Origin of the sequence: Citrobacter sp. Cf118 (genome assembly GCF_030334095.1) — a bacterium.
In the GTDB taxonomy this organism is placed as follows: domain Bacteria; phylum Pseudomonadota; class Gammaproteobacteria; order Enterobacterales; family Enterobacteriaceae; genus Citrobacter; species Citrobacter freundii.
The window spans coordinates 635,197-692,867 of the sequence record NZ_JAOWES010000088.1 but is presented as its reverse complement, the minus strand read 5'-3'; the positions used below and the strand labels follow the sequence as shown (position 1 = coordinate 692,867).

Annotated in this window: 53 protein-coding genes, 3 pseudogenes and 1 riboswitch (2 of these 57 only partly in view); of the genes and pseudogenes, 25 read left to right on the top strand and 31 right to left on the bottom strand. The window is 52.7% G+C overall.

Annotation, left to right across the window (positions count from 1 at the left end; genetic code table 11):
- The 6 genes from rhtA to ybiO form a co-directional block, all read left to right on the top strand.
- On the top strand, nt 1-377 hold the end of the coding sequence (rhtA, locus tag OGX67_RS23540) for a threonine/homoserine exporter RhtA (protein ID WP_003035255.1). The gene continues 511 nt to the left of window position 1, outside the view; 377 of the gene's 888 nt are visible here — the last part of the coding sequence; its start codon lies off the left edge, out of view; its stop codon occupies nt 375-377.
- A 301-nt stretch (nt 378-678) separates the two neighbouring features.
- On the top strand, nt 679-1,182 hold the full coding sequence (gene dps / locus OGX67_RS23535) for a DNA starvation/stationary phase protection protein Dps (RefSeq protein WP_032936399.1): 504 nt from the start codon (nt 679-681) through the stop codon (nt 1,180-1,182).
- A gap of 365 nt (nt 1,183-1,547) precedes the next feature.
- Nucleotides 1,548-2,294 carry a glutamine ABC transporter substrate-binding protein GlnH gene (gene glnH / locus OGX67_RS23530; protein ID WP_003035251.1) on the top strand — a complete coding sequence of 249 codons (747 nt, stop codon included), beginning with the start codon at nt 1,548-1,550 and terminating at the stop codon, nt 2,292-2,294.
- Between the two features lie 137 nt (nt 2,295-2,431).
- Entirely contained in the window at nt 2,432-3,091 is a 660-nt protein-coding gene (glnP, locus tag OGX67_RS23525; protein ID WP_286527561.1) for a glutamine ABC transporter permease GlnP, read from the top strand.
- Nucleotides 3,088-3,810, top strand: a complete 723-nt coding sequence (gene glnQ / locus OGX67_RS23520) for a glutamine ABC transporter ATP-binding protein GlnQ (RefSeq protein WP_257651714.1) — start codon at nt 3,088-3,090, stop codon at nt 3,808-3,810. The genes glnP and glnQ overlap by 4 nt, the downstream gene beginning before the upstream one ends.
- Nucleotides 3,811-3,928: 118 nt before the next feature.
- On the top strand, nt 3,929-6,166 hold the full coding sequence (gene ybiO / locus OGX67_RS23515) for a mechanosensitive channel protein (protein WP_086503863.1): 2,238 nt from the start codon (nt 3,929-3,931) through the stop codon (nt 6,164-6,166).
- On the opposite strand, the gene rlmF is transcribed toward ybiO, so the two are convergent.
- The gene (rlmF, locus tag OGX67_RS23510) at nt 6,163-7,089 is read right to left on the bottom strand and encodes a 23S rRNA (adenine(1618)-N(6))-methyltransferase RlmF (RefSeq protein ID WP_048233309.1); all 927 of its coding nucleotides are present in this window, start codon (nt 7,087-7,089) and stop codon (nt 6,163-6,165) included. The two genes, ybiO and rlmF, sit on opposite strands and share 4 nt — an antisense overlap.
- 210 nt (nt 7,090-7,299) lie before the next feature.
- On the opposite strand from rlmF, the gene mcbA reads away from it, so the two are divergent.
- The 5 genes from mcbA to ybiJ all read left to right on the top strand — a co-directional run bounded on the left by mcbA (nt 7,300) and on the right by ybiJ (nt 11,768).
- Nucleotides 7,300-7,560, top strand: a complete 261-nt coding sequence (mcbA, locus tag OGX67_RS23505; RefSeq protein ID WP_286527558.1) for a DUF1471 family periplasmic protein McbA — start codon at nt 7,300-7,302, stop codon at nt 7,558-7,560.
- A gap of 292 nt (nt 7,561-7,852) precedes the next feature.
- Nucleotides 7,853-10,138 carry a catecholate siderophore receptor Fiu gene (locus OGX67_RS23500; protein WP_257651715.1) on the top strand — a complete coding sequence of 762 codons (2,286 nt, stop codon included), beginning with the start codon at nt 7,853-7,855 and terminating at the stop codon, nt 10,136-10,138.
- A 43-nt stretch (nt 10,139-10,181) separates the two neighbouring features.
- The gene (gene ybiX, locus OGX67_RS23495; RefSeq protein WP_032948899.1) at nt 10,182-10,859 is read left to right on the top strand and encodes a PKHD-type hydroxylase YbiX; all 678 of its coding nucleotides are present in this window, start codon (nt 10,182-10,184) and stop codon (nt 10,857-10,859) included.
- Nucleotides 10,860-10,937: 78 nt separating this feature from the next.
- Nucleotides 10,938-11,204 carry a DksA/TraR family C4-type zinc finger protein gene (locus OGX67_RS23490; protein ID WP_257651716.1) on the top strand — a complete coding sequence of 89 codons (267 nt, stop codon included), beginning with the start codon at nt 10,938-10,940 and terminating at the stop codon, nt 11,202-11,204.
- A gap of 303 nt (nt 11,205-11,507) precedes the next feature.
- A complete protein-coding gene (gene ybiJ / locus OGX67_RS23485) occupies nt 11,508-11,768 on the top strand; it encodes a DUF1471 family protein YbiJ (RefSeq protein ID WP_003035231.1) in 261 nt (86 codons plus the stop codon).
- Nucleotides 11,769-11,864: 96 nt separating this feature from the next.
- Here the strand turns inward: ybiJ and OGX67_RS23480 are convergent, their stop codons facing one another.
- From OGX67_RS23480 to rhlE, 4 genes are all read right to left on the bottom strand, one after another.
- Nucleotides 11,865-12,950: a malate/lactate/ureidoglycolate dehydrogenase gene (locus tag OGX67_RS23480; RefSeq protein WP_003035229.1), complete on the bottom strand. Its 1,086-nt coding sequence runs from the start codon at nt 12,948-12,950 to the stop codon at nt 11,865-11,867.
- 162 nt (nt 12,951-13,112) lie between these two features.
- Nucleotides 13,113-14,081 (bottom strand): DNA-binding protein YbiB, encoded by a 969-nt coding sequence (gene ybiB / locus OGX67_RS23475; RefSeq protein WP_003035227.1) that lies wholly within the window; start codon nt 14,079-14,081, stop codon nt 13,113-13,115.
- A gap of 29 nt (nt 14,082-14,110) precedes the next feature.
- Nucleotides 14,111-16,261: an ATP-dependent DNA helicase DinG gene (gene dinG, locus OGX67_RS23470; RefSeq protein ID WP_286527549.1), complete on the bottom strand. Its 2,151-nt coding sequence runs from the start codon at nt 16,259-16,261 to the stop codon at nt 14,111-14,113.
- A gap of 96 nt (nt 16,262-16,357) precedes the next feature.
- Complete coding sequence (gene rhlE, locus OGX67_RS23465; RefSeq protein WP_003845409.1) at nt 16,358-17,704, bottom strand: ATP-dependent RNA helicase RhlE; 1,347 nt, start codon at nt 17,702-17,704, stop codon at nt 16,358-16,360.
- 221 nt (nt 17,705-17,925) lie between these two features.
- Here rhlE and cecR point away from each other — a divergent pair.
- The 5 genes and pseudogenes from cecR to OGX67_RS23440 all read left to right on the top strand — a co-directional run bounded on the left by cecR (nt 17,926) and on the right by OGX67_RS23440 (nt 23,557).
- Nucleotides 17,926-18,593: pseudogene (gene cecR / locus OGX67_RS23460) on the top strand (transcriptional regulator CecR).
- Complete coding sequence (hlyD, locus tag OGX67_RS23455) at nt 18,590-19,585, top strand: secretion protein HlyD (protein ID WP_257651717.1); 996 nt, start codon at nt 18,590-18,592, stop codon at nt 19,583-19,585. The pseudogene cecR and the gene hlyD overlap by 4 nt, the downstream one beginning before the upstream one ends.
- Entirely contained in the window at nt 19,578-21,314 is a 1,737-nt protein-coding gene (locus tag OGX67_RS23450) for an ATP-binding cassette domain-containing protein (RefSeq protein WP_149911561.1), read from the top strand. The genes hlyD and OGX67_RS23450 overlap by 8 nt, the downstream gene beginning before the upstream one ends.
- Nucleotides 21,307-22,440, top strand: coding sequence for an ABC transporter permease (locus tag OGX67_RS23445; protein ID WP_003035208.1), 1,134 nt, complete (start codon nt 21,307-21,309; stop codon nt 22,438-22,440). Before OGX67_RS23450 ends, OGX67_RS23445 begins: the two co-directional genes overlap by 8 nt.
- A gap of 10 nt (nt 22,441-22,450) precedes the next feature.
- Nucleotides 22,451-23,557, top strand: coding sequence for an ABC transporter permease (locus tag OGX67_RS23440; protein WP_003837035.1), 1,107 nt, complete (start codon nt 22,451-22,453; stop codon nt 23,555-23,557).
- Here the strand turns inward: OGX67_RS23440 and OGX67_RS23435 are convergent.
- Nucleotides 23,519-23,929 carry a YbhQ family protein gene (locus OGX67_RS23435; RefSeq protein WP_003035203.1) on the bottom strand — a complete coding sequence of 137 codons (411 nt, stop codon included), beginning with the start codon at nt 23,927-23,929 and terminating at the stop codon, nt 23,519-23,521. The genes OGX67_RS23440 and OGX67_RS23435 overlap by 39 nt on opposite strands.
- A gap of 131 nt (nt 23,930-24,060) precedes the next feature.
- Here OGX67_RS23435 and OGX67_RS23430 point away from each other — a divergent pair, with 131 nt between their 5' ends.
- Genes OGX67_RS23430 through OGX67_RS23420 form a run of 3 tightly spaced genes read left to right on the top strand, consistent with a single transcriptional unit; the run spans nt 24,061 to nt 27,022 of the window.
- A complete protein-coding gene (locus tag OGX67_RS23430; protein ID WP_003035201.1) occupies nt 24,061-24,822 on the top strand; it encodes an endonuclease/exonuclease/phosphatase family protein in 762 nt (253 codons plus the stop codon).
- Nucleotides 24,819-26,060 (top strand): cardiolipin synthase ClsB, encoded by a 1,242-nt coding sequence (clsB, locus tag OGX67_RS23425; RefSeq protein WP_003837040.1) that lies wholly within the window; start codon nt 24,819-24,821, stop codon nt 26,058-26,060. The genes OGX67_RS23430 and clsB overlap by 4 nt, the downstream gene beginning before the upstream one ends.
- Nucleotides 26,060-27,022, top strand: coding sequence for a lysylphosphatidylglycerol synthase domain-containing protein (locus tag OGX67_RS23420; RefSeq protein ID WP_086503859.1), 963 nt, complete (start codon nt 26,060-26,062; stop codon nt 27,020-27,022). The genes clsB and OGX67_RS23420 overlap by 1 nt, the downstream gene beginning before the upstream one ends.
- A 127-nt stretch (nt 27,023-27,149) precedes the next feature.
- On the opposite strand, the pseudogene OGX67_RS23415 reads toward OGX67_RS23420, so the two are convergent.
- The 6 genes and pseudogenes from OGX67_RS23415 to moaA all read right to left on the bottom strand — a co-directional run.
- Nucleotides 27,150-27,251, bottom strand: a pseudogene (locus OGX67_RS23415) (Bax inhibitor-1/YccA family protein); the annotation flags it as partial.
- 41 nt (nt 27,252-27,292) lie between these two features.
- Entirely contained in the window at nt 27,293-27,745 is a 453-nt protein-coding gene (gene moaE / locus OGX67_RS23410) for a molybdopterin synthase catalytic subunit MoaE (RefSeq protein ID WP_061548829.1), read from the bottom strand.
- Nucleotide 27,746: 1 nt separating this feature from the next.
- Nucleotides 27,747-27,992 carry a molybdopterin synthase sulfur carrier subunit gene (moaD, locus tag OGX67_RS23405; protein WP_003837047.1) on the bottom strand — a complete coding sequence of 82 codons (246 nt, stop codon included), beginning with the start codon at nt 27,990-27,992 and terminating at the stop codon, nt 27,747-27,749.
- Complete coding sequence (gene moaC, locus OGX67_RS23400; RefSeq protein WP_257651718.1) at nt 27,985-28,470, bottom strand: cyclic pyranopterin monophosphate synthase MoaC; 486 nt, start codon at nt 28,468-28,470, stop codon at nt 27,985-27,987. The genes moaD and moaC overlap by 8 nt, the downstream gene beginning before the upstream one ends.
- Nucleotides 28,471-28,472: 2 nt before the next feature.
- The gene (gene moaB, locus OGX67_RS23395) at nt 28,473-28,985 is read right to left on the bottom strand and encodes a molybdenum cofactor biosynthesis protein B (protein ID WP_003035187.1); all 513 of its coding nucleotides are present in this window, start codon (nt 28,983-28,985) and stop codon (nt 28,473-28,475) included.
- 19 nt (nt 28,986-29,004) lie between these two features.
- A complete protein-coding gene (moaA, locus tag OGX67_RS23390; protein ID WP_032934386.1) occupies nt 29,005-29,994 on the bottom strand; it encodes a GTP 3',8-cyclase MoaA in 990 nt (329 codons plus the stop codon).
- Nucleotides 29,982-30,127: riboswitch (molybdenum cofactor riboswitch) on the bottom strand. It overlaps the preceding gene by 13 nt.
- A 329-nt stretch (nt 30,128-30,456) precedes the next feature.
- Here moaA and yvcK point away from each other — a divergent pair.
- Complete coding sequence (gene yvcK / locus OGX67_RS23385; RefSeq protein WP_257651720.1) at nt 30,457-31,365, top strand: uridine diphosphate-N-acetylglucosamine-binding protein YvcK; 909 nt, start codon at nt 30,457-30,459, stop codon at nt 31,363-31,365.
- A gap of 122 nt (nt 31,366-31,487) precedes the next feature.
- On the opposite strand, the gene uvrB is transcribed toward yvcK, so the two are convergent.
- Complete coding sequence (gene uvrB, locus OGX67_RS23380) at nt 31,488-33,509, bottom strand: excinuclease ABC subunit UvrB (protein WP_103768867.1); 2,022 nt, start codon at nt 33,507-33,509, stop codon at nt 31,488-31,490.
- Nucleotides 33,510-33,919: 410 nt separating this feature from the next.
- On the opposite strand from uvrB, the gene OGX67_RS23375 reads away from it, so the two are divergent.
- Together OGX67_RS23375 and OGX67_RS23370 are read left to right on the top strand one after the other, a co-directional pair.
- Complete coding sequence (locus OGX67_RS23375) at nt 33,920-34,267, top strand: hypothetical protein (protein ID WP_134215992.1); 348 nt, start codon at nt 33,920-33,922, stop codon at nt 34,265-34,267.
- Between the two features lie 11 nt (nt 34,268-34,278).
- Entirely contained in the window at nt 34,279-35,001 is a 723-nt protein-coding gene (locus OGX67_RS23370) for an ABC transporter ATP-binding protein (protein WP_003035181.1), read from the top strand.
- Here OGX67_RS23370 and bioD read toward each other — a convergent pair.
- From bioD to bioB, 4 genes are read right to left on the bottom strand one after another with little or no spacing between them, the layout of a single operon-like run.
- Nucleotides 34,967-35,665 (bottom strand): dethiobiotin synthase, encoded by a 699-nt coding sequence (bioD, locus tag OGX67_RS23365; protein ID WP_257651721.1) that lies wholly within the window; start codon nt 35,663-35,665, stop codon nt 34,967-34,969. The two genes, OGX67_RS23370 and bioD, sit on opposite strands and share 35 nt — an antisense overlap.
- On the bottom strand, nt 35,658-36,413 hold the full coding sequence (gene bioC / locus OGX67_RS23360) for a malonyl-ACP O-methyltransferase BioC (RefSeq protein ID WP_003035177.1): 756 nt from the start codon (nt 36,411-36,413) through the stop codon (nt 35,658-35,660). The genes bioD and bioC overlap by 8 nt, the downstream gene beginning before the upstream one ends.
- The gene (bioF, locus tag OGX67_RS23355; RefSeq protein WP_032938569.1) at nt 36,397-37,554 is read right to left on the bottom strand and encodes an 8-amino-7-oxononanoate synthase; all 1,158 of its coding nucleotides are present in this window, start codon (nt 37,552-37,554) and stop codon (nt 36,397-36,399) included. Before bioF ends, bioC begins: the two co-directional genes overlap by 17 nt.
- Nucleotides 37,551-38,591 carry a biotin synthase BioB gene (gene bioB, locus OGX67_RS23350; protein WP_003837062.1) on the bottom strand — a complete coding sequence of 347 codons (1,041 nt, stop codon included), beginning with the start codon at nt 38,589-38,591 and terminating at the stop codon, nt 37,551-37,553. Before bioB ends, bioF begins: the two co-directional genes overlap by 4 nt.
- A gap of 76 nt (nt 38,592-38,667) precedes the next feature.
- Here bioB and bioA point away from each other — a divergent pair, with 76 nt between their 5' ends.
- Nucleotides 38,668-39,957, top strand: a complete 1,290-nt coding sequence (gene bioA, locus OGX67_RS23345) for an adenosylmethionine--8-amino-7-oxononanoate transaminase (RefSeq protein ID WP_057063414.1) — start codon at nt 38,668-38,670, stop codon at nt 39,955-39,957.
- A gap of 57 nt (nt 39,958-40,014) precedes the next feature.
- Entirely contained in the window at nt 40,015-40,491 is a 477-nt protein-coding gene (locus OGX67_RS23340) for a kinase inhibitor (RefSeq protein WP_003845384.1), read from the top strand.
- A gap of 95 nt (nt 40,492-40,586) precedes the next feature.
- On the opposite strand, the gene hutH is transcribed toward OGX67_RS23340, so the two are convergent.
- From hutH to hutI, 5 genes are all read right to left on the bottom strand, one after another.
- Entirely contained in the window at nt 40,587-42,107 is a 1,521-nt protein-coding gene (gene hutH / locus OGX67_RS23335) for a histidine ammonia-lyase (protein ID WP_057063415.1), read from the bottom strand.
- A 1-nt stretch (nt 42,108) separates the two neighbouring features.
- Complete coding sequence (hutU, locus tag OGX67_RS23330; protein WP_257651722.1) at nt 42,109-43,794, bottom strand: urocanate hydratase; 1,686 nt, start codon at nt 43,792-43,794, stop codon at nt 42,109-42,111.
- Between the two features lie 136 nt (nt 43,795-43,930).
- Nucleotides 43,931-44,650, bottom strand: a complete 720-nt coding sequence (locus OGX67_RS23325) for a histidine utilization repressor (protein ID WP_257651723.1) — start codon at nt 44,648-44,650, stop codon at nt 43,931-43,933.
- An 87-nt stretch (nt 44,651-44,737) separates the two neighbouring features.
- Nucleotides 44,738-45,679, bottom strand: a complete 942-nt coding sequence (hutG, locus tag OGX67_RS23320) for a formimidoylglutamase (protein WP_032938575.1) — start codon at nt 45,677-45,679, stop codon at nt 44,738-44,740.
- Nucleotides 45,676-46,899 carry an imidazolonepropionase gene (gene hutI, locus OGX67_RS23315; protein WP_257651724.1) on the bottom strand — a complete coding sequence of 408 codons (1,224 nt, stop codon included), beginning with the start codon at nt 46,897-46,899 and terminating at the stop codon, nt 45,676-45,678. Before hutI ends, hutG begins: the two co-directional genes overlap by 4 nt.
- A 487-nt stretch (nt 46,900-47,386) precedes the next feature.
- On the opposite strand from hutI, the pseudogene OGX67_RS23310 reads away from it, so the two are divergent.
- Nucleotides 47,387-47,476 (top strand): annotated as a pseudogene (locus tag OGX67_RS23310) (tyrosine-type recombinase/integrase); the annotation flags it as partial.
- A gap of 41 nt (nt 47,477-47,517) precedes the next feature.
- Here OGX67_RS23310 and OGX67_RS23305 read toward each other — a convergent pair.
- The 9 genes from OGX67_RS23305 to OGX67_RS23265 form a co-directional block, all read right to left on the bottom strand.
- On the bottom strand, nt 47,518-48,558 hold the full coding sequence (locus tag OGX67_RS23305; protein WP_286527536.1) for an acyltransferase family protein: 1,041 nt from the start codon (nt 48,556-48,558) through the stop codon (nt 47,518-47,520).
- An 81-nt stretch (nt 48,559-48,639) separates the two neighbouring features.
- Nucleotides 48,640-50,574, bottom strand: a complete 1,935-nt coding sequence (locus OGX67_RS23300) for a phage head-binding domain-containing protein (protein WP_286527533.1) — start codon at nt 50,572-50,574, stop codon at nt 48,640-48,642.
- Between the two features lie 111 nt (nt 50,575-50,685).
- Entirely contained in the window at nt 50,686-52,806 is a 2,121-nt protein-coding gene (locus OGX67_RS23295) for a P22-gp16 family phage DNA ejection protein (RefSeq protein ID WP_286527530.1), read from the bottom strand.
- Entirely contained in the window at nt 52,806-54,002 is a 1,197-nt protein-coding gene (locus tag OGX67_RS23290) for a phage DNA ejection protein (RefSeq protein ID WP_286527527.1), read from the bottom strand. Before OGX67_RS23290 ends, OGX67_RS23295 begins: the two co-directional genes overlap by 1 nt.
- Nucleotides 54,003-54,011: 9 nt before the next feature.
- Nucleotides 54,012-54,659: a P22-gp17 family phage DNA ejection protein gene (locus OGX67_RS23285; RefSeq protein ID WP_286527525.1), complete on the bottom strand. Its 648-nt coding sequence runs from the start codon at nt 54,657-54,659 to the stop codon at nt 54,012-54,014.
- On the bottom strand, nt 54,656-55,027 hold the full coding sequence (locus OGX67_RS23280) for a hypothetical protein (protein ID WP_286527522.1): 372 nt from the start codon (nt 55,025-55,027) through the stop codon (nt 54,656-54,658). Before OGX67_RS23280 ends, OGX67_RS23285 begins: the two co-directional genes overlap by 4 nt.
- 2 nt (nt 55,028-55,029) lie before the next feature.
- Nucleotides 55,030-55,899: a tail needle knob protein gene (locus OGX67_RS23275; protein ID WP_286527517.1), complete on the bottom strand. Its 870-nt coding sequence runs from the start codon at nt 55,897-55,899 to the stop codon at nt 55,030-55,032.
- Nucleotides 55,899-57,317, bottom strand: a complete 1,419-nt coding sequence (locus tag OGX67_RS23270; RefSeq protein WP_286527515.1) for a packaged DNA stabilization protein — start codon at nt 57,315-57,317, stop codon at nt 55,899-55,901. The genes OGX67_RS23275 and OGX67_RS23270 overlap by 1 nt, the downstream gene beginning before the upstream one ends.
- 9 nt (nt 57,318-57,326) lie before the next feature.
- On the bottom strand, nt 57,327-57,671 hold the 3' portion of the coding sequence (locus OGX67_RS23265) for a packaged DNA stabilization gp4 family protein (protein WP_343362046.1). The gene runs 117 nt beyond the window's last position; the window shows 345 of its 462 coding nt (coding positions 118-462); the start codon falls outside the window, past its right edge — the gene reads right to left on this strand; the stop codon is at nt 57,327-57,329.

Here is a 57,671-nt window from a genome sequence, read left to right as displayed (position 1 = left end):
GGGCGGAACACGGTCCGGCAACCGTCGCAGTAGGGTCATTAATTGCAGCACTGGTATTTGTGCCAATCGGCGCGATCCAGGCTGGTGATGCCCTGTGGCATTGGTCCATTCTGCCGTTAGGCCTGGCCATTGCAGTCCTCTCTACTGCACTTCCCTATTCACTGGAGATGATTGCATTGACGCGCCTGCCGACGCGTACTTTCGGTACATTGATGAGTATGGAACCTGCCCTGGCAGCGGTTTCCGGAATGATCTTCCTCGGTGAAACGCTGACGCTTATCCAGACACTCGCTCTGGGTGCCATTATCGTCGCATCAATGGGCTCTACGCTCACTATTCGTAAAGAGCCACAAATAAAACAAGTCGACGTGAATTAACCACGTAATATTCTGCATGGTTTGCATAATCATGCAGAATATCCAATTGTAAATCTGCGTGATAATAATTCTAAAAAATATAATTTTCTCATCCGCATATTTCATTTAATCTCAAAATTAACATAAAAATAACACCCCGCAAGAAACACAACATTTAATTCATTGATTTTATTAGATATTTTATATTTACCCCTTCTTCGCTATTAAAGTAATAGGCAACACCGGAAAAAAAATCCAAATTTAGCGCTATACTTAATTCCGTTGAAGAGTTGGGACATAAATATCAAGAGGATATGAAAATATGAGTACCGCGAAACTGGTAAAAACAAAAGCATCCGCCCTCCTTTATACCCGCAACGATGTGTCTGATAGCGAAAAGAAAGCGACCGTTGAACTGCTGAATCAGCAAGTAATCCAGTTCATTGACCTGTCATTGATCACCAAACAGGCTCACTGGAACATGCGCGGCGCAAACTTCATTGCGGTACATGAAATGCTGGATGGCTTCCGTACAGCCCTGACCGATCACCTCGACACTATGGCTGAACGCGCCGTACAGTTGGGCGGTGTGGCACTGGGCACAACTCAGGTTATTAATAGCAAAACGCCTCTGAAAAGTTACCCGCTGGATATCCATAACGTACAGGACCACTTAAAAGAGCTGGCCGAACGTTATGCCGTAGTTGCAAACAGCGTACGTAAGGCTATTAGCGAAGCAAAAGACGAAGATACCGCGGATATCTTTACCGCAGCCTCTCGCGATCTCGACAAATTCCTGTGGTTTATCGAAGCCAACATTGAGTAACCGCAGACATAAGAATTACCTATATAACCCTCGCTCCGGCGGGGGTTTTGCACATCTATGGTGCATAACATTGATCATTTGTCACTCCAAAGTAAATTATTTGTAATAATCACCTCACACAATCGTTAACGAAAGATTGTTTTATCAACAATTTTTACGCTAAATAGTCATACCGTTTGCACCGTGCCTGGTTCGCACCAAATGAGTGCCCCAAAACAGTGCAGATTACTCGCTTTGCCCTACTTATTGTGCAGAGAAACGAAACACCCTCTTGTTAAAACAATGAGTTGCAAAATTGGCACGATTCTTTCATTAAGCCATATGTTCTCGCAGGGGATCGCCCCGTGGATATAAAAGGAAATCCTATGAAGTCTGTATTAAAAGTTTCACTGGCTGCACTTACCCTGGCTTTTGCGGTGTCCTCCCATGCCGCAGATAAGAAACTGGTTGTCGCAACTGACACCGCGTTTGTACCGTTCGAATTCAAACAGGGTGACAAATACGTTGGATTTGATGTGGATCTTTGGGCTGCTGTCGCCAAAGAACTGAAGCTGGATTATGAACTGAAACCAATGGATTTCAGCGGCATCATCCCGGCTCTGCAAACCAAAAATATCGACCTGGCACTGGCGGGTATCACCATCACCGATGAGCGTAAAAAAGCGATCGACTTCTCTGACGGCTACTACAAAAGCGGTCTGTTAGTGATGGTGAAAGCGAATAACAACGACGTGAAAAGCGTGAAAGATCTGGATGGTAAAGTTGTCGCAGTGAAGAGCGGCACCGGTTCCGTTGATTACGCAAAAGCGAATATCAAAACTAAAGACCTGCGTCAGTTCCCGAACATCGATAACGCGTATATGGAACTGGGCACCAACCGCGCAGACGCCGTGCTGCACGACACACCAAACATTCTTTACTTCATCAAAACAGCTGGCAATGGTCAGTTCAAAGCTGTAGGCGAATCACTGGAAGCCCAGCAGTACGGCATCGCCTTCCCGAAAGGCAGCGACGACCTGCGTGAGAAAGTGAACGGCGCGCTGAAAACGCTGAAAGAGAACGGTACTTACAACGAAATCTACAAAAAATGGTTCGGTACTGAACCTAAATAATAACCGGTAGCGTTGCCCGGTGGCGTGATGCTTACCGGGCCTACGCCTGGATTTTTGAGACCTGTAAGCCGGATAAGCACAGCACATCCGGCAAAACGGGCATTTGAATATTTACACCACGGTAACAGGAACGACATATGCAGTTTGACTGGAGTACCATCTGGCCCGCCATCCCGCTTTTGATTGAAGGCGCCAAAATGACCCTGTGGATCTCGGTCCTCGGTCTGGCTGGCGGTCTGATAATCGGACTTGCAGCAGGGTTTGCGCGCACTTTCGGCGGTTGGATCGCCAACCACGTAGCGCTGGTGTTTATCGAAGTCATTCGCGGTACGCCAATCGTTGTGCAGGTAATGTTTATTTACTTCGCTCTACCAATGGCATTTAACGATTTACGCATTGACCCTTTTAGCGCCGCCGTTGTCACCATCATGATCAACTCCGGTGCCTATATTGCGGAAATCACCCGCGGTGCGGTGCTCTCAATCCATAAAGGATTCAGCGAAGCCGGACTGGCCCTTGGACTTTCACGCACAGAGACTATTCGCCACGTTATTTTGCCTCTCGCGCTACGTCGTATGCTGCCGCCGCTGGGCAACCAGTGGATCATCAGCATTAAAGATACCTCGCTGTTTATTGTCATTGGCGTCGCTGAACTGACCCGTCAGGGCCAGGAAATCATTGCCGGTAACTTCCGCGCACTGGAAATCTGGAGCGCCGTTGCGGTGTTCTATCTGATCATTACGCTGGTGCTGAGCTTCATTCTGCGTCGTCTGGAAAGAAGGATGAAAATCCTGTGATTGAATTTAAAAACGTTTCTAAGCACTTTGGTCCAACCCAGGTGCTGCACAATATTGACCTGAACATTCAACAGGGTGAAGTAGTGGTGATTATCGGGCCGTCAGGATCCGGTAAATCTACCCTGCTACGCTGCATTAACAAACTGGAAGAGATAACCTCTGGCGATCTGATCGTCGACGGTCTGAAAGTGAACGATCCGAAGGTAGACGAGCGGTTAATCCGCCAGGAAGCCGGGATGGTGTTTCAGCAGTTCTATCTGTTCCCGCATCTGACGGCGCAGGAAAACGTCATGTTCGGGCCGCAGCGCGTACGCGGGGCGAATAAAGAACAGGCCGAGAAACTGGCGAAAGAACTGCTGGCGAAAGTGGGTCTGGCCGAGCGCGCCCATCACTACCCTTCTGAGCTGTCCGGCGGTCAACAACAGCGTGTGGCTATCGCCCGTGCGCTGGCGGTGAAGCCGAAAATGATGCTATTTGATGAGCCAACCTCAGCGCTGGATCCAGAACTGCGCCACGAAGTTCTGAAAGTTATGCAGGATCTGGCGGAAGAAGGGATGACCATGGTGATTGTGACCCACGAAATCGGTTTTGCCGAAAAAGTGGCTTCACGCCTGATTTTCATTGATAAGGGTCGTATTGCCGAAGACGGTAATCCGCAGGCCCTGATTGAAAATCCGCCCAGCCAACGCTTACAGGAATTCTTGCAGCACGTTTCCTGATAGCTCTGCCTCCCTTCGCCCGAAGGGAGGTTTTTCACCAGAATCCTCTCATTTCAATTCTCTCCCGCCCTGACATCTATACTTATCCTTTTGAATTTATTTTCTCATGGGAGGAGTCATGCGCGGGATCCTGTTCATTTTTGTTTGTCTGTTGAGTTTCCCGACTCAGGCGGTGACGATACCTGGCGTCACCACGCCAACGTCAACCAACGCGCAAACCACACCGGCGAAAGAGCCGGATATTGAACAGAAAAAAGCGGCTTACGGCGCACTGGCCGATGTGTTGGAAAATGACGCCTCGCGTCAGGAGCTGATCGGTCAGTTACGCAAAGTGGCCACTGCCCCTCCTGCCGAGCCGGTGCCGACCATTGTCCCGCCCACGTTAACGGAAGAAAAAACGGTACTGGAAAACGTCACGGACGTCACCCGCCACTACGGTGAGGCGCTCTCCAGCCGCTTTGCCCAGCTTTATCGCAATATTACCGATGCCCCGCATAAGACCTTTAATCCGCAAACGTTCACCAATGCTCTGACGCATTTTTTAATGCTGGCGGTGTCAGTGTTCGGTTTTTTCTGGCTGATTCGCCTGTGCGCGCTACCGCTGTATCGCAAAATGGGACAATGGGCACGACGCAAAAACCGCGAACGCAGCAACTGGCTTCAGCTTCCGGCGATGATCGTTGGCGCATTCATTATTGATTTGCTTCTGCTGGCGCTGACATTATTTGTCGGGCAGATACTGAGCGACAAAATGAACGCTGGCAGTCGCACGATCGCCTTTCAGCAAAGCCTGTTTCTCAATGCCTTCGCCCTGATTGAATTCTTCAAGGCCATTTTGCGCCTGATATTTTGCCCAACGGTGGCCGAGCTGCGCCCGTTTAACATTCAGGATGCTGGCGCACGCTACTGGAATCGCCGTTTGAGTTCATTGAGCAGCCTGATTGGCTATGGGCTTATCGTTGCCGTGCCCATTATTTCGAATCAGGTCAATGTGCAGGTCGGCGCGATGGCCAACGTCATCATCATGTTGTGTATCACGCTATGGGCGCTGTACCTGATTTTCAGAAACAAGAAAGAGATAACGCAGCATTTGCTGAATCTGGCGGAAAGATCCCTCGCTTTTTTCAGTCTGTTTATTCGTGCTTTTGCGTTGGTATGGCACTGGCTGGCCAGCGCCTATTTCATTGTGCTGTTTTTCTTTTCGCTGTTTGATCCGGGCAACAGCCTGAAATTCATGATGGGCGCTACGCTGCGCAGCCTGGTAATCATTGGAATTGCCGCCTTTGTTTCCGGCATGTTTTCCCGCTGGATTGCCAAAACTATTACCCTTTCGCCACACACTCAGCGCAGCTATCCGGAACTACAAAAGCGGCTGAATGGCTGGCTGTCGACGGCGTTAAGCGTAGCCAGGATCCTGACAGTGTGCGTTGCGGTGATGCTGCTACTGAATGCCTGGGGACTGTTCGACTTCTGGAACTGGCTGCATTACGGCGCAGGAGAAAAAACAGTGGATATCCTGATCCGTATCGCGCTGATTTTATTCTTCTCCGCCATCGGCTGGACAATCCTCGCCAGTCTGATTGAAAATCGTCTGGCTTCCGATATCCACGGTCGTCCGCTACCCAGCGCGCGTACCCGCACCTTACTGACACTGTTTCGCAACGCACTGGCGGTGATTATCAGCACGATCACCATCATGATTGTGTTGTCGGAAATCGGCGTCAATATCGCCCCCTTACTGGCCGGGGCCGGGGCGCTGGGGCTGGCTATCTCTTTCGGCTCGCAAACGCTGGTAAAAGATATTATTACCGGGATTTTTATTCAGTTTGAAAATGGCATGAACACCGGCGACCTGGTGACCATTGGCCCACTCACCGGTACGGTTGAACGGATGTCCATCCGTTCTGTGGGCGTGCGTCAGGACACCGGGGCGTACCATATCATTCCCTGGTCATCGATAACGACCTTCGCCAACTTTGTGCGGGGAATTGGATCGGTCGTCGCCAATTACGACGTAGACCGCCATGAGGATGCGGATAAAGCGAATCAGGCGTTGAAAGATGCGGTTGCTGCGGTGATGGAAAAAGATGATATTCGCGGGCTGATTATCGGCGAGCCGTCGTTTGCCGGGATTGTAGGATTAACCAATACGGCATTCACACTACGGGTCTCGTTTACCACCTTGCCGCTGAAGCAGTGGACGGTACGTTTTGCGCTCGACAGCCAGGTGAAGAAATACTTCGATCTGGCCAACATACGCGCCCCGGTACAGACGTATCAAGTGTTGCCTGCACCAGGGAATGGCCCAACGTCTGCGGCAAGCGAACCGCTGCCGCCTACCGAGCCAACGCTTTAGCGTTTACGCGCCATAAAACGACGACGCTGATCGTTATCCATAAAGGTCCAGGCAATAAAGCGACTCTGCTTTTGCCCCTGGGCCATCTCTTTCTTGACCACTTTCACCGCGCCCGCATCCGTTAATGCGTGGTACAGCGGAGGCAAGTTCTCGCCGCGCGAAACCAGCGTGGTAAACCACATAACCTGACGGCCAAAAGCCTGGCTTTCGACGATCATTTTTTTGATGAACGCTACTTCGCCGCCTTCACACCACAGCTCCTGCTGTTGTCCGCCAAAGTTCAGCGCATCATCTTTATCTTGCCCCAGATTACGACGTTTACGCTCGCTTCCTGCGCGGGCTGAGGCCGCAGAATCATGGAATGGCGGGTTACACAATGTGGCTTCATACTGCTCATTTTTGTGAATGATACCGTTGAAGATTGCCGAAGCATCTTTCTGACGACGCAGACGAATAGCACGGGTTAACCCCGGATTGCCGTTTATGATCGCCTGAGCGCTGTTAAACGCTTCGCTACTGCTCTCACTGCCCGTGAATCGCCAGCCGTATTCATGCACGCCGATCAGCGGATAAATACAGTTTGCCCCTACGCCTATGTCCAGGATGCTCGCATTTGCCGGAATGGTTCCGCTGGTTTCCCCCAACAGGTCGGCCAGGTGGTGAATGTAGTCAGCGCGACCAGGAACCGGCGGGCACAGAAAACCGTCTGGAATATCCCAGTGTTTCACCGCATAAAAATGCGCCAACAGCGCCTTATTGAGCGCCTTGACGGCCTGCGGATTGGCGAAATCAACACTCTGCTCCCCGCCGGGCGTGAGGGTGAGAAATTGCGTCAGCTCTGGGGTAACCTGGCATAAAGTCGCAAGATCATAACGGCCATTGTGGCGGTTGCGTGGGTGTAATCCCGGTTTCTGGGCGGACATAGCATTCTCCTTTTAACAGCGGCGTAAGATACCCGCATAACGCCACGCGGTAAACACACACAACAAGGAAATTTGATTTTTTACGCCTGTTTGACGCTTTGCTGATTGTTCGAAAAACAGACAGTTCATCACCAGTTTTTTGCGGTAAATGTCATCCGCTGACGACCTAAACTTATCAGGCACACCTGTTGTTTTTCAGAGGATATCACCATGAAGAAATGCCTCACATTACTTGCCGCTACCGTACTTACCGGCATGACATTTGCCTCCTTTGCTGCACAGCCATACACCAGCCCAGCTACCGGTCAGCTACAAGCTTCCGGCACAGTATCCGCTACCGGCACCTCTAACCTGAGCGACCTTGAAGACAAGCTGGCAGAGAAAGCGAAAGAACAAGGGGCAAAAGGCTTTGTTGTTAATTCTGCAGGCGGTAAAAACCAGATGTACGGTACCGCAACTATCTATAAGTAGCCCCCCACCTTCTCCCAACTGCATTCGCCCGAATGCAGTTTTCTGCGCGCTGTTCACTTCATTTTCGGCTCAATTTGTAATCAATGTGTTGGCATTTTGAATCCAATGTAAATAAATGTATTTATTTTTGAATTAATGAATGCTAAAACGTCGCACTGATTAGAAATGATTATTAAAATCATTATCAATTACACATTCATTTTCGCGAGACCTGCAGGGTACAACATCCACAGAGATGTCCCTTCGCGTGAGTGAAACCGTCTACTCAAAAAATAATAAGTCATTAATTAAAATGGATAAAAATCGCAACTTGCCGTCCAGTAGTTTTCATTCACTGACTTTTTTTGCCGGTCTGTGCATTGGCCTGTCCCCGGTAGCCCAGGCTGTCGCAGCAGGCGATCAGGACAAAAAACCAGAAGATACGTTGGTCGTTGAAGCGGCCAAACCTTCGCTGTACGCCCCAACACAGTCTGCCGACCCTAAATTCTCCCGCCCGGTGGCGGATACCACCCGCACCATGACGGTGATTTCTGAGCAGGTGATTAAGGATCAAGGCGCAACAAATTTGACCGATGCGCTGAAAAACGTACCGGGCGTTGGCGCGTTTTTCGCTGGTGAAAACGGCAACTCCACTACCGGTGATGCGGTTTATATGCGTGGCGCGGATACTTCGAACAGTATTTATATCGACGGTGTTCGTGATATCGGCAGCGTCACGCGCGATACCTTCAATACCGAACAGGTCGAAGTGATTAAAGGTCCTTCCGGTACCGACTATGGACGTAGCGCGCCGACTGGCTCTATCAATATGATCAGCAAACAGCCGCGTACCGACTCAGGAATCGATGCGTCGGCCAGCGTCGGTAGCGCCTGGTTCCGCCGTGGTACGCTGGACATTAACCAGGTTATCGGCGACACCACCGCCGCACGCTTAAACCTGATGGGTGAAAAAACACATGATGCCGGTCGCGACAATGTTAAGAATGAACGTTACGGCGTGGCCCCCTCACTTGCTTTTGGCTTAGGCACCGAGAACCGACTGTATCTGAACTATCTGCACGTTACTCAACACAACACACCGGATGGAGGCATTCCCACCATCGGCCTGCCGGGTTACTCCGCGCCTTCCGCAGGGACGTCTGCACTGAATCATTCAGGAAAAGTTGATACGCATAACTTCTACGGCACCAACTCGGATTACGACGATTCGACGACCGATACCGCGACGATGCGTTTTGAACATGACCTGAGCGACAGCACCACGATTCGCAACACTACCCGCTGGTCGCGCATTAAACAGGATTATCTGATGACGGCGGTGATGGGCGGTGCGTCTAATATTACGCAACCCACCAGCAGCGTCGACACCTGGACCTGGTCACGCCTGGCAAATACCAAAGATGTCAGTAACAAAATCCTGACCAACCAGACCAACCTGACCTCAAAGTTTTACACGGGATCCATCGGTCACGACATCAGCACTGGCGTGGAGTTGACGCGCGAAACACAAACCAACTATGGCGTAGCCCCGATTACCCCGCCGCCGGTTAATATTTATCATCCCAACAGCGACGTGAATATCGGCGGATTATCGCGTAACGGCGCCAACGCTAACGGGCAAACCGATACCTTTGGCGTATACGCTTTTGATACGCTACAAATTACCCGTGAGTTTGAGCTGAACGGTGGTATTCGCCTCGACAATTACCGCACTGAATATGACAGCGCCACCGCTTGCGGCGCTTCTGGCCGTGGTGCAGTGGCATGTCCGGCAGGCGTCGCCAAAGGTTCCCCGGTCACCACTGTGGATACTGCCAAATCAGGCAATCTGGTGAACTGGAAAGCGGGCGCGCTGTATCACCTGACCGATAACGGCAATGTCTACATTAACTATGCCGTTTCTCAGCAACCGCCGGGCGGCAGCAACTTTGCCCTTGCTCAGGGCGGAAGCGGTAACAGCGCAAACCGTACCGACTTCAAACCGCAGAAAGCGAAAACTAGCGAGATTGGCACCAAATGGGAGGTGCTGGATAAGCGCCTGCTGCTAACCGCCGCAATTTTCCGCACGGATATTGAGAATGAAGTTGAGCAGAACGACGACGGTACCTATTCCCAGTACGGGGAGAAACGCGTTGAAGGCTACGAGCTCTCGGTAGCAGGCAACATCACCCCCGCATGGCAGGTTATTGGGGGTTACACCCAGCAACGCGCCACCATCCACAGCGGCAAAAACGTTGCTCAGGATGGTTCTTCTTCCCTGCCCTATACGCCGGAACATGCGTTCACGCTGTGGAGCCAGTATCAGGCAACCGACGATGTTTCCGTTGGCGCAGGCGCTCGCTACGTGGGCAGTATGCATCGCGGTTCGGACGGCGCCGTGGGTACGCCATCCTACACTGAAGGTTACTGGGTCGCCGACGCCAAACTGGGCTATCGCGTGAATCGCAATCTCGATTTCCAGCTAAACGTCTATAACCTGTTCGACACCGATTATGTATCCTCCATAAACAAGAGTGGATACCGTTATCATCCAGGCGAGCCAAGAACTTTCCTGCTCACAGCCAATATGCATTTCTGATCCATCGCGTGGGGCGAAAGCCCCACTTTCAGGAGAAACACTGATGATGTACCACATTCCCGGCGTTCTGTCGGCGCAGGATGTAGCCTGGTTTCGCGAGCAACTGGACGCAGCCGACTGGGTTGATGGCCGCGCAACCACCGGCGCTCAGGGGGCGCAGGTTAAAAACAACCAGCAGGTAAATACGCAAAGTGAACGCTACGGCGTTTTACAACAGGCGGTACAGACTGCGGTAAATAACAGCGCGCTTTTCTTCGCCGCAGCACTACCGAAAACGCTCTCCACACCGCTGTTTAATCGCTACCAGGACAACGAGACCTATGGTTTTCACGTTGACGGTGCGGTGCGTAGCCATCCGGAAAACGGCTGGATGCGCACAGACCTTTCCGCAACCTTATTCCTGAGTAACCCGGATGATTATGAAGGAGGAGAACTGCTGGTCAATGATACCTACGGCCAGCATGCGGTGAAGCTTCCGGCAGGCGATCTGGTGCTTTACCCTTCCAGCAGCCTACACTGCGTAACGCCAGTAACCCATGGCGTTCGTGTGGCATCCTTTATGTGGATCCAGTCGATGATCCGTGACGACAAAAATCGCGCCATGCTTTTTGAACTGGATAAAAACATTCAATCCCTGAAGACTCGTCATGGGGAGAGCAACGAAATCCTGTCATTACTCAATCTCTACCATAACCTGCTGCGCGAATGGTCTGAAATCTGATACTGCTGGCGCATGGTCGTTTTTCAGCCATCACCTTCGCTATACTTAGTCTGTAGACATCAGCAGCAGGAGGTACACATGGCATCCGGATGGGCAAATGACGACGCAGTTAACGAACAGATCAACAATACTATTGAAGATGCTGTTGCCCGCGCCCGCGGTGAGTTACCGACCGGGGAAAGTCTGTATGAATGCGAAGAATGTGGCAATCCTATCCCTCAGGCCAGACGTGAGGCCGTGCCAGGGGTACGCTTGTGCATCACTTGCCAACAGGATAAAGATTTACATAGCGCGGCATTTTCAGGATATAATCGCAGAGGTTCGAAAGACAGCCAGCTACGTTGACTCATCTTTACCAAAAGTTTCAGCGCATACGATTTCCTTTACGAGCACGCTTTTTCGCACTCTGTGTGGCAAAATGTGCCGTTGTTGGTTTCTCTGTAAAGCGCAATGACAAGAACTGTAAATCCCTCGCCTGAATTTATTAATATTCAATAAGTTATTTGTCATTCAATTTTTTTGATTGATGTCGTCAATTCTATTCGATTTTCTCTCACCAAAAAAAACGTGATACTTATCACATCGACGGAACAACGTCTTCTTAAAGAACACTGACTACTAACAGAACAACCCTGCGAGAGATTAATCATGAAAAATATCAAATTTGCTGTTGCTGCCATCGCCCTGTCTACCCTGTCATTTGGCGTTTTCGCTGCCGAGCCGGTTTCCTCCACTCAGGCACAAAGCATGAATAAAATTGGTGTAGTTTCTGCTGATGGCGCCACCACACTGGATGGCCTGGAAGCCAAACTGGCTGAGAAAGCGGCTGCTGCTGGCGCAACTGGTTACAGCATCACTTCCGCTGTCGGTAAAGACAAAATGAGCGGCACCGCGGTTATCTATAAATAACCGAAAGATTACCTGTACGACCCAATGCTCCAACCCTCATTGACCCTGTTTGTTACCCTTTGTTTGCCCGTCCGCCACTGGACGGGCTTTTTTTGCTTAGTGTTCCAGTCGTTGACGGAATTCCTGCAACACGGTGTCCGGCATGCCTATTTGCAGCGCCGCCTCGCAAATCGCCTGCCAGCTTCCGGCATCCAGCGGAATACCGTGTTCCAGCCGTTCCTCGCGAGTATTCACTTCCCACTCACCTGGCAACAGGATCGGGGCATCTTCAGCATGCGGGGACGCTTTCACCCACTCAGCAAATGCTGCGACCTGGTTGTCGCAGTCCGGCGCGCCGAACAGTTCCGGATTCATAATAATAGTGGTCATACAGTTGATGATGGCGTCCGGGCTGGTCTGCAGGCTCTCTTCATGTGTGGTTTTACCCCCTGAAAGCGCACCACCCATAATTTCGCACATCGCCGCCAGCGCATAACCTTTGTGCTGGGCAAAGGTGAGCAACGACCCCAGCGGAGAAACCTGCATTACCGCAGGATCCGTTGTAGGCACCCCCGCCACATCAATCAGACATCCAGGAGCTACCGGCTCGCCCTTATGCCATGCCACACGGGTTTTACCAAACGCGATGGCGCTGGTTGCATAGTCCAGCAATAGCGGGAAGGTATTTTTACGCGGAAAAACAACGCAGAAGGGGTTAGTGCCAAAACGACTATCGCGGCCATGAAACGGTGCAACCATCGGGATCCCGACCACGCTCACAAAATGCACTGAGACAAAACCTGCCGCCGCACATTGCTCCGCCCAGTAGCCAATACGTCCGATATGATGCGAATTATGTAATGCCACGGCGGCGATACCGTGCTGGCGAGCTTTTTCAATCCCCAGCGTGATGGCTTCGTGAGCCGCCACCTGACCAAAGGCACAATCGCCATCAAGCGTAATCACCGCCCCTGCATCTTTTACCACTTTGGCATGACGGTTGATTTGTAGATGCCCCAGCGAGAATGAACGAATATAGCTTGGGATCATACCGATGCCGTGGGAGTCGTGACCGGCGAGGTTAGAGGCTATCAGATGATCGGCCACCAGCCGCGCCTCCTGATCATTGCTTCCCATCTGATGAAAAACGGCCTGGATAAAAGCGTGCAGCGTTGGCACATGGAAGCGATGTCCACTGTTCATTGTTATCTCCTGTTGTGTCGCGTGTTTGTTGTGTTTCTTATTTTTCAACAAACTATGCTGCGCCACGGCGCTCAGGAGGTCAATAAACGTGCAGAAATTTCACGTTGCCGAAAAGAGAAAACCGACAGACCTGGTAAAAGGCCCGTCGGGATAACAAATGAATCAGAAGCTTTGCTCGACGCGAGCAAGTCCTTCGGCAAGCGAGGCGGATTCACCGGTTGCCACCAGGCAGCAGGCCATCTGAATTTTCAACGATGCCGGGACCGGCTCACTGCCAGCCAGACAACGCTCAATCCAGCGCGCGGTGGTTTCCGGATCTTTTGCCACCGGCAGCGGTACTGGCTCGTCAGGCATCTCGCTCTGTCGGTCCTGTAACACTCGCACGCCGGATGAATCTATCAGGCTTATCTGCGGGCAGCGCTGCGGGTTGGCATACACTTCGCCCTCGGTACCATGCATCAACAGGCCGCGCCCACCGATATCGCCGAAGAACTTCGCCACACGCGAGACGTATTCCGGGTGGGACACGCTGGAAAGACGCAGCGCCGCATCTTCAGCAAACGGCGTGGCTAATTTAGCCAGTGTGTGCGCACTGTTACGCACGCCCATGCGCCAGCGCATCGCCAGCTGTTTCTCCAGCGGAGGGCACAACGCGCTCACCGGAATAAACACCGGCTGATGACCATCCAGCTTTGCCTGCGCCTGCCCAGCATGCAGCGTTGGCGTAATCCCCATCAGTTCAAAAATGGTTTCTGTCAGCACGCGGGTTGGATCCTCACTGACACCGTGCACGACTACCGGGAAACCGAGCTTATGCAGTAAAATCGCCAGCAGCGGCGTCAAATTCGCCTGCTTGCGTGCACCATTGTAGCTGGGAATGACAATCGGCATGGGTTTGGCAACCGGCGGAGTCAGGCGAATGGTGTGGTTTTGCATCGCTTCGTAAAAGCCCAGCATCTCCGCTTCGCCTTCGCCTTTAATACGTAGCGCAATCAGCACCCCGCCCATCTCAAGGTCAGGTACGTCGCCGTTCATCATATGGGTATACAGTCCGCGAGCAGTATCCTTGTCCAGGTCACGCGCGTGATTTTTTCCTCGCCCAATCTCTTTAATGATTTTGCGGTAATCCATCGATAACTCCTTGCCTGTTGCTCGCATCGTTAACGCCGACGGCGGCGCGTGGGTTTCGCTTTTTCTTTTGGTTTTACTATAACGTCTGGCACAGCAGGTTGCTCTATCGGAAATATGGGTAACGCGTTCAGTAAACGCTTGCCATAGTTTTTGGTCAATAAACGTTTGTCATAAATAACCACTTCTCCCCAGCAGCCATGGCTACGGATGAGTCGCCCAACCTGCTGGATCAAATTGAACGACGCCGCGGGCAGGCTCTGCACCTCGAAGGGGTAGCGGTTCAGGCTTTTCAACCACTCGCCCTCGGTGATCACCACCGGGCTGTCGATCGGTGGAAAAGCAATTTTGTGAATATGCACCTGGGTCAGCAGGTCGCCTTTCAAGTCCAGACCTTCAGCGAAAGATTGCAGCCCAACCAGCACGCTGCGCTCGCCGTTGGTCACCCGTTTGCGGTGCAACTCTACCAGACGATAGCGCGGCTGATCGCCCTGCACCAACAACAGCAGGCGCAGATCGGTAACATGCTCAAGAAAACGCTGCATCGCCCGACCGCTGGCAAAGAGTACCAGCATCCCTTGATGCTTTTTACTTTCCAGCTGTTCGCGAAAATAGGCGGCCATTTCCGCGATATGCTGCTCTTCGTTATCAATTAACGGTTCGTAGCGCATCTGCGGAATGACGATTTTGCCCTGTTCAACGTGATTAAACGGTGAATCCAGCGCAACAAACCGATCCCCTGCTTTTTCCTTCAGACCACTCATCTCCTGCAAACGCGAGAAGCTGTTGAGCGAGCGCAGCGTTGCGGAAGTGACAATAATATGCGGGACGCTACGCCACAGCAGTCGTTCGAGCTGATCGCTCACACGGATCCCCACGCAGTGGAACCAGACGTGGATCTGCCCGTCACGCACCTCGCGCGTCGCCCATTTACTCACCGGCGCGCCTGACGACTGCGCGAGCGATGCCAGCCGCCACAGTTTGCTTTGCGCCTCAAACATGCCCAGCGCCCGGTTCATCTGCAAAATAACCCGATGCAGACGCACAATATCGTGAGTGCCGGTTTTTTCGCTGAGATCGTTGAAGAACAGTTCCGCCAGCCCGCGTAGCATTTCCGTAAGCTTTGCCAGACGCTGACAAATCTCCATCACTTCTGCAGGCAGTTCGCCCATCGCAAAGCGGTGTTCCGCCTCCTGAGTAGCAGGCATATACAGATTAAGAATGTTATTGAGCGATGAAATCAGTTCATACAGCTCTTCACAGTGACCGTTCAGACGCTCGGCATTCGCCAGCGGCGGCGTGGTTTTCGGGCGAAACTGTTCAAGACAGGTCGCCACTAATTTGCAAAACAGATCCAACTGGAGCCGATACCAGGGGGCGCTGATTTCCGCGCTCATCTCCAGCGCATCGCGCGCGACATCCGGCAAATGGTGGCCTTCATCAAGTACCAGCAACAGGTTTTTCGGCTCCGGCAAAACGGCTTCGCTTTCCATCGCCGCCATCACCAGCGCATGATTAGCCACCACCACTTCAGCTTCCTGAATCTCCCGGCGGGCGACAAAAAAAGGGCATTCACGATAATAGTGACAGTTGCGATTCAGACAGCTAGCTTTATCGGTGCTCAGACGCTGCCAGAGTCCGTCGTCAATGGCGATATCGGTGTGATCGCGCAGCCCGTCCCACTTGTAGCTGTCGAGATCGCCTTTTAACCTGGCGCAGCGCTTTTGTTCTTCCTGGTTGTTGGGCGTCAGGTCATCGTCGAGAAAAGCCAGCAGATCCTGCTGATTGGGTTCAGTACTGGCCAGCGCCGCTAAGTTACGCGGGCAGACATAGCGTCCGCGACCAAACGCGGCGGTAAAACGCAGGTCGGGGATAATTTTGCGCAGCAGCGGTAAATCTTTGCTGTAGATCTGATCCTGCAAAGCGACGTTGGCGGTGCTGACCACCAGCGTTTTTTGCTCTTCACGCGCAATGGCAATACCGGGAATCAGATACGACAGAGTTTTCCCCACCCCGGTCGGCGCTTCAATCGCCAGATGCCGCCCATCTTCCCCGGAAAGCGTTTTCGCGACGTCAGCAATCATTTGCCGCTGCGGTGCACGAGGGATAAAGTCGGGGATCTGTTCCTGAAGCGCCTTATACCAGGCGGCGATTTGCGCTTTTAACGCAGCCGTAAGTGCCATGAGAAAACCTGAAATACTGTATAAACAGCCACTATTGTGGCACTTTCTATCCCGTGTCGCAAAAAGAAAAGCCCGACCTTTCGGCCGGGCTCGCAATTACTGCGCTGTGGACGGTTTGCGCGGACGGCGCGGTGGACGAGGTTTATCACCTGCCGGTTTGCCTTCGCCATTACGCGGCTTCGCTTTTGGCGCACCGCCATCCTGACGACGCGGCTGCTGGCCACGCCCTGCTCCGCCCTGCCCGCGACCACCGCCGCCGCCACGCTGCTGACGACCGTTCTGGATCGGCTCAGCTTTAATGGACGGATCTGGCTCGTAGCCTGGCGTCGCTATACGCGGGATCTCTTTTTTCAGCAGCTTCTCGATGTCACGCAGCAGCTTGTGTTCATCGACGCACACCAGAGACAACGCTTCGCCAGTAGCGGCGGCACGCCCGGTACGACCAATACGGTGCACATAATCTTCTGGGACGTTTGGCAGCTCGTAGTTCACCACGTGCGGTAACTCTTCAATGTCCAGACCACGCGCAGCAATATCGGTCGCTACCAGCACGCGAATATCACCGGATTTAAAATCAGCCAGCGCACGTGTACGCGCCCCCTGAGATTTATTACCGTGGATTGCCGCACTGCGGATGCCGTCTTTATTCAGCTGTTCTGCCAGATGGTTCGCGCCATGTTTGGTACGGGTAAACACCAGCACCTGCTGCCAGTTGCCCTGACCAATCATCTGTGACAACAGTTCGCGTTTACGTTTTTTATCGACGAAATGAACGTGCTGAGTTACCTGCTCGGACGCGGTATTACGACGCGCCACTTCGATTTCCAGCGGGTTATGCAGCAGTTTTTCGGCCAGCGACTTAATGTCATCAGAGAACGTTGCCGAGAACAGCAGGTTCTGACGTTTTGCCGGCAGTTTTGCCAGAACGCGACGAATATCGTGAATAAAGCCCATATCCAGCATGCGGTCAGCTTCATCCAGTACCAGGATCTCCACCTGATCCAGTTTTACCGCATTCTGATGCTCCAGATCGAGCAAACGACCCGGGGTGGCAATCAGTACATCCACACCGCCACGCAGTTTCATCATCTGCGGGTTAATGCTGACGCCGCCGAAGACCACCAGCGAGCGAATATTCAGATACTTACTGTAATCACGGACGTTTTCGCCAATCTGGGCCGCCAGTTCACGGGTTGGCGTGAGGATCAGCGCACGAACCGGACGACGGCTTTTACCATGCGGCTGATTGGTAATCAGGTGCTGCAACAGCGGCAGGGTAAAACCTGCCGTTTTCCCCGTACCGGTCTGGGCGCTGGCCATCAGATCGCGGCCTTCCAGCACGGCAGGAATAGCCTGCTGCTGAATAGGGGTAGGTTCACGGTAACCCTGCTCGGCAACGGCACGTAAAATTTCAGGGTTTAAACCAAGGGAATCAAAAGACATAACAACTCCGAACCGCCCTGACCGTTACCGGTGTCGTTTTCAGGGAGATACATACAATAGAGATGACAAAAACCACAATGTCATGAAGGGGCGGAGTGTAGCAGTTTTTGTGATGTGCCGCATAAATTATCCCTTCACTGGAAAATAACCGTCCGGACTGGACAAGGCTGCACATCAGTCATAATCTTAATCAATCGATTGATTAAGATCAGAGTCGTGCCATGAATACACCCACCATGACAACCAAAGGTGAACAGGCGAAGAACCAGCTCATTGCCGCCGCATTGGCACAATTCGGCGAGTATGGTCTGCACGCCACGACGCGCGATATCGCTGCACAGGCCGGGCAAAACATTGCGGCTATCACGGCTCAAAAGAGGATTTATATCTCGCCTGCGCCCAGTGGATTGCAGATTTTATCGGCTCACAGTTTCGTCCGCACGCTGAAGAGGCCGAGCGTTTATTCGCTCAGCCAGAACCGGATCGTGGCGCGATGCGTGAACTGATCCTGCGCGCCTGCAAAAATATGATCATGCTGTTAACCCAGGACGACACCGTTAACCTGAGCAAATTTATCTCGCGTGAACAGCTTTCCCCCACTGCGGCTTATCAACTGGTGCACGACCAGGTTATCAATCCGCTGCATACACACCTGACGCGCCTGATTGCCGCCTATACCGGCGGCGATGCCAACGATACCCAAATGATTCTGCATACCCACGCCATACTCGGCGAGGTGCTGGCTTTTCGTCTGGGGAAAGAAACCATTCTGTTGCGTACGGGCTGGTCACAATTTGATGAGGATAAAACCGCGCTGATTGACCAAACGATCACCTGTCACATCGATCTTATTCTGCAAGGTTTAACGCAAAGGAGTCTGGAGTCATGAAAAAACCTGTCGTTCTCGGGCTGGTTATCGCGGCCCTCGTTGCCGTGATTGCCGGTGGAACGTGGTGGTATCAGAGTCGGCAAGATAACAGCCTGACGCTATACGGCAATGTCGATATCCGTAGCGTCAACCTGAGTTTTCGCGTCGGCGGCAGACTGGCCTCGCTGGCGGTTGATGAAGGCGATGCGATTACCGCCGGTCAGGTGCTGGGCGAACTGGACCGCGCACCGTATGAAAACGCATTGATGCAGGCAAAAGCCAACGTTGCCGCCGCGAAAGCGCAATACGATCTGATGCTGGCAGGGTATCGCGAAGAAGAGATCGCGCAAACCGCGGCGGCAGTCAAACAGGCGCAGGCCGCCTATGATTACGCGCAGAATTTTTATAATCGACAGGTCGGATTGTGGAAAAGCCGTACTATCTCCGCTAACGACCTGGAAAACGCGCGTTCATCACGTGACCAGGCGCAAGCCTCGTTAAAATCCGCACAGGACAAACTCAGCCAATATCGCAGCGGTAATCGTGTGCAGGACATCGAACAGGCGAAAGCCACGCTCGAACAGGCTCAGGCCGAACTGGCACAGGCAGAGCTTAATTTGCATGATACCACGCTGACCTCGCCATCTGACGGCACGCTTCTCACCCGCGCGGTTGAACCCGGCAGCATGCTGAACGAAGGGAGCACGGTACTGACGCTGTCGCTCACGCGTCCGGTATGGGTCCGCGCCTACGTTGACGAACGCAATCTGAGCCAGGCGCAGCCAGGACGTGAGATCCTGCTCTATACCGACGGTCGCCCGGACAAACCGTATCACGGCAAAATCGGCTTTGTGTCACCAACCGCCGAATTTACGCCGAAAACGGTCGAGACTCCTGATCTGCGCACCGATCTGGTGTATCGCCTGCGAATTGTCGTAACCGACGCGGACGATGCGCTACGTCAGGGAATGCCGGTAACGATAAAATTTGGCGATGAGGCACGGCATGAATGACGCCGTCATTACGCTTAAAGGGCTGACGAAAAACTTTGCTGGAATGGAAAAACCGGCCGTCGCCCCGCTCGACTGTATCGTGCATGCGGGCTACGTGACCGGGCTTGTCGGGCCGGACGGCGCGGGGAAAACCACGTTGATGCGCATGCTGGCGGGATTGTTAAAACCCGATGCCGGAAGTGCTGCGGTGATTGGCTTTGACCCTATCAAGGACGACAGCGCGCTGCATGCGGTACTGGGTTATATGCCGCAGAAATTTGGCCTGTATGAAGATTTAACCGTCATGGAGAACCTCAATCTCTATGCTGATTTGCGTAGCGTCACCGGTGAGGCGCGAGAAAAAACCTTTGCCCGACTACTGGAGTTTACCTCGCTGGGGCCATTTACCGGACGACTGGCCGGCAAACTTTCCGGCGGCATGAAGCAGAAGCTCGGGCTAGCCTGTACGCTGGTCGGCGAACCCAAAGTGTTGCTGCTGGATGAGCCAGGTGTGGGTGTCGACCCAATTTCCCGTCGCGAACTGTGGCAAATGGTCCACGAACTGGCCGGAGACGGCATGCTGATCCTCTGGAGTACGTCGTATCTGGATGAAGCAGAGCAATGCCGTGATGTGCTGCTGATGAACGAAGGCGAATTGTTATACCAGGGCGATCCTACTCAGCTTACGCAAACCATGGCTGGTCGCAGCTTCCTGATGAGCAGTCCGCAGGAAAATAACCGCCGACTGCTGCAACGCGCGTTAAAACTACCGCTGGTCAGCGACGGAATGATTCAGGGGAAATCCGTCCGTTTAATCCTGAAAAAAGAGGCGACAGCTCAGCAGATCCAAAACGCTGACGGCATGCCGCAGATAACCATCAATGAAACTGCACCCCGCTTCGAAGATGCCTTTATCGATTTACTCGGCGGAGCCGGAACATCGGAATCCCCGCTGGGCGCTATCCTGCATACCGTAGAAGGTACGCCTGGCGAAACGGTGATCGAAGCCAAAGCGCTGACCAAGAAGTTTGGCGATTTTGCCGCGACCGACCACGTAGACTTTTCCGTACAGCGCGGCGAGATTTTTGGTCTGTTAGGACCCAACGGTGCCGGCAAATCCACCACCTTTAAAATGATGTGCGGCCTGCTGGTCCCCACCTCCGGTAAAGCGCTGGTGCTGGATATGGACCTGAAAGTCAGCTCCGGCAAAGCGCGTCAGCATCTGGGCTATATGGCGCAGAAATTCTCCCTGTACGGTAACCTGACGGTTGAACAAAATCTGCGTTTTTTCTCCGGCGTCTACGGCCTGCGTGGTCGGGCGCAGAAGGAGAAAATCGATCGAATGAGCGAGGCATTTGGCCTGAAGAGTATCGCTTCCCACGCCACCGACGAACTGCCGCTAGGGTTTAAGCAGCGTCTGGCGCTGGCCTGCTCGCTGATGCATGAACCCGACATTCTGTTCCTTGATGAACCCACTTCCGGGGTCGATCCCCTCACCCGTCGTGAGTTCTGGTTGCATATCAACAGCATGGTGGAAAAAGGTGTCACGGTGATGGTGACCACCCACTTTATGGACGAGGCGGAATACTGCGATCGCATCGGGTTGGTGTATCGCGGCAAACTGATTGCCAGCGGAACACCGGACGACCTGAAAGCTCAGGCTGCCGACAACGACACTCCGGACCCGACCATGGAGCAGGCGTTCATTACGCTAATCAATGACTGGGATAAGGAGCATACGCATGAGTAACTCCGCTCTCTCCTGGCGTCGCGTACGTGCGCTGTGCGTGAAAGAGACGCGCCAGATCGTTCGCGATCCCAGCAGTTGGCTGATTGCGGTGGTGATCCCGCTGCTGCTGCTGTTTATCTTCGGCTACGGGATAAACCTCGACTCCAGCAAACTGCGGGTCGGGATTTTGCTCGAACAGCAAAGCGAAGAGGCGCTGGATTTTACCCATACTATGACCGGTTCGCCGTATATTGACGCCACCATCAGCGATAACCGGCAGGAATTGATTGAGAAAATGCAGGCCGGGCGCATTCGCGGGCTGGTGGTGATCCCTGTGGATTTTGCCCAGCAGATGGCGCGACCTAATGACGTGGCACCGATCCAGGTGATCACCGATGGCAGCGAACCCAATACCGCCAACTTTGTGCAGGGTTATGTCGAAGGCATCTGGCAGATTTGGCAGCAACAGCGGGCGGAAGATCGTGGGGAATCGTTCGAGCCTTTGATCGACGTGCAAACACGCTACTGGTTTAACCCGGCGGCCATCAGCCAGCACTTTATTATTCCCGGGGCGGTAACCATCATCATGACGGTGATTGGCGCGATCCTCACCTCATTAGTGGTGGCGCGCGAATGGGAACGCGGAACCATGGAGGCACTGCTTTCTACCGAAGTCACCCGCGTCGAGCTGCTGCTGTGCAAACTGATCCCCTATTATTTCCTCGGCATGCTGGCGATGCTGCTGTGTATGCTGGTGTCGGTATTTATTCTTGGCGTGCCCTATCGCGGCTCGTTGCTGATCCTGTTTTTCATTACCAGCCTGTTTCTGCTCAGTACGCTTGGCATGGGGTTGCTTATTTCCACCATCACCCGCAACCAGTTTAACGCCGCTCAGGTGGCGCTGAACGCCGCTTTCCTGCCCTCGATTATGCTGTCAGGTTTTATCTTCCAGATAGACAGCATGCCTGCGATTATCCGGGCGGTAACCTACATTATTCCGGCGCGTTATTTCGTCAGCACCCTGCAAAGCCTGTTTCTGGCGGGAAATATTCCTGTGGTGCTAATTATCAACGTGCTGTTTTTAATCGCTTCGGCGGTAATGTTTATTGGCCTGACGTGGCTTAAAACCAAACGTCGGCTGGATTAAGGGGACGGGCATGTTTCATCGCTTATGGACGTTAATTCGCAAAGAGCTGCAATCGCTGTTACGCGAACCGCAGACGCGAGCCATTCTGATTTTACCGGTACTGATTCAGGTGATCCTGTTCCCGTTTGCGGCGACGCTGGAAGTGACCAACGCCACGATCGCTATCTATAACGAAGACAACGGTAAACATTCGGTGGAGTTAACCCAACGCTTCGCCCGCGCCAGCGCCTTTACCCATGTTCTGCTGCTGAAAAGCCCGCAGGAAATTAAGCCGACTATCGACACGCAAAAAGCCCTGCTGCTGGTGCGCTTCCCGGCCAACTTTTCGCGCAATCTGGACACCTTCCAGCAGGCACCCATGCAAATTATCCTCGATGGGCGTAACTCCAACAGCGCGCAAATTGCCGCCAACTACCTGCAGCAGATCGTTAAGACGTATCAGCAGGAGCTGATGGACGGCAAGCCGAAACCAAACAATAGCGAGCTGGTCGTGCGTAACTGGTATAACCCGAATCTGGATTACAAATGGTTCGTAGTACCGTCGCTGATCGCCATGATCACCACTATCGGCGTAATGATCGTCACCTCGCTGTCGGTTGCCCGTGAGCGCGAACAAGGCACGCTGGATCAGCTGCTGGTCTCCCCGCTTACCACCTGGCAGATTTTCATCGGCAAAGCAGTTCCCGCGCTGATTGTGGCCACCTTTCAGGCCACCATTGTGCTGGCAATTGGTATCTGGGCTTATGACATTCCATTTGCCGGTTCACTGGGGTTGTTCTATTTCACAATGGTAATTTACGGGCTGTCGCTGGTCGGCTTTGGTCTGCTGATTTCATCGCTGTGCGCCACCCAGCAGCAAGCGTTTATCGGCGTGTTTGTGTTTATGATGCCGGCGATTTTACTCTCGGGCTACGTCTCACCGGTCGAAAACATGCCGGTCTGGTTGCAGAATCTGACGTGGATAAACCCGATCCGCCATTTTACGGACATCACGAAACAGATTTACCTGAAGGATGCGAGTCTGCAGATTGTCTGGGGAAGTTTGTGGCCGTTGTTGGTGATAGCGGCCACAACCGGCTCAGCGGCGTATGCGATGTTTCGACGTAAGGTGATGTAGCTTTTTGTCTTTCGCCAGCAGCGAGACCACGGCGGGTCCGGCCAGGATCACCAGACCCGCCAGTGCCAGCAAGACGTTGTTTTGCAGCACGCGCGACAGTAACCACAGCACGATCATTGCGGCACCGAAATACCACGTGGTAGTCAGCTCTTCCAGCACATCAGCGACGTCACGCCAGCGTTGTTCATGGTGACGTTGCAAGGCCAGCATTAATAAAACCGTTACGCCGTAAACGACGCATAATCCCAGGCCGACGCGCACCAGCGTGCCGCTCATCCAGCCCATTACCAGCAACGCCACTACCAGTAAATGCAACACAATCTGCCAGCAACTTAGACCCGTTGCGACACGAACACGTTGTTGCCACCTCATGGCTTTTCTCCTGAAGGATTTTCAACTAATTGTTCAGAGTACCGGACTTTACGGAAAATTCCGCAACACTGCATCTTTTTGTGACGATGACTACACTATTTTATTTAGGAAGTGACGCCAACGGGAGGCTCATGAGCGGATCGGGAGTTCAATTTTCATTCAATGTGCTCACCATTAATACTCACAAAGGGTTCACCGCCTTCAACCGGCGTTTTATTTTACCTGAGCTAAGGGAGGCCGTCAGAACGGTCGGTGCAGACATTGTATGCCTGCAGGAAGTGATGGGTGCGCACGAAGCTCATTCGCTGCACATTGAGAACTGGCCGGATACCAGCCACTACGAATTTCTGGCGGACACGATGTGGAGCGACTTCGCCTACGGGCGTAACGCCGTGTACCCGCAGGGACATCACGGTAATGCTGTGCTGTCGCGGTATCCCATTGAGCATTATGAAAATCGTGATGTGTCGGTCGGCGCGAGTGAAAAGCGCGGAGTCCTTTACTGCCGAATCGTACCGCCAATGCTCTCCCACCCCATCCATGTGATGTGTGTGCACCTCGGCCTGCGTGAAGCTCACCGCCAGGCCCAGCTCGCGATGCTGGCAGACTGGGTTAACGCCCTGCCCGACGCGGAGCCGGTGGTGATTGCCGGGGATTTTAACGACTGGCGGCAAACGGCCAATCGCCCGTTGAAAGCCAAAGCTGGCCTTGACGAGATTTTTACCCGCGCCCACGGCCGCCCGGCGCGAACATTTCCGGTGCAGTTTCCCCTGCTGCGTCTGGACAGGATCTATGTGAAAAACGCGAATGCCAGTACCCCAACGACGCTGGCGCTGCGTCACTGGCGACATTTGTCCGATCATGCCCCTCTGAGTGCGGAGATTCATTTATGAAATATGGCTGGCGTGAAGGCAATCAAATTCAACTACTGGAAAACGGCGATCAATTCTACCCCGCCGTCTTTGACGCCATTGAACAGGCGCAGCAAAAAATAATCCTCGAGACCTTTATCTGGTTTGAAGATGCGGTAGGAAAACAGCTGCATGCCGCGTTGCTTGAAGCCGCCCGGCGAGGAATCAAAGCAGAGGTGTTACTGGATGGCTACGGCTCGCCTGATCTTAGCGACAGTTTTGTCGAAGAGCTCACCGTAGCCGGCGTTGTTTTCCGCTACTACGATCCGCGTCCGCGTCTGTTCGGGATGCGCACTAATCTCTTTCGTCGTATGCATCGCAAAATTGTGGTCATTGATGATCGTGTTGCCTTTGTTGGCGGCATCAATTACTCCGCTGAACACATGTCTGATTACGGTCCGGAGGCTAAGCAGGATTACGCCGTGCGCGTTGAAGGTCCAGTCGTTGCTGACATTCTGAAATTCGTGCTGGAAAACTTGCCCGGACAGAGTGCGGTACGACGCTGGTGGCGACGTCATCACCGGGCAATCGACAATCATCGCCCCGGCGAAGCGCAGGCGCTGTTCGTCTGGCGCGATAACGAAGAACATCGTGATGATATTGAACGCCACTATCTGAAAATGCTGACCCAGGCACGGCGGGAAGTGATCATCGCCAATGCCTACTTCTTTCCCGGCTATCGCTTTCTGCATGCCCTGCGTAAAGCGGCCCGACGGGGCGTTCGGGTAAAACTCATCGTGCAGGGTGAACCGGATATGCCGATTGTGAAAGTGGGCGCCCGCCTGCTGTACAACTATCTGGTAAAAGGCGGCGTCCATGTCTATGAATACCGCCGTAAACCTCTGCATGGCAAAGTGGCGCTGATGGACGATCACTGGGCGACGGTGGGCTCCAGCAATCTTGATCCACTGAGCCTGTCACTGAATCTGGAGGCAAATCTGATTATTCATGACCGTACGTTTAATCAGACCCTGCGTGACAACCTGAACCCTATTATTGCGCAGGACTGCAAGCGGGTTGATGAATCCATGTTGCCAAAACGCACCTGGTGGAACCTGACCAAGAGCGTACTGGCCTTCCACTTTTTACGCCACTTCCCGGCACTGGTTGGCTGGCTGCCGGCGCATACCCCGCATCTGGCCGAGGTAGAGCCGCCCGCGCAGCCCGCTCTGGAAACTCAGGACCGTATACAAACTGAGGATGCAGGAGGGAAAACCTGATGGCAAAAAGCCACCGACGCTGGCGGTTAGCGAAAAAGATCCTCACATGGCTGTTTTTTATTGCGGTGATCGTGCTGCTGGTTGTTTATGCCAGCAAGGTCAACTGGCAGGAGGTGTGGACGGTCATCCGCGATTACAATCGGATCGCCCTGCTCAGCGCCGTGGGGTTGGTGATCGTCAGTTATTTACTTTACGGCTGTTATGATCTGCTCGGGCGCTACTACTGCGGCCACAAACTGGCAAAACGCCAGGTCATGCTGGTGTCGTTTATCTGTTACGCCTTCAACCTGACGTTGAGCACCTGGGTGGGTGGTATAGGGATGCGTTATCGCCTTTACTCGCGCCTCGGATTGCCGGGGGGCACAATAACGCGGATTTTTTCGCTGAGTATTACCACTAACTGGCTGGGCTATATTCTGCTGGGCGGTTTTATATTTACCTTCGGCGTCGTCGAACTGCCCGCACACTGGTATATCGATGAAGGCACATTGCGCATCTTAGGCATTTCGCTGCTGCTGATTATTGTTGTTTATCTGTGGTTTTGCGCCTTCTCTAAACATCGTCACATCACCATCAAGGGCCAAAAACTGGTGCTGCCCTCCTGGAAATTTGCCCTCGCGCAAATGACGATATCCAGTGCGAACTGGATGGTAATGGGGGCGATTATCTGGTTGTTGCTCGGCCAGAATATCGATTATTTCTTCGTGCTGGGCGTGCTGCTGGTGAGCAGTATTGCCGGCGTAATCGTGCATATTCCAGCGGGGATCGGCGTGCTGGAAGCGGTGTTTATGGCGCTGCTGGCAGGAGAGGACACGTCTCAGGGAACGATCATTGCTGCCCTGCTCGCGTATCGCGTGTTGTACTATTTTATTCCGCTGCTTCTGGCACTGGTGTGTTATTTGCTGCTGGAGAGTCGGGCAAAAAAGTTGCGGGTAAAAAACGAGAAGGCGATGGCGAAATGATGGTGTATATAGTGCCGGATGCGGCGTAACGCCTTATCCGGCCTACTTTTGATACCAAGCGGTAGGCCGGATAAGCGCAGCGCCATCCGGCAACAGAGAATTAACGACGATTGCCGAAAATACGCAGCAGCATCAGTCCGCAGGTCATCCAGCCGTATACCTGCGCCATATACGTTTGCAGGCCGGAACGGGCCTGTACAATAGAATCGGATCGTGGGAATCGGTCCATGACAATCTCCTGAATCAGTATGAGCCTACAACAATTGTACTCTACCAGCGTTTTGCTGCTAGCTTATCGCTGTCGCGGGCATCAACCCAGCGCTCACCTTCCGGCGTGGCCTCGCGTTTCCAGAACGGCGCGCGGGTTTTCAGGTAATCCATAATGAACTGCCCGGCATCAAACGCGCTGCTGCGATGCGCACTGGTCACGCCAACAAACACGATTTCGTCACCCGGCCACAGTTCGCCAATGCGATGAATCACCGTCACACGACCCAGCGGCCAGCGCAAACGCGCTTCGTCGACAATCTCCGCCAGCGCTTTTTCGGTCATTCCCGGATAGTGTTCCAGCGTTAACGCCTTAACGCTGTCACCGAGATTGTGATTGCGCACTTTACCGGTGAAAGTGACTACCGCGCCGTCTTCATCGCGCTCTGCCAGCCAGGGATACTCATCCCCGACGCGAAACGGCGCATGACCAACAACAATTCGCGTTTCAGTCATTTTAGCCTCCGGTTACCGGCGGGAAGAAAGCCACTTCGTCACCTGAGTTAAGGGGATGGTCAAAATCGACCAGCGTCTGGTTTACTGCCGCCAGCAGCTTGCCGTCTTCCAGCGCCAACGCCCAGCGATCGCTTTTTGCCGCAAGATGCTTGCGCAGCGCTTCCACCGTTGCAAACTCGGCGGCAACCTCTAACGCATCGGTGTTTACCAGTTCGCGTACCTGAGCAAAGAAGAGAACCTTAATCATGCGTATCCACCTTAAAATCTCCGGACTTGCCGCCGCTTTTTGCCAGCAGACGCACCGGACCAATCACCATATCCTTTTGCACCGCTTTGCACATATCGTAGATGGTCAACGCCGCCACGGAGGCCGCCGTTAACGCTTCCATTTCAACGCCGGTTTTACCGGTGAGACGACACAGCGTTTCAATCCGTACGCGGTTGTGCTCCGGTTCAGCGTGAAGATTGACTTCCACCTTACTCAGCATCAGCGGATGGCACAGCGGGATGAGATCCCAGGTACGTTTGGCGGCCTGAATACCCGCAATACGCGCCGTGGCGAATACATCACCCTTATGGTGGCTGCCATCGATAATCATCGCCAGCGTTTCGCTATGCATAGTCACGAATGCTTCAGCACGCGCCTCGCGTACAGTTTCCGCTTTGGCGGAGACATCCACCATATGCGCTTCGCCAGCGGCGTTAATATGAGTCAGTTGCGACATACTTATTTCTTCAAATGTGGGTGGAAATTACACGGACGCGTACGGGCATCAAGCTGCGGCGCAATGATATTTTCCCAGGCGGTACGACACGCTTTGGTCGAACCCGGCATGGCGAAAATCAGCGTTTTATTGGCCACTCCGGCAATCGCGCGGGATTGCAGCGTCGCGGTGCCAATCTCTTCAAACGACAGCATACGGAAGACTTCGCCAAACCCTTCAACTTCTCTGTCAAACAGCGGTTGCAGCGCTTCCGGTGCCTGGTCCCCTTCGGTTAACCCGGTACCGCCGGTAATGAGCACTACCTGTACATCATCACTGGCAATCCAGGCAGAAACCTGGGCGCGGATGGCGTAACGGTTTTCTTTGACAATCGCCTTATCAACAATCTGATGACCCGCTTCTTGCGCCGAGTCACGCAGATAATGGCCGGAGGTGTCATCTTCTTCGCCGCGACGGTTGGAAACAGTAAGAATAGCAATGCGTGTCGGGATAAATTCAGCGCTTACCTGACTCATGAAAAACTCCTTTTAGCGATCAGCCGCCAATGTAAGATAAGTTTTGCGTAATACCGGTATTGTTCTGATGCAGGAAATGGGTCTGCTTTTTCTCCAGCAGCGCGGCTGAAATACGTTCTTCCAGCGCCGGCTGCTGAGCGTCATCTTCCAGCAAATCACGCAGGCTTACGCCGCCTTCACCAAATAAACACAGATGAAGCTTGCCAACAGAGGAAACGCGCAGACGATTACAGGTGGCGCAGAAGTCTTTCTCATAAGGCATGATCAGACCAATTTCACCAACATAATCAGGATGACAGAAAACCTGAGCCGGGCCGTCGCTGCGCTGTCGGATCTGGTGGATCCAGCCGCGACGCAATAGCTCATCGCGAAGTACTTGTCCTGAGATATGGTGTTTACGGAAGAGAGAGCTGCCCTCGCCCGTTTCCATCAGTTCAATAAAACGCAGTTGGATTGGCCGAGGTTGGATCCACGCAAGGAAGGTGTCCAGCTGATGATGGTTTACATCGCGCATCAGCACGGTGTTGACTTTCACTTTTTCAAAACCCGCATCAAAGGCGGCGTCAATGCCTGCCATCACCTGTTGAAACTTGTCCTGTCCGGTAATGGCATGAAACTGACGGGCATCCAGGCTGTCGACGCTGACGTTGAGCGCGGTCAGTCCGGCATCGCGCCAGGCAGCAGCATCGCGCGCCAGACGATAACCATTGGTGGTTACCGCAATCTGACGGATGGCGTCGTTTTCGCGCACGGCGGCGATAATGTCAGTAAAGTCGCGACGCAGTGAAGGTTCGCCCCCTGTCAGACGCACTTTTTCCGTTCCCAGACTGGCGAACGCGCGCGTGACGCGGCGAATTTCATCAACGGTCAGAAAGCCGTTATTGGTGACCCCACCGGGCTTATAGCCATCCGGCAGGCAGTAGGTGCAACGAAAGTTACACACATCGGTAATCGACAAACGTAAGTAGTAAAACTTACGTGCGAAAGCATCGGTAAGTTGAGAGCCCATGTACACCTTTCCAAATACGGGAGACGTAGTCATTTCTTCCTGCGCCCTGGTGACAAACTTTTTCAAGTCTTGTCACGGCCAAAGCACCGTATCATTTGACCCAGGTGCAGAGGCTAGAGTGTTTATACTCGTCATACTTCGTGTTGCAGATGCGTTGGCTTCCGGCAACTCAAATTATTAAGAGTACTTAGTGGTTATGCCGATACTAGCGTGTAAATGACGCTTTTGCCATGTACACTTTCGCTGTATAAATACATACATAACGACATGATCGTGCAATTTCGCTACAGAATAAGCAAAAACCACAGTTTTGCATTGATATACATCATCTTGCCATCAGGTGGATCTCGTCAGAAAGGAGTAGATCGCAGAAAATAATTACGGCAGATGCCGACTGGATAATTGCTGAAAACACGCTATTTACGTTACTGTAGCGCCGATCAATTGATATCAGGAAAATATATGCGCACTCGCACGCTGGCAGATCTGGACCGCGTTGTCGCTCTCGGCGGAGGGCATGGATTAGGACGCGTTCTCTCCTCTCTTTCCCCATTAGGTTCCCGCCTGACGGGTATCGTCACCACCACGGATAACGGCGGGTCGACAGGCCGTATTCGTCGCTCTGAAGGCGGGATAGCCTGGGGAGACATGCGTAACTGTCTGAACCAGTTAATAACCCAACCCAGCGTTGCATCAGCCATGTTTGAGTATCGTTTTGGCGGTAATGGCGAACTTTCCGGGCATAACCTCGGAAATCTGATGTTAAAAGCGCTCGATCACCTCAGCGTGCGGCCTCTGGAAGCCATCAATTTAATTCGTAACCTGCTGAAGGTCGATGCGCATTTAATTCCGATGTCGGAGCTGCCGGTGGATTTGATGGCTATCGACGATCAGGGGCATGAAGTCTATGGCGAAGTGAATATCGATCAGCTTACTATCCCACCTCAGGAGCTAATGCTGTCGCCAAAAGTCCCCACCACGCGGGAAGCAGTAGAGGCTATCGCCGACGCGGATTTGATTCTGATAGGACCTGGCAGTTTTTACACCAGCCTGATGCCGATCCTGCTGCTCGAAGAAATGGCGCAGGCCTTGCGTCGCACACCGGCTCCGATGGTCTATATAGGCAATCTTGGGCGCGAATTAAGCCTGCCAGCAGCCAGCCTGACGCTTAGCGATAAGCTGGCCATTATTGAACAGTACGTCGGGAAAAAAGTGATTGATGCGGTGGTTGTGGGGCCGAAAGTGGATGCTTCCGCCGTTACCGACCGCGTTGTCATTCAGGAAGTGCTGGAAGCCAGCGATATTCCGTATCGCCATGACCGCCAGCTATTGCATAGTGCGCTGGAGAAAGCGGTGCAGGCGCTAGGCTAAACGGATTAGCCTGATGCGCTGCGCTTATCAGGCCTACAAAACGCTCTGCTCCGGCATGCGACCTACGAACGCGATCTTTGCCGTAGGCCGGATAAGGGGTTTACCCCGCATCCGGCACACTCTTACGATGCTGCGATAAACAACTCGCGCAGTTGATGCAACTGGTCACGGATCGTCGCTGCCTCTTCAAATTCGAGATTCTGCGCATGCTGCATCATCTGCCCTTCCAGCTCGTGAATCTTCTGCTGCAGCGCTTTTGGCGTCATATCCAGTTCCACAACTTCAGACTTCGCGCCTGCGCGTGACTTCCCTTTGCCTTTCGCCTTGGTCTTCGCAATATTCTGACCCAGCGCCAGAATATCGACCACTTTCTTATTCAGGCCCTGCGGCGTAATACCGTGCTCTTCGTTGTAGAGTTGCTGTTTCTCACGACGACGTTCGGTTTCACCAATCGCTTTAGCCATTGAGGCGGTAATTTTATCGCCGTAGAGAATAGCCTTACCGTTGATGTTACGCGCCGCACGACCGATGGTCTGGATAAGCGAACGTTCAGAACGCAGGAACCCTTCTTTGTCTGCGTCCAGAATCGCCACCAGGGAGACCTCAGGCATGTCCAGACCTTCACGTAACAGGTTGATACCCACCAGCACGTCAAACTCGCCCAGACGCAGGTCACGAATGATTTCCATGCGTTCCACAGTATCGATGTCAGAGTGCAGATAACGCACCCGCTCGCCATGTTCTTCGAGGTATTCTGTGAGGTCTTCTGCCATCCGTTTGGTCAACGTGGTGACCAACACACGTTCGTTAATCGCCGCACGGGTGCGGATCTCCGACAGCAGATCGTCAACCTGCGTCGCCACCGGACGCACCTCAATGACCGGATCCAGCAGGCCGGTCGGTCGTACCACCTGATCGACCACTTCATCACCGGATTTTTCCAGCTCATAGTTGCCCGGCGTCGCCGAAACGTAGATAGTTTGCGGAGCCAGCGCCTCGAACTCTTCAAATTTGAGCGGACGGTTATCCAGCGCCGACGGCAGACGGAATCCGTATTCGACCAGGGTTTCTTTACGCGCCCGATCGCCGCGATACATGCCGCCAATTTGCGGGATAGTCACGTGGGATTCATCCACCACCAGCAGGCCATCGGCAGGCAGGTAATCAAACAGCGTCGGCGGCGGCTCGCCAGGGCCGCGCCCGGACAGATAGCGGGAGTAGTTTTCAATCCCCGAGCAGTAACCCAGCTCATTCATCATTTCCAAATCGAACTGGGTACGCTGACTTAAGCGTTGTTCTTCCAGCAGTTTGTTATTTGCCAACAGAATTTTACGCCGCTCTGCCAGCTCAACTTTGATTTCTTCCATCGCCTGCACGATACGTTCGCGCGGCGTCACGTAGTGCGTTTTAGGATAGATGGTGTAGCGCGAAATTGTGGATTCGACCTGCCCAGTCAGCGGGTCAAACAGCGATAAACGTTCGACCTCTTCATCAAACAGTTCCACGCGCAGCGCGATGTCGTCGGATTCTGCCGGGAAAATGTCGATCACTTCACCGCGCACGCGAAAGGTCCCGCGCTGGAATGCCTGATCGTTGCGGGTATATTGCAGCTCCGCCAGACGACGCAGGATCGCACGCTGGTCGATAATCATCCCCACCGTCAGGTGCAGCATCATTTTCAGGTACAAATCCGGGTCACCCAGACCATAAATCGCGGAAACCGACGCCACGACAACGACATCGCGACGTTCCAGCAGCGCTTTGGTTGCCGACAGGCGCATCTGCTCAATATGTTCGTTGACCGAAGCATCTTTCTCGATGAAGGTGTCAGAACTGGGTACGTAGGCTTCCGGCTGATAATAGTCGTAGTAAGAGACAAAATACTCCACCGCGTTATCCGGGAAGAACTCTTTCATCTCACCGTACAGCTGAGCAGCAAGTGTCTTATTGGGGGCCAGCACCATGGTAGGACGCTGCAAGTCCGCAATCACGTTAGCGATGGTGAATGTTTTCCCCGACCCCGTCACCCCCAGTAACGTCTGATGCGCCAGACCATCCTCCAGACCTTCTTCCAGGCGACGAATCGCCTCAGGCTGATCGCCAGAGGGTTTAAAAGCGGAATTTAGTTTGAACGGTTTACTCATGAGCAGCTACCTGAAGCAATGGGCGGGCAGGTGTGTAATTTTACTCGCAGCCGTATATTTTGCCAGTAAAATATACTGGATGAAAAAACAGTAACGCGCCAGAATATTTCTGTTACCCCAGCAAAATGGCCGTGACTACAGGCTAAAATTTGTCCGCAGGCAAGATAAAACACCAGCAAAAATGTGTTATCCCCAAACCAATGACTTTTTTAACATTTGTCAAGCTACTCGATGAAAGTTTTGTGGCAACGCATGACACTTCTGCGACAGCCATTGCATTTATCTAACATCCTGTAATTTAATGATTATTATCTCGAGCCGTCTTTCGCATCAATTTAGTCGCAGGCCGCGTCTTCTCTCGCTTACATTGTGTTTTCTAACCCTAATACACAAGGTTATCCACAGGAATAGTGGATAACTGCCTCCAGCCCGTATGGACTGTAGCCTGGCAAAAACGTCCTGATGGTCTTTTCTGGTGGGATAAAAAAAAATTATCGCTATTTTTTGATATTTATCAGCTAACGAAGCGACCTCGGATGGCCGAGATCTTGCTCGCATTTTCATCATTTTCCTGCCTGCACCATCACGACACCACCAGGCACTGCCAATGTGCACAAAAGAACGTCAGGAATGCGGTCAGTAAGAATTTAGCGCCAGCGCTGCACGCCATCCTGCTGTATTTTTCCCCAATTCCGCTTCTGGCAAGAGATTTGCAGTTTTCTCCCGACCACCATTCCGCGAGGCGGATATCATCATGAGGGAGAAATCTATGTTGAGTCTTCGTGCAGTGAATCACTATTACGGTAATCAACACTCGCTTTGGGATGTCGATCTCGACCTGTTGCCCGGTAAATGTACCGCCGTGCTGGGTCTTCCAGGGATGGGAAAGACTACGCTTGCCAATTGCATCATCGGCAATTTACCGATTGAGAGCGGAACTATGTTCTGGCATCAGGCTGGCGCACCACCTTGCGATCTGCTTCAGATTCCGGCGGCAAAGCGCATTGCACTAGGTATTAACTGTGTATCACAGGAGCGGCGAATTTTTTCGCAACTGACGGTAGAGGAAAATCTGCACATTGCGCGCCAGGCGGTTGAGGAAAGCGAAGCAATGAACAGCAGCGATATTTACCGCCTGTTTCCACAGCTGTTTGTACTGCGTCAGGCCAAAGGAGTGGCATTGTCGGAGGAAAATCAGCACCAGCTTGCACTCGCCAGTGCGTTGGTCACTCGCCCGCGTCTGCTGATCCTCGATGAGCCCACACGAGGAACAGGCCAGGCGTATATCCACAAACTGGGGAATTTGATTGTGAGGCTAAGCCAGGAGCTTGGCATCACCATTATGCTCGCGGAGCAAAGCCTGCCGTTCATTCGTCGGGTCGCCGACTGCTATTGCTTGTTACATCGTGGCCGCAACGTGGCTCAAGGGCAAATAACACAATTCAGCGACCCGCTAATCAACGACTGGTGGATGCCAGAGACAAAACGCTAAGATCGATATAACGACCTGTCGATGCTTGCTCCGGCTCTTCTGCCAGCCAGGGAATTTCCCCCAGCAGCGGAGCCGCAAGCGCACGCTTTAGCGTCGCCATATATTCAGCATGACGCTTGCCGGGTGGCGTCACATCATTGGCAACCCATCCGGCGAGCGTCAGCCCGGCCTGCTGCACCGCCTGGGCGGTCAAAATGGCATGATTGATACAACCGAGCTTAACGCCAACCACCAGAATCACCGGCAGTTGTTCCTCTTTTACCCAGTCAGAAAAACTCAGCGTTGGCGAAAGCGGCGTAAACCATCCGCCTGCACCTTCCACCAATACCCAGTCAGCCTGTTCTTCAAGCAGGCGTAAACCCGCAGACATCACGGAGGCCTGAATGGGGCACCCTTCGTCAGCACTGATGATATGCGGTGAGGTAGGTTCCGCGAAGGTATACGGATTGATGGCTGCATAATCCACGGCTACAACGCTGTTGCGCTGTAGCGCCAGCGCATCACTGTTTCGCAGACCTTCATCCGTCATTTCACTGCCTGACGCCACCGGCTTATAGCCGACGGTTCGCAACCCCAGCTGTCCCGCCGCCTGAAGCAACGCACAGCTGGCGATAGTTTTACCTACTTCAGTGTCCGTCCCGGTGACAAAATACGTGTTAGTCACGTTGAATCACTCCCAAAAAAAGATGATAGGTCAGCGGATATTTCCCCTGCTGACAGGGCCAGGCGAGCTGTAGCTGACGCAGTTGCGAGCGGGTCAGCACACGCTGCTCGCGTCCATCATGCAAATGCGTCGCGCCAATACCCTTCAACGAGCGCATGGCGCTCAGCGCATCGTCAAACCACAGCGTGACGGCATGAGACTGGTATTCAACGTCCCAGCCGCACAGCGCGTTTTCCAGTTGCTCCACGGGCAAAAAACGGTTGGCATGCTCCCGGTCATCAACTGTTCGCCACGCCTGACGAAGTTCCGGCATCGAACCTTGCGCCAGGGTACTAAACGCCACCGTTCCGCCAGGACGCACCACCCGGTATAGCTCGCTTAACGCACCGCGTAGGTCGCTGCACCACTGCACGGCCAGATTGCTCCAGGCCAGGTCGAAAGTGGCAGCGGCCTGCGGAATGGCTTCGATATCCGCCAGCAGATAGTGATGGGCAACATCGTGACGCTGCGCTTCAGCCAGCATTTGCGCCGACAGATCCAGCGCGCAGACCTCGCTCCCCTGCTCCCGCCAGTAGCGACTCATACGCCCAGGCCCACAGCCCGCGTCCAAAACCCTTGAGAACGCCCGGCCATCGAGTTGTGCCAGTAACGCATCGGCACTCTGACGTTGTAGCTCTGCGTGTTGCTCATAGTGGGTGGCAGCGCGGCCAAACGCGGCGGCAATCGCCTGTTTATTGACCTGCGCCATGCAACACCTCCAGTAGACGATCGATATCCTGCACCTCATGCGCCTGGGTCAGCGTCAGCCGTAATCTGGCCGTACCAATGGGCACCGTTGGTGGGCGAATCGCCGTCACCCAGCATCCCTGTTGCCGTAATGTCTGTGCCAGTTGCAGGGCTTTATGATTGTCGCCAACGATCAGCGGTTGAATAGCGCTGTCTGAATGCGCCAGCGTCAAATCCGTAGTATTCACCCCAGCGCGAAAACGCTGGATCAGCATCGCTAACTTTTCCCGGCGTTCATCGCCTTCACGGCTGCGGATCACCGCCAGCGCGGCGCGTAAAGCCTGCGCCTGCGCCGGTGGCATACTGGTGCTGTAGATCAGATGGCGGGCAAACTGCAGCAGATAGTCGGCCACGCTATCAGAACACAGGATCGCCGCACCGCTGACGCCAAACCCTTTGCCAAACGTCACTACGAGCAGCTCAGGTTTCACCTGTTGTCGAGAGCACGAACCGCGCCCTTCCTCACCGCTTACGCCAATCCCATGCGCATCATCCACCAGCAGCCACGCGCCCTGCCGTTTCGCCACCGCGTGGATTTCTGCCAGCGGCGCACTATCGCCATCCATGCTGAATACGCCTTCAGTGACCACCAGTTGCTGCCCCGGACAGGGGGAAGTCAGCAGACGCTCCAGATGTTGCGGATCGTTATGGGTAAAGCGACGTAAAACAGCAGGGCTAAGGCTGGCGGCCTCCAACAGCGAGGCATGGCTAAGCCTGTCGGCGACAATGCGATCGTCTTTTTCCATCAATGCGGCTATCACTGCCTGATTGGCGGCAAAACCGGAGATGAACAACAGCGCCCGGGAATAGCCGAGCCACTGCGCCAGCTCTTCTTCCAGCGCCTGATGCGCAACGGAATAACCGCTGACATGGCCCGAGCCGCCACTGCCGACGCCAAAACGCTCAGCACCCTGCTGCCACGCGCAGATAATTTGCGGATGGTGGCTTAAGCCGAGATAGTCGTTGCTGGAGAAATTCAGATACTGACGACCGCCAGCCTGTAACCAGCGACCAGCACCCTGTGTCACTGCATAGCGCCGACGCCACGCATCAGCACGACGACGCGCCGTTAGCGCATCGTCGATTTTTTGCTGCCAGGTCATACGGTTGCCGCGTTGTAGTAATCGTCGGTATCCGGGGTACGCAGCGCCTGCTCCAGACGTTGTTGCTGTTCGTTATCACCCGCCAGTACCGCCGTTTGCTGCGGGTTAAGACCCAGCTTACGGAACAACAATAAATCTTTATCTTCGTTCGGGTTCGGCGTGGTCAGCAGTTTGCAGCCGTAGAAAATCGAGTTGGCCCCGGCCATAAAGCACATTGCCTGGGTTTGTTCGTTCATCTGCTCGCGCCCGGCAGAAAGACGTACGTATGAGGTCGGCATCATGATGCGCGCGACGGCGATAGTACGAATAAAATCAAAAGCATCTACGTCGTCGTTATCGGCAAGCGGCGTGCCCTTCACTTTCACCAACATGTTGATCGGCACACTTTCCGGCGGCGTCGGCAGATTCGCTAATTGCAGCAGCAGACCCGCGCGGTCGGTCACTGTTTCACCCAGCCCCACAATCCCGCCGGAGCAAACTTTAATGCCCGCCTCACGCACTTTATCCAGCGTATCCAGGCGCTCCTGATACGAACGGGTGGTAATGATATTGCCGTAAAATTCCGGCGAGGTGTCGAGGTTGTGGTTGTAGTAGTCCAGACCCGCATTGGCCAGGCGCTGGGCCTGAGATTCGTCCAGCGTGCCCAGCGTCATACAGGCTTCCAGCCCCAGTTCTTTCACGCCCTGAACCATTTGTTCCAGGTACGGCATATCGCGTTCGTGAGGGTTCTTCCACGCCGCGCCCATGCAAAACCGCGTTGAACCGGCTTGTTTCGCCTTACGTGCAGAGTCCAGAACCTGTTCAACTTCCATCAAACGTTCCGTTTCCAGTCCGGTTTTATAGCGGGAACTTTGCGGGCAGTATTTGCAGTCTTCCGGGCAAGCACCGGTCTTAATCGACAGCAGTGTACTAACTTGTACCTGCCGCGGATCGAAATGCTGACGATGAACCTGCTGCGCTTCAAACAACAGATCCAGCAGCGGTTTTTCAAATAATTCGGTGACTTGCGACATTGTCCAGCGAGAAGAATGAGCCATATTGGTATACGTTTCGTTGTTAGTTTGGTGTAGACTCGTAAACCTAAATCTTTTTAATTTGGTTTACAAGTCGATTATGACAACGGACGATCTTGCGTTTGACCAACGCCATATCTGGCACCCTTACACCTCCATGACCTCCCCGCTACCGGTTTATCCGGTGGCCAGTGCCGAAGGTTGTGAACTGATATTAGCCAGCGGTGAGAAGCTGGTTGACGGCATGTCATCCTGGTGGGCGGCGATCCACGGTTACAATCACCCGCAGCTGAATGCCGCGATGAAAACACAGATTGATGCCATGTCGCACGTGATGTTTGGCGGCATTACCCATGCCCCGGCTATTGCGCTGTGTCGCCAGTTGGTGGCGATGACGCCCGAGGCGCTGGAGTGCGTTTTTCTCGCGGATTCTGGTTCGGTCGCCGTGGAAGTCGCGATGAAAATGGCGCTGCAATACTGGCAGGCCAAAGGTGAATCCCGTCAGCGTTTCCTGACATTTCGTAACGGTTATCACGGCGATACTTTCGGCGCGATGTCGGTCTGCGATCCTGACAACTCGATGCACAGTCTGTGGAAGGGTTATCTGCCTGATAACCTGTTTGCGCCCGCTCCGCAAAGCCGGATGGGCGGCGAATGGGCCGAACTGGATATGGTGCCTTTTGCCCGTCTGATGGCCGCACATCGCCACGAAATTGCGGCAGTGATCCTTGAGCCGATTGTGCAGGGCGCTGGCGGCATGCGCATGTACCATCCTGAGTGGTTAAAGCGCATCCGTAAGATGTGTGACCGGGAAGGTATTTTGTTGATTGCCGATGAAATCGCCACCGGATTTGGTCGCACGGGCAAGCTGTTTGCCTGTGAGCATGCCGATATCACTCCGGACATTTTGTGCCTTGGCAAAGCGTTAACCGGCGGAACGATGACCCTTTCCGCCACCCTGACCACGCGCCTAGTTGCGGAAACCATCAGTAACGGTGAAGCCGGATGTTTTATGCACGGCCCGACTTTCATGGGTAATCCACTGGCCTGTGCCGTCGCCTCTGCCAGCCTGTCGCTGCTCGAAACCGGCGAATGGCGCTCGCAGGTCGCGGCCATTGAAGCGCAGTTGCGTGAAGAACTCGCCCCGGCGGCAGATTCCCGTTGGGTCGCCGACGTGCGCGTGCTTGGTGCCATCGGCGTGATAGAAACCACGCATCCGGTGAATATGGCCGCGTTACAGAAGTTCTTTGTCGAACAGGGCGTGTGGGTAAGACCGTTTGGTAAGCTCATTTATCTGATGCCGCCGTACATCATCAAGCCCGAACAACTGCGTCGTCTGACCCAGGCCGTCAACGAGGCTGTGCGCAATGCAACATTTTTTAGCGATTAATCAGCGGTAAGCTCTACGGTTTCTGGCTACACTTTTTGGCTAACGAGAGGAGTCAGCATGAAACTAATCAGTAACGATCTGCGCGATGGCGAAAAGCTTCCTCATCGCCACGTCTTTAACGGCATGGGATATGACGGGGATAATATTTCCCCGCACCTGGCATGGGATGATGTGCCCGCCGGGACTAAAAGCTTTGTCGTGACCTGTTACGATCCTGATGCGCCAACCGGCTCCGGCTGGTGGCACTGGGTGGTGGTTAACCTGCCTGCAGATACCCGGGTTTTACCACAAGGTTACGGCTCGGGGCTGGTTGCGTTGCCGGAAGGCGTGCTGCAAACACGCACGGATTTTGGTAAAGCCGGTTATGGTGGCGCTGCGCCGCCGAAGGGGGAAAACCACCGCTATATCTTTACGGTTCACGCACTGGATGTGGAGCGTATTGATGTCGATGAGGACGCCAGCGGCGCGATGGTTGGATTTAACGTCCATTTCCACTCGCTCGCCAGCGCTTCTGTTACCGCAATATTTAGCTAAGTTCTGTTATGCCGGATGTCGACTTAGCCTCATCCGGCCTACAAAGCCGACCGTAAGTCTGATAAGACGCGTCAGCGTCGCCATCAGGCAATTCTCTAGAGAAATTCAGGCAGCAATTTCAGCAACGTTCCTTGCGCTAACAGTTCGGTCGCGCACTCGATATCCGGGGCGAAAAAGCGATCCTGCGTGTAATGAGCAACCTGCTCGCGTAAAGCCTGGCGCGCCTGCTCCAGCAGCGGGCTTGAGGTTAACCCTTCGCGCAGGTCAATCCCCTGACACGCCGCCAGCCACTCTACGGCAATCACGCCGCGCGTATTTGCTGCCATCTCCCACAGTCTGCGCCCCGCCGCCGGAGCCATAGATACGTGATCTTCCTGGTTGGCGGACGTCGGTAAACTGTCTACGCTATGCGGATGCGCCAGCGCTTTGTTCTCACTCGCCAGCGCGGCAGCCGTGACTTGAGCAATCATAAAGCCGGAGTTCACCCCACCGTTTTTCACCAAAAACGGCGGCAGTTGCGACATGTGTTTATCCATCATTAACGCAATGCGTCGCTCCGATAACGAGCCGATTTCCGAGATCGCCAGCGCCAGATTATCTGCCGCCATCGCCACCGGTTCAGCATGGAAGTTGCCGCCAGATATGACATCCCCCTCTTCGGCAAATACCAGCGGGTTGTCGGAAACCGCATTGGCTTCCACCAGCAGAACATCCATCACCTGGCGCATTTGCGTCAGACATGCCCCCATCACCTGTGGCTGACAGCGCAGAGAATACGGATCCTGCACTTTCTCACAGTTATGATGCGACTGCGAAAGCGCGCTGGTGTCGGTCAATACGTGACGATACAGCGTTGCGGCATCAATCTGCCCACGCTGCCCTCGCGCGGCGTGAATACGGGCGTCAAACGGACGACGGGAACCCAGCACGGCTTCGGTGGTCAGCGCCCCGCACACCGTTGCAGACGCAAACAGTTCCTGAGCTTCAATTAGCCCACGCAGCGCAAAGGCCGTCGAAGCCTGGGTGCCGTTGAGCAACGCCAGCCCTTCTTTTGCCTCCAGCGTTATCGGCTCCAGCCCGGCCTTTTTCAGCGCTTCGGTCGCCGGGAGCCATTCACCCTGCCAGCGCGCCTTCCCTTCTCCCAACAGCGTCAAAGACATATGCGCCAGTGGCGCCAGGTCACCCGATGCCCCCACGGAGCCTTTCGCCGGGATCAGCGGATACACCTCGGCATTCACCAGCGCAATCAGCGCTTCAATCACGCTCAGGCGAATACCGGAAAAACCGCGCGCCAGGCTATTGATTTTCAGCACCATAATCAGACGCACCATCGCGTCGTCCAGCGCCTCGCCGACACCTGCCGCATGGGAAAGCACCAGCGAACGCTGCAAATTCTGCAAATCTTCCGTGGCGATACGGGTCTGGGCCAGCAGGCCAAAGCCGGTATTAATGCCATACGCCGTACGGCCTTCAGCGACAATATTATTGACGCAGGCGACGCTGGCGTTAATAGCATCGATCGCCCCGGCATCCAGACTCAGTTTGACCGGCTGCTGCCAGATTTCACGTAGCTGGATAAAACTCAGATGGCCCGGCGTGAGTGTCATGGTGTTCATATCAGCGTTTCTCCTGCGTCGCGGCAACCATCGGCAAATTTAGCCCTTCTTCGACGGCGCATTCCACCGCAATGTCATATCCGGCGTCGGCGTGACGCATCACCCCGGTCGCTGGATCGTTATGTAAGACCCGGGCGATACGCGCCGCGGCTTCATCGGTGCCATCGCAAACAATCACCATCCCGGCATGCTGAGAGAAGCCCATACCGACCCCGCCACCGTGATGCAGCGACACCCAAGTCGCGCCGCTGGCGGTGTTAAGCAGCGCGTTCAACAGCGGCCAGTCGGATACGGCGTCTGAACCGTCGCGCATAGCTTCAGTTTCGCGGTTCGGGCTGGCAACAGAACCGGAGTCCAGATGGTCACGGCCAATAACAATCGGCGCGGATACTTCACCGCTGCGCACCATTTCATTAAACGCCAGCCCCAGTTTCTGACGCCACTCCAGGCCGACCCAGCAGATACGCGCCGGTAAACCCTGGAAATTAATCCGCTCACGCGCCATATCCAGCCAGTGATGAAGGTGCTTATCATCAGCCACGATCTCTTTCACTTTGGCATCTGTTTTATAAATATCCTGCGGATCGCCGGACAGCGCCACCCAACGGAACGGGCCAATGCCGCGACAGAACAACGGTCGAATATAAGCAGGTACGAAGCCGGGGAAATCAAAGGCATTTTCCACGCCCATCTCTTTGGCCATCTGGCGAATGTTGTTGCCGTAATCAAACGTTGGCACGCCCATTTTGCTAAACGCCAGCATCGCCTCAACGTGCGTTGCCATTGAACGTTTCGCCGCCTGCACCGTGCCCTGCGGATTGGACACCGCTTTTGCCTGATACTCTTCCCAGCTCCAGCCAGACGGCAGATAACCATGCAACGGATCGTGGGCGCTGGTCTGGTCGGTGACCATATCCGGGCGCACACCGCGCTTCACCAGTTCCGGCACAACGTCGGCGGCGTTCGCACACAGCGCAATGGAGACCGCTTTACCCTCGCGAGTGTATTTGTCGATACGCGCCAGCGCATCGTCAAGCGATGTCGCCTGCTCGTCCACGTAACGGGTACGCAGACGGAAATCGATTCGGCTCTGCTGGCATTCAATGTTCAGCGAACACGCCCCCGCAAGCGTAGCGGCTAACGGCTGCGCCCCGCCCATACCGCCCAGTCCGGCGGTCAGTACCCAGCGCCCGCTCAGGTTACCCTGATAATGCTGACGCCCGGCCTCAACGAAGGTTTCATAAGTCCCCTGCACGATGCCCTGGCTGCCGATGTAGATCCAGCTCCCGGCGGTCATCTGGCCGTACATCGCCAGCCCTTTGGCGTCCAGTTCGTTGAAGTGTTCCCAGGTAGCCCAATGTGGCACCAGGTTGGAGTTGGCAATCAGCACGCGCGGTGCGTTGTCGTGAGTTTTGAATACGCCTACCGGTTTTCCGGACTGGACCAGCAGCGTCTCATCGGTCTCCAGTTTGGTCAGCGCGTTGACGATGGCGTCATAGCATTCCCAGTCCCGTGCGGCGCGGCCAATCCCGCCGTAAACCACCAGCTCATGCGGATTTTCCGCCACATCGGGATCCAGATTATTCATTAACATGCGCAGCGGCGCTTCGGTCAGCCAGCTTTTGGCCGTTAAGGTGGTGCCGCGTGGGGCACGAATATCCTGCTGACGATATTTGCTATGGGACATGACAGAAAACTCCTCGCGAACGTCGGATAGATAAGTAACATATACTTGTCTGTACAAGTCACCGCAAGGATGATTTTAACAATTAAGATACATTTTTATTATATTGCGTCAGCAATCACGGTTTTCATCTCCTGTATCAGGACATAAACCGCCCTTGCAGACGATAGCGGGAACCTGGGAACAGCAAATGGGCATGAGAGACAATGGATGACGCGGACCAGGTCTTGCGGCGGATCAGCAGGCAGGGATCGTGTTCTTTGATGTTCAGCAGCGCGCACTCTTCGGCGCTGGCGCGTACCGCTTCAACAATATGCTCACCTTCGGTCAAGGGGGCTATCAGCGACAGGTAAGCGTGCGGCGTAGTCTGGCTGTAATCCTGCGCCAGATACTCCGGCACAATTTCGGCATTCACGCAGCGATCTTCAATCTGTACCGGCAGATCGTTCTCGTAGTGCACCATGACAGAGTGAAAAATAGAGGTGCCTTCTTTGACGTTTAATACCAAAGCCTGCTGCGCGTTTGCCCGGGTTCTTTCCAGCGTCAGCACTTCGCACCGGTGCTGATGCTGACGGGCGTTGATTTCATCCGCGATGCTGCGAATTTCAAACAGCGCGGACTGACCTTTTGGCTCGGCGACAAACGTCCCCACGCCCTGCAAACGCACCAGTAAACCTTCATCCGTTAACTCACGCAGCGCCCGGTTGATGGTCATGCGGCTGAAACCATACTGCGCCACCAACTCTGCCTCAGACGGAATGCGATCGTGAGGCTGCCAGATACCGCTGGCAATTTTTTCGCTGATCTCCTGTTTGACCTTTTCGTAAAAAGGAGCCGGAGCAGAACGGGATGGGAGCATGCGTGAGCCTTCCTTAAGCTGAAAATGTGAGTGGGTACAGTTTACAGGCATTACCCGAACCTGATAAGCGCAACGCCATCAGGTATGTCAGTGCCACCAGTGGGCGATTTGCCAGCCTAATCGCGCCGCAACCCGCGCCGCCCTGCCATCATCGTCAAAGCGTGGATTAAATTCAACCATATCCACCGCCTGTAGTTTACCGCTACGACACAGAGGCTCAATCAGTCTCAGCAGCGTCGCCAACGGTACGCCAAGCGCGGCGGGGGCCGACACACCGGGCATTTCCCACACCGGCAGCACGTCGAGGTCGATTGTCAGATAGATGACATCCAGATTGGCAATGAACTGCGCTAACTGCGCCTGCGCCGTATCACAATGCAGATCCTCCACTACGGTCACACCGAGCCGCTGGGCCTCATCCCAAAGCGCCTGGGTGTTTGCCGCCCGGCTGACGCCGATACAGGCATAGTGAAATTCACGCTGTTGTTCATCGCAAAGCTGCGCCAACTGGCGAAACGGCGTACCGGATGTAGCCTGCCCGGCATGGCGCAAATCGAGATGCGCATCGAAGTTGACTATCCCCACTTTCGCCTGCGGGAATGCGTCCAGCACACCTGCACCATGGGCATATGCGGTTTCGTGTCCGCCACCCAAAACAAAGGTGCGCATATTTTCCTGCTGGCAACGCTGTACTGCATTGCGTAGCGCCTGCTGCGCGCCCTCAAGATCGGGGGCCTGCGCCACAATATTGCCCAGATCCACCAGTCGATGATGCCCATCGTGGCTGGCTAAATTCGCCAGCGCCTTGCGCAGCACATCGGGCGCTCCGGCAGCTCCCGTGCGCCCCTGATTACGTTTAACACCTTCGTCGCAGGCAAACCCGAGCAACGCTATCTGCTCGCGATACATTTCTGGGCTAAACGTCGGGCTCTGGGTGATAGTCTGAAACAGGCGCAGCGCATTCGGCGATTCGGCCCGGTCATCACGTCCCTGCCATAGCGCAGGTGAAGCAGGTTGCCAGTGAGTCATGCTATTTGTCCTTTGAATACGCGTTGGTAGAGCGGGTTGCGTCCGGGTTCATACAGGATCTCAACAGGAAGTGTTGCATCCCACACCACAAAATCGGCCACAAACCCGGCCTTCAATTGACCGTGGGTGGCGTGACGCCCCAGCGCCCGGGCCGCATGACGGGTTACGCCCGCCCATGCTTCTTCCGGCGTTAAGCCAAACTGAACGCAGGCCATATTCATCGCCCAGTGCAGGCTGATAAACGGGCTGGTACCGGGGTTAAAATCTGTCGCTACCGCCATCGGTACCTGATATTGACGCAGCAACGCTACCGGTGGGCGCTGCTGCTCTTTGAGGAAATAGAATGCGCCGGGCAGCAGCACGCCGACCGTACCGCTTTGGCTCATTGCCGCCACGCCCGCTTCATCGAGGTATTCAATATGATCGGCGGATAGTCCGTGGTAGCGGCTTACCAACTGCGCGCCGCCAAGCAATGACAGTTGTTCGACATGGCCTTTAATCGGAATGCCCAGCGCCTGGGCGGCTTGAAATACCCGTTCGCTCTGCGCGAGGTTAAATCCGACGCTTTCACAGAACAGATCAACGGTCTCAAACAGCCCTTGTTCCCACAGCTGCGGCAAAATGGTCTCGCACACCAGCGTAATATAGCCGTCAGGATCATCCCTGAATTCCGTTGGCGTCGCATGCGCAGCCAACAGCGTCGGGCTGATTTCAACGATATTCTCTGCCGCCAGCGCTGCCACCACGCGCAATATTTTCTCTTCTGTCGGCAAATCCAGGCCGTAGCCGGATTTTATTTCCAACAGCGTAACACCTTCTTTGATCAGCTGTTCCATCCGCTGATGAGCTACGTGTAAGAGTTGTTCATCCGTGGCGCTGCGGGTCGCCGATACGGTGGCATTGATCCCCCCACCCTGAGAGCTTATCTGCTGGTAGGAGACACCATTTAGCCGCTGCTCCCATTCACCTGCGCGGTTTCCGCCAAAGACGAGATGCGTATGGCAATCAATCAGGCCAGGCGTAATCAGCCTGCCCTGCATATCAAAAGTATTGTCATGTGTGAGATATAACGATGATTCCGGGACGATATCGCGAATCTTGCCCTGGCGGACGATCAGCGCGTGACCATCCACCAGCCCATATGGGGTACCACGTTCAGGATCCATAGTCGCCAGACGAACATTGCGCCAGATAACATCATCAGGGAAGAATTGCTGCATTCGACTCACCACTTGTCATAGGTTGTATAGACATTTATTTTTGATTATAGGGATGTTGTCAACCTGAAGAGCCATAATTGTTATCTATTTGTGATATAAAGACTCTCCGCGCCAGACATTGCTGCGATAAAAAACAACTTTTTACCTTTTCGCCTTCCCGTTTCGCTCAACTTAGTATAAAAAAGCAGGATAAAACAATACTATATCTAACATAATCAATATGATATGGATAGTTTAGTACAATCAACATACTACAAAGCACTGTAAAACATGGCACTTTCAGTCACTAACAATCAATAACTTACACTACATTAGTGACCTGTAGCAGAGCATTAGCGCAAGGCGGCATTCGTCATCTTGCGCTAATTTTTTGCCCCATCACACATCCCATCTTCGAAAAACATGCAAAACCTTGCAAACCGATGCAAAGCTTTGTGAGTCCATTTTTTGTCTCATGTCACCGAGAAATCATAAACTAACCATGGCTCGTTCTTTGTACAACCACGCCGCCTATCTCGACACTCGCCGGGAAATGATGCAGTGGTGGGCGGACTGGCTTGATGGAAATATGAAGTGACAAATGAAACAAAGGCCGCGCTAGCGGCCTTGTGACGAATCTTATGCTTCCTTTCCGATAGCCTTATCGGATATTCTCTTGCTGGTTATCATACTCATTATCTTGTGCCTTAACTTCTCCATTGGATTTTCAATTAAGTAGAAGCTAATAGCGCCAACAAAAATAGAAGCTATCATTGTAAATATATACATGTAGAAATTCATTCCTACAAACCAGACGCCCATTGCAAGAATAAGAAAGTGCCATAGGTAGATTGAAAAACTCCACTTACCTATATATGACAAAACAGGGCTTGATAGAATTTTAGCAAAGAATCCTTCACCGTAGCTCATCATTAAAATAACCAAGGCAAAAATTGGTGAATAAAATGCGAATTTGTTTAGAACCCATCCTTCAGTGTAGCTTCCAGTTATAAAGTGCATTACTTTAGGAATAGCAAAAAACATTGATAAAATGAATAGCAGGAATGATGCATCTGAAAATCTACCATCTATCTTTATGGTTTTCTCTTGATACATGAACGCAGCAGCCATTCCGCAAGAGAATAGAGGGAAATACCACATCACAAACCCTCCATAAGATACATCCAAGGATGGAAGAAATATCTGAAGTAATAACGCTATAGATATTATCAGTAGTGCTGAAGCGTTACCATTATACATTTTCTGCATACATACCCCGGCAAATGCAAAGAAAGGGAGTATGTAGTAGAATTTATATTCAATTGGGATGGTCCAGAAGTGAAGGGCCACAGCCTTCATTGTAATTATTAAGTACGCAGTACTTGCATCAAAATATCCAAAATATGAATACACATACACTGCTATTATGAATACAGGCAATATTCTCATTGATCTTCCAAGTATGTAGCTAATTAGAGATCTTAATGAGAATCCGGTTGCGATGAATCTATTTGTTAACAGGAACGCACTCAGAACAAAGAATATCCAAACTCCAAATTGCGAGCTTCCTCCTAGTGAGGATTCGTAATCATGATAATATATTCCGGTAGCATGGGCTATTATAACAAGAAATACCGCTATAGCCCTCATACCATCAAGTGACTTTATTTTATCGTTCATTTTATGACCATTTGCCGACATGAATGGAAGGACATTACCACAAATTAACCGTGGTAAAAAGCGCCATGTCGGCGCTTTCCATTACCCGCTTATCTTTAAGTATGACCATAAGAATGTCGTTGATCCTTGGCTTGTTATTGTCACTATCCTGCCTGTAACAGTAAACGCTATAAGACCCCCTATCTTCAGTGGGGTTAGAACAGTTGATGAGCCGTCATATGTGGCAAGCTGAACTGACGAGAAGTTTGTACCACTTCCAGATGCCCACACAGAAATCAGATACGAACCCTGCGTATTAGGAAGCTCAAAAAGAGTTGTAGCCACGTTTGCGGCAACAGCCTGAGAACCCTTTGCTGTATAGACTGCTGGTGTGGCTAGTCCTGATTCGCTCCTTGTTTCAACATACCCACCACCTCCAACAAACCCAACCAGATTACAATCCTCATAAATGACGTTTCCTGTGCTTATTACGCTTATTGCTGGGGATCCACCTGTTGGTGATTTAAACCTACATGCCCTTGCTATGAGCTTGGCGGTCGAATCCGTTAATAGTATATTTGGGAAACCACCGTTTCCTTCATAGGTCACATTTTCACTATCAAGAAAAGAATCAAGGCAAGAATCCATATTTATAATACTACTTCCAGTTGCGTGAAAGTACGTTACAACACCACCACCACTAGGTACTGTTGTTTTTAAAGTATTACCATGCCCAACAGCCGATGTGATTGTTGCAAATGTATTATGGAACCTCATATATGATGCAGTAATTCCAGAGCTATTATTTATAACATTTGATTCCCCATCGTATCCGCTAATAGTAAGGCTCTTACATCCTTCAAAGTATAGGGCAGCAGAATTGAATGTCTGCTGTAACTGATCTACATTAATTGAATCTGCCGCAGAATTTATAATTGATGGTGACAGACAGTTAACAACATACCACGCTTGAACGGCATCAAGAACATAACACGAATCCCATATGATGGTGGTCCCATTTGCCTTATAGAAACCATGTGCGCACCTGTTTGTCCAAACCTGAGTATATTTAGAAAGAAAACACCCACTGTCATCATAAACACCCCACCAAGCCCCGTCGATGTTTACATTTTCAATTTGAATTACGCCTGGCGCGGTTTCTCCACCATCTATCAGGATGCCGATTTTGCCGTCATTACCTGTAGGTATTGTTGGGCGACCTCCATCATAAAATATGTAAATATGCTTTAGGTTCGCACTTTCAAATACTGCTGGATAATGGAAGCATGCGATATTACCAACCACGGAGATAAAAGAACCTGATCTGTTTATGATGTCGTTGCTTTCACCATAAACTGTTGCTGATTTCGTCATTTTAATTGTGGAGTTGACAAAATAAGTACCGCGAGGAATGAATACGTTTTTTCCTGTATTTATCGCAGATTGAATTCCTGCGTAATCAAGAGACTGAGTAAGCGCAGTAACGAACGGATACACCATCTGAGCTGCGGATAGCGTAGAGAATGTCTCGCTTAATGGGTGAAGAGTTCCGTCACCGGTAGCCCCAAAGTCCTTAGCGCTGATAAAGTCAGCATTCTTGTCATGCTGAGTGCGAACAACAGATCCGGTATAAGGCTGTTTCACGGCCACAAGCGCATCACCAAGACCATCAGCCCCACTAGCAAGCTGCTGCTTGAATTGGTCTGGATCGTATTTCAGCACATTAGGGTAGTAGAACTGCTGCGCATTGTACGCATCATACACAGCCATTGAGTGGCCCTGTACGGTTACGAACTTCGCAATCTGTCCGTTATAAACCGGATATCCTCCAGCATTTATTACGATTGGCTGAGCGACCTGAACGTGACTTCCATCTTCGTTTTCAAGATAAACCGGGATCTGATTTGCCGGGTTTACCGGATCAGTATCAATCTGTCCGATATATATTTTTCCATTAGCTACAGCCTTAAATGACCGCGGCATCGTGAACAACTGAGAGGGCATGGACACAACGATATTGGCTGTGATGTCTGACATTTAATGTGCTCCGGGCGCAGCAAAGCCGCACAAGCTAATACTTGCGCAGCGTTGCTTTAAGGTAGGTTATTGTTTGTTATTACTGAGTGGCTTTGGATGCCGGAATAGGTATTACTGCATTTGCTGATCGTTCATCCCGCTTAGCGAGGCGACAATCCCGGCTCTAGCTAGTCGCTGGAATTCATCATTGCCAATCGCATCTCTAATGGCCTTCACTGCGGCGGTGTTGGATAAAAATCTTCGCTCCGCTGCGGCTAGCGCCTCTTTGCTTGCTCCAGATCGCGCTGCTTTTGCCGCTTCCTGAATGGCCTTTTCTATGGCGTAACGCCCACTGCGAGATGCTGCCAGTTTTTCTATTGCTCCTTTCGCTACTGACCCGGCAACTGCCCCTATAACGCCGCCAGCAAATCCACCTCCAGTAGTACCAACAATGGCACCAGACGTTGAGTTACCGATAGCATTAAGAACGACCTGAGCAGCCTTTGGTAGCCCCTGCTCAAGAGCGTTAATCGCTGGTACAGATCTTCCGGTGTTCTCCACATAGCGGAGGGGCTTTGTTGCTGCCCTGGCTAGATCTCCATAAGCGCTGGCAATGCGCCCAATCTCCTTTGAGTGCTTACTAATGGCGGCAATATTTTGCGGGGTTAAAATTGATGCTATGTGTGAAATACCAGATGCTTCAGATTTTCCACCTCTAACTCCTTGAGATAGTGCATCCTGTAATATTGACGCTATTGCTGACGCTCGCTCTGATTCAGGTAATGCACCAATCATTTGATGAAACTTACCAGATCCAGTTTTTGCCGAGTTCTGGAGGGCTTTTACACCATTTGTCACCAGTGTATCAGTAGCAAGATCCTTACCTAATGCAGTCTCCGCTTGTTTTTGTGCAGCAAAACGCGCTTTGGAAAGGTCATTCGCAGCAGTCCATTGGTCGATGAAGCCACCATTTTGAGCCATGATTCGCATATCTTCAGTTGCTGCGTCTCTAAGCTCACCCATGCGCCTTGCCATGTTGGCCTCTCCAGACCTTATGTACTTTTGCTCAGCATCAGCAAGTTTCCCGCGCCACGCCTTCATCGCATCAAATGTGATCCCGCTCTTCCCCGTTTTGTTGTAAGCCGCGGCGAACTGCTTCATTTCTGGAGTCAGCGGCATGCCAGCATCAATATCACCCTGAATGGTGGCGTTGGTATTGGACATTCTGGCTTTTGTTTCTGGTGCGGTAGAGCGAACACTGTCCCATGCTGACTTTTCAGAGGCCTTCATGCTATCAATGCCTGAAAGAATCCTCTGTTTAATTGATCCGCTCTTTTCTGCTGCGCTACCAGCTTCCGCCCCCAGATCATCCAACGCGGAGTTAAACTTTGTTTGGATTTCGTTAAACGCCTGCGCATGTGCATCCTGCGTTATTCCTGGTTTTGATGCCAGAATACCTTCAGCCTGAGCCATCCCCCTGCTACCAGACCTCATGCCGGGTGTTAATGCATTAACATCAACACCAGCGATATCAGCGGCCTTTGCTACGTCATCAGTAACACTACCTGCCTGGCTAGCAATTACTTTTCTACCGGCTGATGTACCAGCAAGTTTTGAAACATCATCAGCTGAGTTTATTCCTGCCGTTCCTAATGTCTGCACAGAGCCAGGTGAAAGTAATCGACCAAGGCCAGATAGCACTCCTTGAGCACCTAGGTTTATAGCAGCGTTCTTGGCGGTATTTTCTGCAAAATCACCTTGCTGGTTGGCGGCCTCTGCTAATGAACCAACTGCCATATTTCCTGCATTGCTTACTGCATTGATCACTCCTGGCGCTTTCTCTGCTACTCCTGCGGCCTTTGCAGCCGTTCCGAATGGAACCAGATAACCACCGATAGTCTCACCAGCCTGAGCGTATGGGTCTGTAGGACGGTTTACAGGGCGATACACATCATCAAGAATCTTTGGACCGCCAAGACCCTGAGATGCAGCATTAATGAGGCTGGCACCACCTTGAAGCACATCAAAAGGAACATTGGCTATACCCCTTGCAGCTTGCTCAATTATTTGCCCAGCACCTTGACCTCCGGTAAGGAAATCTCCAGCCTTTTGCATTAATGACTGCTCAGGTTGCTGTTGAGATTGAACCTCTTGTGATTTGATCATCTGAGCAATTCTGGTAGCTCCTTCAGTATCTCCAGCCGCGTCAGCATTGCGTAGCGCGGTCATAAGCTGTTCGCGGCTATAGGCCATTATTTCCCTCCAAGATATTTGTTAATTAAATCGTCATCAGATATCTGCGCCTGAGACTGACTTGAAGACTGAGTCTGGATGTCTTTCCCATACTTCTGCTGCATGCGCTGTTGCGCTCTCTGTGTGGTACTGATAATGGTATTGATCGCGGCGCGTGCAGACTTTTCAGACTGACTAGCTGATAAGTTACCGATGGCATCCATTACCTTTTGGCCCTCGGCATTACTCAGAGCGCCCATCCCCTTCATCTGTTGAATTCCCGACATGAATCCTTGTGATTTCAAAGTATCAACAAGAGCCTCGGTATCAGCAGCATCGGTACCAGGAATGTGTCGACTTGATAACGGATTGAGGTTTGTGCCGAAATATCCAGTGAACCCTGGGCTGTTAAGGACCTTTGTAGCCGTATCAATGGTACGGCTTAGAGTGTCTATGCCTGCATTGTAAGCATCTGCTTTATCCCTTTTAGCCTGCTCAATAGCTTGCTGGTTTTGCTGCCTTTTATCCTGCAAATCAGCCAGTTTTATTGCGTTTGTTTCATTAGCAATTTGGCGATCGTACTTTTTATCATCCAATTCCATGCGCAGGAGATTGACGTTCTGCTGTGCGATGTTGTTGTTTGCCCATTGCACAGCTTCTCCGGCTTTATTACTGCGCACTTGCTCCTGCAATTTAGCAACATCATTTTGCCGTTGCGCGCGGTCATTCTGAACGCCGTAATAGTCCTTTGCACCCAGAGCGCTTAACCCAACGGCATCAACAATATTTGCAAGGCCATTAGGATCTTGCTGGAATTGCTGAGTAATATCATCAGCAGATGATCCCACAGAGCTAAGAACACCGGCATGTTTAACTGCGGCCAACTGCACCGCCTGAGGATTTCCGGTAGCCATAGCAACTCGCAAATCTCGAGCGGCATTACCAAGAGACATCTGATGTTGCTCATCCTGAAATCCTATACCAGCTTTGATGGCGTCCATCTGACCTGGGTATTTGGCAACAAGTGCCGACATCTTTTGCGGATCACCAAAAGATGCTTGCCAGTCAGACTTGAAAGCGTTCAGTGCTTCTTGCTGTGCTGCGGCCTGTTCATTAGCCATACGCGCTTGCTGAATCTCCTGCATGCCACCGTATGCCTTTAGCCCCTGCAAGAATCCACTGCCACCGCTGTAATCAATGGGGTTAACAATCGCCATATACCCTCCTTAAAACCAGCTTTTAACAATATTCCCAATACCGGTACCAAATTGCTGACCAGCGCTTGTACCTGAAAGGAAACCAAGCCCACTAGTTAGCGCATTACCATTAGCTAGGTAATTACCGGCTTTTGCCGCGCCGATCTGGGCCATATTGTCGCCGTAGCTATTCGCATAACTACCAGCTGCGGCATTGGATGCGCCAGCAGCTGATAGGCCAACGTTGGATAGCCCCATAAGTTGCTGATACATATTATTCTGCTGGTCAGTCATCATGTTCAGGTAGTTCTGCCCAAGCTGAGGCGCGATGGATGAGAGCATATTCCCGGTAGCCGTAGAACCAAGTCCGCCGGTTGCCTCTGCAGCGTTCAGTCCCTGATATCGAGCCTGATCTGATAACTGCTGATACTCAGGGCTGTTGAAATAATTTGTCAGTAGAGCATTCCTGTCGATCGGCTTACCCGCGATTCCCTGCAACCCAGCCAACCCGGTTTGACCTGCTGTAAGCCATGGAAGCAATCTTTCCTGCTGCTCTCGATAAATCTGTAGGTTTGTCGCATTGGATTGATTTGCGGCATTCTTTTGTGCGTCTGCCGCCTGATTTGCACCAGTGATAGAGCCGACGATATTGCCAATGCCTTTGGTGATGCCGCTCATTGCACGTACCTCTTCATTAAAATAAGTTCTCCGCGGCTATCGTCTATGTACTCAACGACACCACGCCATGATTCTGTGAACCCAAACTTTCTAGCCAGATTGCAGACCTGCTTATGCTCAATGCGGATCGGCGCGTGAATCTCCCGGTTACCGATTAGCGCCAGCACATCAGCAACGGCATCCCGGCATCGGTGACGTTCACCCGGATTCATAGCCATATGCAGATCAACGTGGTCACCAAAATCCATGCAGACAAAGATGCCGACACCGTTCCATAGCAGGTGGTCACCCTCAACCAGCGGAAACGATGGGACACCCCACAGGCGCATTAATCCCTGCCCGGTGAGAGCATCTATTTTTGTGAGCATTGTTACTGTTCCGCTATTATCTTGATGGTCGTGGCAGTGAATGCCGCGCCATTTGCCTGAATAGTGATAGTGCTGCCGTTTGTGGCAAGGAATCCGCCTTGATCGACGCTGAAGAACGTAGCAAGGAGAATGTTGTCTGTTGTCGTGGCGGCGTTACGGCTGGCTACCAGCGTGTCAGGAACCGCACCGGAGAAAGTAAGCTGCATTGACCGGTTTGTCGTGCCGCCCGGGTAACTGCCGATCATCGACAGCTTAAAGTTAAGCGTCTTGTTCTCGTTGAAAACTGTCAGCTTGTCTGTGGTTGTGTTGAAGAACGGTAGCAATGTTCCTGATGATGGAGTCAATGCCTTGAGCATCGTGATCAGGTTCGTCGGAGTCGTCGGGATTACCTGCGATATACCGGTGTAGACCACCTCTGACTTCTTACGTGTAGTTGCGTATTCCAGAGCATCAATGCGAGTCTCATGGTTTGCAAGTTCCGTTTCATTCGCCGTGATACGCGTTTCATGATTGGCAAGCGTCGTCTCAATATCGGCTACTTCATCGATAAGGAAATCGACATCATTTCGCAATACATCAATCTTACCTTCAGCCGTCGTCAGTCGCACATCGAGAAGCTGAATAGCGAGGGTGTTGGCGGTAATCCTTCCTTCGTGGTCGGCAAGAGTTACGTCCTGCTCATCATTCTTAACCTGAGCGTCATATGCACCCTGCCCGGCTTCGTTGGCCTTACCTGCAATAGCACCAACATCAGTACCCTGAGCGATGACATAAAGCAGGTATGACTGACTGAAAACATTGCGAGGAAGGATTGAAGCATCAAGACGAGTGGCCTGGATAATGACAGGTGTATTAAGTGATGGATCTGCCATTACTCAATCCTTATCTGACACCCAGATAGCGTTACTGGTGATTTTGTGATTACCCGCATCTTGAAACCAATAATTCGGCGTATGCGTCCAATTCGTTTCCAGATAACTCTCTTGTCGTAAACGAATGGCTCGTTCTGTTCAATCATCTGCTCTCGGCCATAGTTAATGCCGTCAGTAGTGGCAGACAGAAACAGGCGATCAGCGTATTGCGCGACACCAGTTGATGATTCAACCTCAAGATCGAACACACGAGCATTGTCAGCTTTGAAGAGCGGAGTAAACAGGAGGTGCTCCTGCTGTTTTTCGTACTGGCTGCTGATATCAAACTGCAATTGGCCTTTAATCGCTTCCAGCTTGTCACCACACGTGATTTGGTTTCCTTCGTACATGAAGTCGATAGCGCGGTATACATCATCGTAAAGACCAGTTTTCAGCACGCACCATTGCGGCCCGTTTTGGCTTGATGATACGTCGTATACCAGCACATGGCGTGGAAGATGGATAATCAGCAATTCATGGGAATCGAATCGCAAAGTCTCCATTACGCCAGTGGCCAACTCGCCAGCAGTGTATGAGCGAATAATCTTCTCAATGGTTGCTGTAGCTATTGGTGATGCCTGTCCAGATCCAATCAGGTAAACCGAAGGTGCGCCGGTTGCCGGGTGGCTGATAAAAGCATATGAGTCAGCGAATGGAGTTTTGCAGTATGTGCCGGCGATCCCCTTCTGCACCATTAAGGATGGCTGCGCCACATAAAGCGCTGCGCCAACCGTGGTCGTTCCTGTTAGCGAGAAATACTCAATGGTTGATGACCCAAAGCAGACGATAAAGTCTCGCCATGTTCCGATTCCGATGATGCCATCCGGCTGTGATTCAGCTCGATACTCAGCACTGTAACGGTCAGGATGCGATTCATCTTCAAGGTCGGTAATAAACCATGAATCTGAGTTATCCTTCGCCCAGGCATAGCGCCCTCGCAGCCGGGTTACATCACGCGCAGAACCGAGTTCGTACTGCGTATAGCCAGAGTCAACAGGCCAGTTGGCGATCGTCTTTGTGGTTCCGTCATATCGGTACTCAACAACATTGCCATTAACACAAACAGCCTGGGATGTGCGACCGTGGGCCAGCGACACGCGAGATGTACCTGCAACATCACCCACAGCCGAATCAGAACGATACAACTTGCCGCCCATGACGCGATATACGGCGTTCTGAGAGGTGTTGTACTCTGCACCGCGAGATGTACCAGCAACATCTGATAACTTCGTTACACCCGGGAAGGAGCGTAGATAACCAGATGAGTTGAGCACCTCTTTAGGCGTTGCCAGCATGTTCACCGGCAGATAGTCGATGTAGTCGGCGTTGCGGTAGTCTTTACCCGTTCCACGCATCAAAGGTAACTGCTGAATCGGCATCTGGACACCTCAAGTGGTTGGGTCATCACCCTCGATATAAAACCGATTCCAGGTGAACGTGTTTTTATTGCCTGCACCGCGTGGCATGTCGTTGCGACGCTCAAGCGATGGGACTTTGGTTAGAGCAATGCAGATGGTTTGATATGCGCCGTAAGCAGCAGTAAGGAGCGCATCAGAAGGTTGAATGACGTTATCCATGCAGACCTGCACCGCCAGTTTCAGCGAGACGCCGTCGTAGGCCCATGATGGGATGCCGGAGTCATCATCAGGCAGAGGCTGGACGTTATTGGCTGCATCAGCGAACAGGTAGCCAAGGTCGATGCCTTTCGCCTGCCACTGCGACATCATGTCTTC

What these genes read in the sequence shown, in the direction of transcription:
- OGX67_RS23280 (WP_286527522.1), bottom strand. Translation starts at nt 55,027, where the DNA reads ATGCTCACAAAAATAGATGCTCTCACCGGGCAGGGATTAATGCGCCTG.
- moaA (WP_032934386.1), bottom strand. Translation starts at nt 29,994, where the DNA reads ATGGGCTCTCAACTTACCGATGCTTTCGCACGTAAGTTTTACTACTTA.
- OGX67_RS23435 (WP_003035203.1), bottom strand. Translation starts at nt 23,929, where the DNA reads ATGAGGTGGCAACAACGTGTTCGTGTCGCAACGGGTCTAAGTTGCTGG.
- hutI (WP_257651724.1), bottom strand. Translation starts at nt 46,899, where the DNA reads ATGCAGCAATTCTTCCCTGATGATGTTATCTGGCGCAATGTTCGTCTG.
- moaC (WP_257651718.1), bottom strand. Translation starts at nt 28,470, where the DNA reads ATGTCGCAACTGACTCATATTAACGCCGCTGGCGAAGCGCATATGGTG.
- OGX67_RS23490 (WP_257651716.1), top strand. Translation starts at nt 10,938, where the DNA reads ATGGCATCCGGATGGGCAAATGACGACGCAGTTAACGAACAGATCAAC.
- dps (WP_032936399.1), top strand. Translation starts at nt 679, where the DNA reads ATGAGTACCGCGAAACTGGTAAAAACAAAAGCATCCGCCCTCCTTTAT.
- clsB (WP_003837040.1), top strand. Translation starts at nt 24,819, where the DNA reads ATGAAATATGGCTGGCGTGAAGGCAATCAAATTCAACTACTGGAAAAC.
- ybiO (WP_086503863.1), top strand. Translation starts at nt 3,929, where the DNA reads ATGCGCGGGATCCTGTTCATTTTTGTTTGTCTGTTGAGTTTCCCGACT.
- OGX67_RS23450 (WP_149911561.1), top strand. Translation starts at nt 19,578, where the DNA reads ATGAATGACGCCGTCATTACGCTTAAAGGGCTGACGAAAAACTTTGCT.
- hutH (WP_057063415.1), bottom strand. Translation starts at nt 42,107, where the DNA reads ATGAACACCATGACACTCACGCCGGGCCATCTGAGTTTTATCCAGCTA.
- rhlE (WP_003845409.1), bottom strand. Translation starts at nt 17,704, where the DNA reads ATGTCTTTTGATTCCCTTGGTTTAAACCCTGAAATTTTACGTGCCGTT.
- bioC (WP_003035177.1), bottom strand. Translation starts at nt 36,413, where the DNA reads ATGGCGCAGGTCAATAAACAGGCGATTGCCGCCGCGTTTGGCCGCGCT.
- OGX67_RS23325 (WP_257651723.1), bottom strand. Translation starts at nt 44,650, where the DNA reads ATGCTCCCATCCCGTTCTGCTCCGGCTCCTTTTTACGAAAAGGTCAAA.
- mcbA (WP_286527558.1), top strand. Translation starts at nt 7,300, where the DNA reads ATGAAGAAATGCCTCACATTACTTGCCGCTACCGTACTTACCGGCATG.
- dinG (WP_286527549.1), bottom strand. Translation starts at nt 16,261, where the DNA reads ATGGCACTTACGGCTGCGTTAAAAGCGCAAATCGCCGCCTGGTATAAG.
- OGX67_RS23370 (WP_003035181.1), top strand. Translation starts at nt 34,279, where the DNA reads ATGTTGAGTCTTCGTGCAGTGAATCACTATTACGGTAATCAACACTCG.
- rlmF (WP_048233309.1), bottom strand. Translation starts at nt 7,089, where the DNA reads ATGTCCGCCCAGAAACCGGGATTACACCCACGCAACCGCCACAATGGC.
- OGX67_RS23340 (WP_003845384.1), top strand. Translation starts at nt 40,015, where the DNA reads ATGAAACTAATCAGTAACGATCTGCGCGATGGCGAAAAGCTTCCTCAT.
- yvcK (WP_257651720.1), top strand. Translation starts at nt 30,457, where the DNA reads ATGCGCACTCGCACGCTGGCAGATCTGGACCGCGTTGTCGCTCTCGGC.
- OGX67_RS23285 (WP_286527525.1), bottom strand. Translation starts at nt 54,659, where the DNA reads ATGAGCGGCATCACCAAAGGCATTGGCAATATCGTCGGCTCTATCACT.
- OGX67_RS23440 (WP_003837035.1), top strand. Translation starts at nt 22,451, where the DNA reads ATGTTTCATCGCTTATGGACGTTAATTCGCAAAGAGCTGCAATCGCTG.
- bioB (WP_003837062.1), bottom strand. Translation starts at nt 38,591, where the DNA reads ATGGCTCATTCTTCTCGCTGGACAATGTCGCAAGTCACCGAATTATTT.
- hutG (WP_032938575.1), bottom strand. Translation starts at nt 45,679, where the DNA reads ATGACTCACTGGCAACCTGCTTCACCTGCGCTATGGCAGGGACGTGAT.
- OGX67_RS23275 (WP_286527517.1), bottom strand. Translation starts at nt 55,899, where the DNA reads ATGGCAGATCCATCACTTAATACACCTGTCATTATCCAGGCCACTCGT.
- hutU (WP_257651722.1), bottom strand. Translation starts at nt 43,794, where the DNA reads ATGTCCCATAGCAAATATCGTCAGCAGGATATTCGTGCCCCACGCGGC.
- OGX67_RS23270 (WP_286527515.1), bottom strand. Translation starts at nt 57,317, where the DNA reads ATGCCGATTCAGCAGTTACCTTTGATGCGTGGAACGGGTAAAGACTAC.
- ybiX (WP_032948899.1), top strand. Translation starts at nt 10,182, where the DNA reads ATGATGTACCACATTCCCGGCGTTCTGTCGGCGCAGGATGTAGCCTGG.
- OGX67_RS23420 (WP_086503859.1), top strand. Translation starts at nt 26,060, where the DNA reads ATGGCAAAAAGCCACCGACGCTGGCGGTTAGCGAAAAAGATCCTCACA.
- glnH (WP_003035251.1), top strand. Translation starts at nt 1,548, where the DNA reads ATGAAGTCTGTATTAAAAGTTTCACTGGCTGCACTTACCCTGGCTTTT.
- OGX67_RS23295 (WP_286527530.1), bottom strand. Translation starts at nt 52,806, where the DNA reads ATGGCCTATAGCCGCGAACAGCTTATGACCGCGCTACGCAATGCTGAC.
- OGX67_RS23305 (WP_286527536.1), bottom strand. Translation starts at nt 48,558, where the DNA reads ATGAACGATAAAATAAAGTCACTTGATGGTATGAGGGCTATAGCGGTA.
- moaD (WP_003837047.1), bottom strand. Translation starts at nt 27,992, where the DNA reads ATGATTAAGGTTCTCTTCTTTGCTCAGGTACGCGAACTGGTAAACACC.
- hlyD (WP_257651717.1), top strand. Translation starts at nt 18,590, where the DNA reads ATGAAAAAACCTGTCGTTCTCGGGCTGGTTATCGCGGCCCTCGTTGCC.
- moaB (WP_003035187.1), bottom strand. Translation starts at nt 28,985, where the DNA reads ATGAGTCAGGTAAGCGCTGAATTTATCCCGACACGCATTGCTATTCTT.
- moaE (WP_061548829.1), bottom strand. Translation starts at nt 27,745, where the DNA reads ATGACTGAAACGCGAATTGTTGTTGGTCATGCGCCGTTTCGCGTCGGG.
- OGX67_RS23500 (WP_257651715.1), top strand. Translation starts at nt 7,853, where the DNA reads ATGGATAAAAATCGCAACTTGCCGTCCAGTAGTTTTCATTCACTGACT.
- OGX67_RS23290 (WP_286527527.1), bottom strand. Translation starts at nt 54,002, where the DNA reads ATGGCGATTGTTAACCCCATTGATTACAGCGGTGGCAGTGGATTCTTG.
- uvrB (WP_103768867.1), bottom strand. Translation starts at nt 33,509, where the DNA reads ATGAGTAAACCGTTCAAACTAAATTCCGCTTTTAAACCCTCTGGCGAT.
- bioF (WP_032938569.1), bottom strand. Translation starts at nt 37,554, where the DNA reads ATGACCTGGCAGCAAAAAATCGACGATGCGCTAACGGCGCGTCGTCGT.
- OGX67_RS23300 (WP_286527533.1), bottom strand. Translation starts at nt 50,574, where the DNA reads ATGTCAGACATCACAGCCAATATCGTTGTGTCCATGCCCTCTCAGTTG.
- OGX67_RS23430 (WP_003035201.1), top strand. Translation starts at nt 24,061, where the DNA reads ATGAGCGGATCGGGAGTTCAATTTTCATTCAATGTGCTCACCATTAAT.
- bioA (WP_057063414.1), top strand. Translation starts at nt 38,668, where the DNA reads ATGACAACGGACGATCTTGCGTTTGACCAACGCCATATCTGGCACCCT.
- ybiB (WP_003035227.1), bottom strand. Translation starts at nt 14,081, where the DNA reads ATGGATTACCGCAAAATCATTAAAGAGATTGGGCGAGGAAAAAATCAC.
- OGX67_RS23480 (WP_003035229.1), bottom strand. Translation starts at nt 12,950, where the DNA reads ATGAACAGTGGACATCGCTTCCATGTGCCAACGCTGCACGCTTTTATC.
- ybiJ (WP_003035231.1), top strand. Translation starts at nt 11,508, where the DNA reads ATGAAAAATATCAAATTTGCTGTTGCTGCCATCGCCCTGTCTACCCTG.
- glnP (WP_286527561.1), top strand. Translation starts at nt 2,432, where the DNA reads ATGCAGTTTGACTGGAGTACCATCTGGCCCGCCATCCCGCTTTTGATT.
- OGX67_RS23445 (WP_003035208.1), top strand. Translation starts at nt 21,307, where the DNA reads ATGAGTAACTCCGCTCTCTCCTGGCGTCGCGTACGTGCGCTGTGCGTG.